The sequence below is a fragment of the Rathayibacter sp. AY1H3 genome (assembly GCF_002932015.1).
Genome location: NZ_PSUU01000023.1, coordinates 1 through 55,454 on the forward strand (window position 1 = coordinate 1; position 55,454 = coordinate 55,454).

The window sequence follows — 55,454 nt, forward strand, 5'->3', positions numbered from 1 at the left end:
CGCTGCACCAGTACTGCAGTTCCGCTCCGTCGCGGTAGAAGTAGTTGAGGCCAGTGAAGCCGTGCCCGCCTCCGAGGTCGTTGCGCAGAGCGTCCGCGTTCGCGTACTGGTACAGCGTTCGCAGCAGCCGGTTCCCACGCAGGTCGGAGACGTTGACGCTGACGAAGTGACCTTCCGGAGCCTCCCCGGAGTACTCGAGTTTCAGTTGCAGGTTGGGATAACTCAGCGAAGGGCCTTCGAGTAAGTACATGCCGTCGCACCGCTCGATCACGATCCGATCAGCGAAGGCGTCGTCGTTGCTGCCGGCGCGAGGACGGTAGTACGTGGAGCAGGTGATCGATGCGGGCAGGTCAAGCGTTGAGGCGGGACTGATGATGCCTGCCTGTCGATGGTGTCGAAACGGAGAGTCCACGACTGGAGCCTAAGCACCATCGGCAAGTTGAAGCATCCCGTATGCGGATGGGTGGCCGGTCACCCACTGAGCAGCCTGGTGGCTGTGGCGTGTTCGGCGCAGTACCGTCAGCGAATGTTCTTCCACTCGAGTAAGCGCGATTCGCCGCAGTTGCGTCCTGAGCTCGAGCGGTTTCGCGAGGCTGTCGCTGAGGCGTCATTCGAGGGTGAGCTAGCGGGCTACTTCTCGGTGCAGGTCGGTGCTCACCTCGCGGCCAGCGGCCCGTGGTGGAGGCGGGAGCTGAGTGATCCGCGATGGGGGATCGCGTGGACGTTTTTCTATGAGCCTGCTTTCGATGAATCCCATCCGCGCGTGGGCCCGCCGTACGAGGACGGTTTCGAGCTGGGTGATGAGTCGGTCTTCGATGAACTACTCGGAGGTTCGGTCGACGTCCGGGGTCGGGTGTACTCGCTGCGTTGGATCGACCGCGCGAGCGAGCCGGAGCTGTGGGCGGACAACTACGGGTACATGCCAGCGAAGCCCGGAGTTGGAATCCCTGTACGCGTGTCGAGAGTGCGTCGTCGAGACCGTTGAGCCGGATCTCTCGTCGGCAGGCGGCGTCCCTTATGGGGATGGTTGGCCGGGCGCCTAGACGTCTGCGGGCGGCGGTATCGTCCCGCGAAGCCTGTGGCGGTGAAGCTCGCACCGTCGATCATTACTCCGACGTTCGGGCCGGAGGACATCAGCGCGGGATGTTCCTACTGCGCTCGGAACTGGCGCTGGTCGCTGCAGTAGCAGTGATGGCCGCGAGCGGCTGTCCTGCGGAACGCTGCCGCCCGCGCCCGCGCGCGGCGCATCCCGCGCGCCGGGCTGGTGCGGGGAACGGCCCTCCCGCAGACGCCAACTTGCAGCTCGCTGCCACGAACACTGTCCCACTGATGATCTTCGAAGGGCATGCGTGTCCCGCTGCCAAGCCCGGGTGTCGGCAACACCCAGGGTTGTATTGCCGAGCTATGCGGAGTAGACCTAGACGTGCACGACGACCGCTCACAAGGGGTGAGCGCGGGGACTTGGATGAAGGTCGTAATAGTCATGCACACCTCACGAAATCGGTCCGCTGGCAAAATCGCCACGGTGTTCGTTGCGCTCGTCCTGGGTACGGTTGTCGCACCTGCCGCTCAGGCTGACGTACCAGGACTGAACACTCATTCCTGCGACGGACAGACATACGACCACTCGCTCGGCAGCTACAGCAACGACCAGGGGGACTTGCCGCTGCGTTGCGGAAATTCCCGGTTCGGACTGAATCACATCATCGCTCGCGGCCACTTTGACGCGGACACCAACTTCGATATTTAGCAGACACTCAGCTACGGCCTCTACGCACCCGGGAGCTCAGGCTCTAAGACGCTCTACGACGCGAACTGCACACCCGTCTACTTCGTTCTCTTCGGATATAACGCCTACAACGGCTCCGATCCCCTCGCTAACCCCATCGGCATCGTCAACGCCTACAAAATCGACAGCACCATAAACACCCGATCTACCACCAGCACCACCGCCGCACCCATCATCCAACCGCCCTACGGGACCGGATGCCCCGTCTACACCCCGATCGAGAACGATTGACCGACACCCGCGACCTCGCCGACGTCGTGGGGTGGATGCGCCGCCACTACTCCACCCCGTACGACGTCATCGCGGCTACCGCAACCCACAGCTCAAACGGATGGAGCGTTGACACAACCATTCGAGCTACACCCACCTCCACTGACGAGGTAGTGAATCTCGACCAGTGGGACCCTGCCGCAATCGATTCCCTGACCACCGGAGGCGACCTTGCAGTCGAAGCCTTCGCGCTAATCTTGCACGCCAACCTCATCGAATGGTGGGATACGGAACGACCGAAAACGTCGACGCGATACTGAACCACTAAACAATGTGACGAATCAAGCATAAGATCCGAGCAGACACCCCCTGCGAGGCGACGGACGGAAAGCAGCTGATTGCTCCGTTGAGCGGCTCTTCACCGGCACGCCGACAGCATCACGGGCCGCCGACCGACTCGACCCTTCCCTCGGCAGCTCCCAGAACCGCGCCACCCCGGGCACGCTGCTTCAACTTCGATCCCATCGCCAACACTCCGACTCACGGTGGTATTGCAACGACCGGCTGAACCCAAGTCCCCCTAACGGACACCTCCGGAGTAGATGAGGACAGCCGCTCCGGCGTCGAGGAGCCTCTCCGGCCCCTGTTCGATGCGCGAGGATTTGGACATGCGTACCGATAGGGAATCGCTCTCCGCGTCGAGCGGGAGCCTCGCGCCCGCAGCGCGAGGCTCCTCTGACCCGGCCCGGCTCGAACGGGCTGCCACCCTCACCGTGCTGCGGGCAGGACACCCCCTTACTGGATTAGGGGAGCCTTGGGCGGGCGCATTCGACGGTAGTGCGGCGTGAGCCTCGGAGGGCTAGTGCGTCGATGCGTCCGGCGTCCGATGAGGGGTCGTCATCCGGCCGCCCAGGATGGCCGCGCATGAGACCGGAATCTCGCGGCGCTGTTTGTCGCAATAGACCCGCCCGATGAGATGCCCGATGATGGGGCGTCAACTGACACACTGAGCGCACGGTCGCTCGTGGGATACGCCCGCGTCTCAACCGACAAGCAGGATGCGACCGCTTAGCGCGACGCGCTCCGGGCGGCCGGCGTCCCATCCGATCGGATCTACGTCGACTTGGGTCCAACCGGCCGGAACCGCGAGCGTCCCGCGCTACGAGAGGCGCTGGCTGCGTGCGACGCCGGATCGACTCTGCTCGTGACGAAGCTCGACCGGCTCGCGCGGTCCATCACAGACCCTCGCGACATCGTTGATGAGCTGACCCGCCGCGGGGTGAAGCTCAGCATCGGGGGATTGGTCCACGATCCGGAGGATCCGATCGGCCGGCTGCTGTTCAACGTGCTCGCGATGGTCGCGGAGTTCGAGGGGGATCTGATTCGTGCCCGCACTCGTGAGGGGATGAAGGTCGCGAAGGCCAAGGGGCGTCTGCCTGGCCGTCAGCCGAAGCTGTCGCCGAAGATCGAGGCGCATCTGGTCGCAGAGCATCGTGCCGGGAACTGCACTGTTGCCGAGTTCGCGGCGGAGTTCGAGGTCGCGCGGTCGACGGTCTATCGGGCGGTGCAGCGGGCTGATGCGCGCGCCGCTGGCGCTGTCGCCCTGGCGCCGCCGACGGAGGGCGCATGATGTCGGGGGCGGAGAGGGTACCTGCGCTGGTGCCGGAGAGGGTGGAAGTGCTGCCCGGGCGGTCTGCGCTTACACGTGTTCTCAGCACCGGGTGGGGAACTCTCGCCCAGGCGATCGCCTCTATCTGGCTCTTCGTCGGGTTCGCGGTCCTTCCTCCGGGATCGCGTCTGCCCCTTTTCGTGCCGCTGGTGCTGTTCTTCGCCGCTCTCGCTTGGTCAGTGATCTGTCTCGCGATCGGCACGTCCAGGGTCACCGGTGAGAAGGAAGCCGGTTACACGACCCTGGGGCTCGGGCGCATCACGGTTCCTGCGGTTGATGCGAGAACGGGCGTCGTCCTGCGGGCGGCAGGCGAGCCGCACTGCCGACTCGTCGGCCGGGTCCGGCACTCCGCCGCCGACGCGTCCGCCGGTCAGTCGAACCGCGCGCCCTCCGGCCGCGGCGGCAGCACGAACAGGATCAGCAGGAACACGTAGCCGGCGATCGGCACGAGGATCGCGAGGATCCAGAGCCCGCTGCGGTTCACGTCGTGCAGTCGTCGCCAGATCAGCGAGAGTGACGGGAGGAACGTCGCCAGGGCGATCGCGCTCGCGGCGAGCGACACCCAGAAGGTCTGGAATGGCGCGCCGCTCGGGTACGGCGTCAACGTGAAGTCGAGGCGCCACGGACCGCCGTCGGCCAGCTGCAGCAGCCCTGTGAGGACGCTGCCGAGGAGGATGATCCACCAGTACTCGGCCCGGCTCGCCCTCCCGCGGAAGCGGAGGTAGTTGCCGAAGAAGCGGCGGAGCGCCGCCATCGGCGGAGCCCCGTAGTAGGGGAGGGTCAGCGGCGGCTCGAGGGTGCTCGGGCTCATCGGGTTCCGTCTCTCATCCCTCGACCGTATCCCCTGCTCCCCGCGGCGCCGCGTCGGCCGTGCGGACGACATCCCGGTGTTCGCGCCGGAGGAACGCCGCTGCGTTCACGAGGCCGGAGGCCGCCGTGTTCACAACGGAGGAAGAACGTTCCAGCTCGACCGTGAACACGCGGATCAGCGCGCGCCGGAACGCGTTCTTCCTCCGTTGTGAACACGATCAGCGAGTAGGGACCGCCTCCGCCCGCACCGCCGCCGTCGCCCGGGCGTCGACGATCAGGCTGACGACGAGCCCCACCGCGACGATGACGATCGCGACCCACGGCAGCACGTCGAGCCCGCTCGCGTCGATCGCCAGTCCGCCGACGACCGCGCCGCCGCCGATGCCGATGTTGAAGGCCGTCGTCTGGAGCGCCGCGGCGAGGCTCCGCAGCTGGAAGGAGGAGGTGCGCAGCATCCGGGTCTGCAGCATCGCCGGAATGCCGCCGAACGCGATGTTCCAGATCACCGCGGCGACGACCACGGCCGTGGCGGCACCGGTGCCCGCGGCGACGGCCAGGCCCGCGAGCGCCAGCACGACCGCGATCGCGGCGACCACGAAGCCCGAGCGGGGGAACCGGTCGGTCGCGAAGCCGGCCAGGACGAGTCCGACCGCCCCTGCGCCGCCGAACGCGAAGAGCACGAGCGGCACCGTGTCGGGGGCGAAGGAGGCGTTCTCGAGCCAGGGCGTGATGTAGGTCGAGAGGGTGTTCTGGCCGATCAGCACCAGCAGGATGACGACGCAGACGCCGATGATGCGGGGGAGCGTCCGGTCCTTCCGCGCCGGCAGGCGGATCTCGCCGGTCCGCAGCGGGATGTGGTGGTCGACCGCGGGCAGGAACTTCACCACGATCAGCGCGAGCACGAGCACGACGCCGCCGAGGATCGCGAAGGTGGGCCGCCAGCCGAACGCGTGCCCGAGCGCCGTGCCCAGGGGGACGCCGAGGACGAAGGCCGCGGATCCGCCGCCCGCCGTGATCGCGGTCGCGCGGCCGAGCTGCTCCGGAGCGACGAGGTGCGCGGAGTAGGCGGCGACGATCGCCCAGAAGAGGCCGTGGGCGAGCCCGCCGAGGATGCGCGCGCCGATGAGCAGCCCGAAGGTGGGGGCGAGCGCGGCGAGGACGTTGGCGACCGCGATGGTGCACAGCGCCACGAGGAGGAGGCTCTTGCGCGAGAAGCGCTGGGTCACCAGGGTCAGCGGAGTCGTCGCGACGACGACGGTCGCGGCGAAGATCGTGACGAGCTGGCCGGTGAGCGAGATGCTCACCCCGAGGTCGCGCGACATGTCGGGGATGAGCCCGGTCGGGAGGAACTCGCTCGTCACGGAGACGAAGACGGCGCCGGCGAGCGTGAGCAGGCCGATCCAGGGGAAGGCGGGGGCTTTCGCGGTGTCCTGAGGGTTCACGGTGTCCTGAGGTCGGGGGCGGGCGGGAGGGGGACGACCATCAAGCCTCGCACGCCCGCGCGGCGTCGGCGCGTGGGGGAGCCCACTGTCGTCCGGTGTTCATCCGCGGAGGGGGGCACCGGCACGTCCGGGTCGCCGTGCCGGTCCTCCGAGCAGGCGCGGCGCCGGCTACCACAGCGCCGCCCGCCCGTGCACGGGGTGGCCCCGGAGGCGCGGCTCGCCTGGGATGGAGGGGAGCGGCCCGATCCGGGTGCCGCGGACGGAGGAGCCATGCCCGACCAGTACACGTTCACGAACCCCGCCACCCAGTACCCGGACGTGACTCCGCCGGTCCAGCAGCAGCCCGAGCCCGGGCTGCAGTCGCGGATGACCCCGGTGCCGGACCTCGGCGAGGAGAGCTACCGCGGCACCGGTCGGCTCGCGGGTCGCCGCGCGCTCATCACGGGAGCCGACTCCGGGATCGGCGCCGCCGTGGCCATCGCCTTCGCCCGCGAGGGGGCCGACGTCGCCCTCGCCTACCTCCCGAGCGAGGAGGAGGACGCGCAGCACGTGATCGGGCTGATCCGCGCGGAGGGGCGCACCGCCGTGCCGATCCCCGGCGATCTCACGAGTGCCGAGTACTGCACGCGGCTCGTGGCGGAGGCGGTCGAGGGCCTCGGCGGGCTCGACGCGGTGGTCAACGTGGCCGGGAAGCAGATCTGGAAGGAGGACCTGCTCGACATCACCGACGAGCAGTTCGAGGCGACCTTCGCGGTCAACGTCTTCGCTCCGTTCCGGATCATCCGCGCGGCCCTCCCGCACCTGCCCGCGGGCGCCACGATCATCAACACGGCGTCGGCGGAGGCGCACAAGCCCGCCCCCGACCGCCTCGACTACGCGATGACGAAGGGCGCGATCAACAACCTCTCGAAGGGCCTTGCGCAGCAGCTCGCCGCGAAGGGCATCCGCGTGAACGTCGTGGCGCCCGGCCCGACGTGGACCGCCCTGCAGGTGAGCGGCGGCGTCGACCCCGAGAGCCTGCCCGACTTCGGCTCGAGCGAGTCGCCGATGGGCCGTGCCGCGCAGCCCGCCGAGCAGGCCCCGGCCTACGTGTTCCTGGCGTCCGCCGAGTCGAGCTTCGTCGCCGGCGAGACCCTCAACGTGAACGGCGGCATGGTCTCGCCCTGACCCGCCGCGCCGCCGCCGCTCGCTGCTGGACCGCCGAGACGCCTTGGTCCTGCTCGAGACACGGGCTCGCGTCAACCCTCTCCCGAGCGGCGGGGGGCGCGAGGTGCCATGGAGGGACCACCACGAAGGAGCACCATGAGCACCACGACCGTCCTCCCCATCGAGACCTACTCCGACGAGCAGGGCTGGCACAACCGCATCGCCCACGCCCAGGTCCCGCTGAGCCACCACGAGTCGCGCCAGGAGGCGGAGGAGGTCGGCGAGGAGATCGAGAAGGTTGACCGGGCGGGGTCGGGGGCGCTACACGCGCGGGACGGGGCGTCTGCGGAGCGGGCGCCTGCGGGCCGGGCGCGTCCCCCGCCCGGTCAACCTTCTCGACCTCCCGGCCCCCTCCTCCCTAGCGTGGCCCGTCGTGCTCGCTCCCGAGCGCGCGACGAGAGGACGACATGGCCACCACGAGCGACGCCCCCGCGACCGGAGAGGCCGGCGGCACCTCCCTGCGCCGCCGCATCACCGGCCCGCTGCTCTACTTCTTCGTCCTCGGCGACGTCCTCGGCGCGGGCATCTACGCCCTCATGGGCACGCTCTCGGCGGAGGTCGGCGGTGCCGTCTGGATGCCCCTCCTGCTCGCGCTCGGCCTCGCGCTGCTGACCGCCGGCTCCTACGCCGAGCTGGTGACGAAGTACCCGAAGGCGGGAGGCGCGGCGGTGTTCGCGCAGCGGGCGTTCAAGCGCCCGATCGTCTCGTTCCTGGTCGGCTTCGCCATGCTCGCGGCCGGAGTGACCAGCGCGGCCGGCCTGTCGCTCGCGTTCGCCGGCGACTACCTCGGCACCTTCCTCGACGTGCCGACCGTGCCGACGGCCATCGTCTTCCTGATCCTCGTCGCGTGCCTCAATGCGCGGGGAGTCGCGGAGTCGCTGCTCAGCAACACGGTGATGACCGTGATCGAGGTCGGCGGCCTGCTGATCGTGATCGGATGCGTCGCGCTGCTGGTGGCGGGCGGAGGCGGCGACCTCGCCCGCACGGTCGAGCTCAGCTCCGAGCAGGCGCCGGCGCTGGCGGTGCTCGGCGCGGCGATCATCGCGTACTACTCCTTCGTCGGCTTCGAGACCTCGGCCAACATCGCCGAGGAGATCCGCGACCCCAGCCGCGTCTACCCGCGCGCGCTGTTCGGCTCGCTGCTGACGGCCGGCGCGGTGTACGTCCTGGTCGGCCTCGCGAGCTCGATCGCGCTGCCCGCCGACGAGCTGTCCGGATCCTCCGCCCCGCTGCTCGACGTCGTGACGGCGAGCGGAGCCGGGGTGCCGGCATGGCTGTTCAGCCTGATCGCGCTCGTCGCGGTCGCCAACGGAGCGCTGCTGACCATGATCATGGCGAGCCGCGTCACCTACGGCATGGCGAAGGACGGCCTCCTCCCGGACGTGCTCGGCCACGTGCTGCCGAAGCGCCGGACGCCGTGGGTGGCCATCGCGGTGACCACGCTGGCGGCGTGCCTCCTGACTCTGGTCGGCGATCTGGCGACCCTCGCCGAGACCGTGGTGCTGCTCCTCCTGCTGGTGTTCATCAGCACGAACGTCTCGGTGCTCGTGCTGCGGCGCGACAAGGTCGAGCACGACCACTTCCGCGTGTGGACGGCGATCCCCGTGCTCGGCGTCGCCTCGTGCGTGCTGCTCCTCAGCCAGCAGGACCCGATCGTCTGGCTCTACGCGGGGATCCTCCTCGTGGTCGGAGTCCTCGTGCACCTGGCGACCCGCCGCTCCTCCCGCCGCACCGCCTGATCCGGCGGGGGATGGGCCGGCTGCACCATCCGACCGTCCTCCCTCGGCCGAGCCCCGTTCGCCCCGCGACCGGTCAAGCCCCTGGGCGGACGGCCGTCCGAGGCGTGGGATGGAGGGAACGGAAGGAGCACGAATGACCGACACACCCTCCCGCGAGGAGATGCCGCTCCCCGACTGGAACGACATCCCGCTCGGCACGCTCGCGGAGCGCATCCGCCCGCTCGACGAGGCCGGCCTCGGCGCGCTGCTCGCCTACGAGGAGGCGCACGGGCACCGCCTGCCGGTGACGACGATCCTGCACTCGCGTCTCGAGCAGCTGCGCGGGGGAGCGGAGCCGGCAGGCAGCGTGCCGGAGTCGCTGCCCGAGGTGTCCCGCTCGTCGTCCGGATCGCCGGTCTCGCCGGCGACGTCCGGTCCGCCGATCAATCCGCCCTCGCACGGAGTGCCGACGAACCCGACTCAGCCGCGCTGACGGCGGCGGGCGGAGTCGCGGTCGCGGCGGCTCCGCCCCCGCCGCGCGCTGCCCAGGGCCTGCCCAGCGCGCACGGGCAGACTGTCCGGAGCCGATGACGGCGACCGGACGAGGGAGCAGTACCCGGAACGCGACAAGACTGACTCGTAGGAGTTGTCATGTCCTGGATCGTCCTCATCCTCTCCGGTGTCCTCGAGGCCGTGTGGGCCACCGCCCTCGGCAAGTCGGAGGGGTTCACCCGGCTCGGCCCGTCGGTCGTCTTCGGAGTCGGCGTCGTCGCGAGCATGGCCGGCCTCGCCTACGCGATGCGCGAGCTGCCCACCGGCACCGCGTACGCGGTCTGGGTCGGGATCGGCGCTTCGCTGACCGTGCTCTACGGCATGTTCTTCGGCGGCGAGGGCTTCTCGCTCGTGCGCACGCTGCTGGTCCTCGGGATCGTCGGCTGCGTCGTCGGCCTGAAGCTCGTGCACTGAACCGAGGCCCCGTCCTCTCCTCCGCGATAGGCCGCTCCCGTACGCGACACGCCGACGGAGGCGCGCCGGACTGGCATCTCGCCGAGGGTCCGAGGCCGGTGGTTGCAGGACGCCGCGCGTTCCACCTAGGCTCGGCGCATCAGGGGAGAACGATCGTTCTACGGTTCTCCCCGCCCCCCAAGGAGGACTCATGCCCACTCGTACCGCACGCACCGCCTGGAACGGCTCGCTCGAGACCGGCGAGGGCCAGGTCGAGCTCTCGAGCTCGAAGATCGGCACCTACGACGTCTCGTTCCCCAAGCGCGCCGCCGACGACGCCAACGGCTCGACCAGCCCCGAGGAGCTCCTCGCGGCCGCCCACTCCGCCTGCTACGCGATGCAGTTCTCGGCCGTCCTCGGCCAGGCCGGCGGCACCGTCGAGGCGCTCGACGTCCGCGCCGACGTCTCGCTCGGCCCGGACTCGGCCGGCGGATTCAAGCTCACCGGCATCAAGCTCGTCGTGAGCGGCGAGGTCTCCGGCATCGACGAGGCCGCCTTCCTCAAGGCCGCCGACGAGGCCAAGGAGACCTGCCCCGTCAGCAAGGCGCTCACCGGAGTAGACATCACGCTCGACGCCACCTTCGAGGGCTGAGCCCCTCCGCACGTCACGAGCACCCCGTCGCGCATCGCGGCGGGGTGCTCGTGCGTCCGGCGCGGCCGCGGAGCGGCCTATGGAGACCCCCGCCCCCACCGGCCACCCGGCGCCCCCTGTCGTCAGACCGCCGCCGGCGCGTAGCGGAAGCCGGCGCCGAGGTGCTCCTCCGGCAGCCGGTCGCCGCGGCCGTGCAGCTTCTGGCGGAGGCTGCCCTTGACGTACTCCTCCGGGTACGCGCCGCGGCGGCGCAGCTCCGGCACGATGAACTCCACCACGTCCTCGAAGGTGCCGGGCGTGATCGCGTAGGCGAGGTTGAACCCGTCCACGTCGGTCTCCTCGACCCACTCCTGGAGGTGGTCGGCGACCTCTGCGGGCGAGCCGACGACGAACGGGCCGAGCCCGCCGATCACGCTGAGCTTGGCGATGTCGCGGACCTTCCACTCCGAGCCGTCCTCGTTCGCCTCCTGGAAGTTGGCGACGGCCGACTGGATCGCGTTGCTCTTCACGTTGCCGATCGGCTCGTCGAGGTCGTACTGCGACAGGTCGATGCCCATCCAGCCCGACATGAAGACCAGCGCCCCCTCCTCGCTCCCGTAGGAGAGGTAGTCGCGGTGCTTCTCGTGCGCGGCCTCGCTGGTCTCGGCGGTGATGATCGTCAGCAGCGTGTAGATCTTCGCGGAGTAGCGGTCGCGGCCGGCCGCCTCGAGGGCGTCGCGGATGCGCGAGACGGTCGCCTTCAGGCCGGCCTTCGTCGAGGACGCGACGAAGATCGCCTCCGCGTTGCCCGCCGCGAAGCGGATGCCGCGCGGCGACGCTCCCGCCTGGTAGATGACGGGGGTCCGCTGCACCGACGGCTCCGAGAGGTGGATGCCGGGGACGGTGAAGTTCTTGCCGCGGTGCCCGATCTCGTGCACCTTCGCCGGGTCGGTGAACACGCCGGACTCGCGGTCGCGGACGACCGCGTCGTCCTCCCACGACCCCTCCCACAGCTTGTAGAGCACCTCGAGGTACTCGTCGGCGACGTCGTAGCGGTCGTCGTGCTCGAGCTGGTCCTCGTGGCCCATGTTGCGGGCGGCGCTGGGGAGGTAGCCGGTGACGACGTTCCAGCCCACGCGGCCCTTCGTCAGGTGGTCGAGCGTCGACATGCGCCGCGCGAACGGGTACGGGTGCTCATAGGCGGTGCCGGCGGTGATGCCGAAGCCGAGGTGCTCGGTCGCGGCGGCCATCGCCGAGACGAGGAGGATCGGGTCGTTGACGGGGACCTGCGCGCCGTGGCGGATCGCCGCCTCGTTCGAGCCGCCGTAGACGTCGTAGGTGCCGAGCACGTCGGCGATGAAGATGCCGTCGAACGTGCCGCGCTCGAGCAGCTTCGCCAGGTCGGTCCAGTACGAGAGGTCCTTGTAGCGCCAGGACTGGTCCTGGGGGTGGCGCCACATGCCCGAGGACTGATGGGCGACGCAGTTCATGTCGAAGGCGTTGAAGCGGATCTGGCGGGTCATGGAGTCGATAGTGCCCAGAAGAGCAGCGAACGGGTACCGAGCGCGACGCACGGCGTCACAAAGCGACGCCCGTCGAGGCGCCCGGCAGGTCTGGGTGGTCGGCGACGTCCTCGACGAGCTGGCCGACCTCGAGGACCGCATCGGCAGCGCGATGATCGAGAGTCGGATCGGGTGATGCGCCGGGGCGCACCGCCCCCGCCCACCGACCGGGCGGCTCCTCCTCCTACGCCAGCTCGCGCCCCAGGAAGCGCACGTGCTCGCCGATCTGGAACGCCTCGCCGCCCTCATGGCCGTTGAAGGGGTAGACCCGGATCTCGCGGGGTCCGGCATAGCGGTTGTAGGAGGCGTAGACGGTGGACGGCGGGCAGATGTCGTCGCGGAGCGCCACCGAGAACAGCGCGGGGGACTGCGCGTAGGGGGCGAAGGAGGTGCCGTCGAAGTACGAGAGGGTGTCGAACACGCGCGCCTCGGCGCCGCGGTGGGTGTGCAGGTACTGCACGATCTCGCCGTACGGCATCGTGTCGACCAGCCGGACGGCGTGCGGGATGTGGGAGAGGAACGGCACGTCGACGATCGCGGCGCGCGCCGACTCCGACTCGCCGAGCAGGCCCAGGATCCCGGTGACGGCGAGAGCGATCCCGCCTCCCTGGCTGCCGCCCGAGACGGCCACGCGGGAGGCGTCGACCGCGGGGTGCGCGCGCAGCACGTCGAGCGCGCGGACGGCGTCGGTGAAGACGCGGCGGTAGAAGTGCTCCGCGGGCGACTCGATGCCCTGCGTCATGAAGCCGGAGACGTGCGGCCCGCTGCCCACCGGGTCGGGCGTCGCTCCGGAGCGGTGCCCGGACCCCTGGCCGCGGGTGTCCATGACCAGGTGCGCGTAGCCGGCGGCCGACATCGCGGTCCACTCCGCGAGCTGCCCGCGGCCGCCTCCGTAGCCGATGAAGGTCACGAGCCCGGGGAGGGGGCCCTCGACGCCGCGGGGGAGGATCAGCCACGCGCGGATCGGGTGGCCGCCGAAGCCGGAGTAGGTGACGTCGAAGGTGTCGAGCAGTCCGAAGCCGGCGTCGACCCGCTCGAGGCGCGGCTCGGTCGCGACGGCCCTCGCCTCGGCGATCGTGTCGCGCCAGAACTCGGCGAACCCGGCGGGCTCGGCGATCTCGGGGGCGTACTGCTCGAGGAGGTCGAGCGGGAGGTCGTACTGCGGCATCACGGACTCCTTCTCGGGCAGCGGCGCCCGAGGATCGAGGCTACTGGAGGCACGGGCCCACCTGGGTGCGGCGTGGGAGAACGCCGCAGAGCGGAATGCCTGGGCATCCTCCGCGTTCTCCTCAGCATGACGACGTACGGAATCATCGGAGCAGGCAACATCGGCAGCCAGGTCGCACGGGCGGTCATCGCCCTCGGGGACGAGGTGGTCATCGCGAACTCGCGCGGCCCCGAGACCCTCGCCGACCTCATCGCGGAGCTCGGCCCGAAGGCCCGCGCCGCCACGGCACAGGAGGCGGCCGAGGCCGCCGAGATCGCCGTGGTGACGGTGCCGCTGAAGAACCTCGAGGAGGTGCCGGTCGCCCCGCTCGCCGGCAAGATCGTCCTCGACACGAACAACTACTACTTCGAGCGCGACGGCCGCATCGAGGCGCTCGACAAGGGCGAGACCACGACCAGCGAGATGCTCCAGCAGCACCTCCCGGAGTCGAAGGTCGTCAAGGCGTTCAACCACATCATGGCCGCCGACATCACCACCGACGGCACCCCGGCCGGCACGCCCGACCGCCGCGCTCTCGCGACGTCGAGCGACTACCCCGAGGCGATCCACTTCGTGACCGACCTCTACGACCGGATCGGCTTCGACACCGTCGCGATCACGCCGCTGAGCGAGTCGTGGCGCGTCGAGCGCGACCGACCCGCCTACGTGGTGCGGCAGAACCGCGAGGAGCTCGAGGCCAACCTCGCGAAGGCTCCCCGCACGGTCTGATCCAGCCTCTCGAAGGGGAGCGGTGCTGCGGCGCCGCTCCCCTTCTGCATGTCCGGACGGCGTCGGAGGCGCGCCCGGGACGGCTCCCTCGGCGCTCGCCGCCGCCGGGCCTGCGATAGTCGAGAGGACCAGCCACGCACCAGAGAGCCCCGATCGGGCTCCGAGAGGAGAGGCCTGCCATGCCCTCGACACCCCGTTCCGTCCCCTCCCGCTCCGGGCTCTCGCGCCGCAGCGTCGTGATCGGCGGTCTCGCGGTGCTCCCGCTGCTCAGCGCCTGCACGCCCGACTCCTCCGCTCCGGACGACGCTCAGCAGGAGGCGCCCCGCACCCGCACCGCGGCTCCGAGCGGGCCGGTGGCGCTCGCCCCGGACGCGCTCGCCGCGAGTGCGGCCCTCTTCGCCGCGGCTCCGCTGGTCGTCCTGGTCGAGGACGTCGCCGAGTCCCGCCTGCGCGCCGCCCAGGTGAGCATCGCCTGGGGCGTGCCGCTGCTGGTCGGCTCGGCGGGATCCGGAGCGACGGCCGCCCCGACCGCGGACGCCGCGGCCGCGGGATCCACGGCTTCCGACACGCCGTCCGATCCGGGGGGCCCGTCCGACTCCGCGCCCGGATCCGCCACCCCGTCCGCCGCTCCGTCCTCCGCCGCTCCGACCTCCGACGCCCTCGCCGCCGAGTTCGCCCGCCTCGGCGTGACCCGCGTGCTCGCGATCGGCGACGTCACCGCGCCCGAGGGCGTCGACGTCGTCGCCTCCGCCTCCGACGCGGCCGCCCTCAGCACCGCGTCCGGCGTGACCGTGACCGACCTGGCGCTCGCCGACCTCGCCGCCGCGGCGCCGTCCACCGCCTCCGACGCTCCCTTCGGCGCTCTCCCGGCCCGGGCCGACGCCCTGACCGGCCTGCACGCTCTCGCCCGCGCGCAGGACGCCGACGTCGCCGCACTGGCGACCGCCCGCGCGGCCGGCGTGCCCGTCACCGTGGTCGACGGCGACGACCTGCTCGCCTCGGGCGGAGCCGTGACCGCGATCGCCGAGGCCGACGCCTCCTGCACGCTGCTGCTCGGCCCCGTGCTCGCCGCCCAGCCCGAGCCCGAGTGGGCCGTGCGCGCGGCCGCGAGCGGCTGGCAGCTGCCGGGCGGCGGCCAGCGGATGTTCGGCGGGCACCTCTTCGTCGCGATCTACGGCACTCCGGGCGCTCCCGTCCTCGGCGTGCTGGGGGAGCAGGGCCTCGAGCCCACGATCGCGCGGGCGGAGGCGGTGGCCGAGCCGTACCGGGCGCTCACCGACAAGAAGGTCGTGCCGAGCCTCGAGATCATCACCACGGTCGCGGCGGGCGACCCCGGCAAGGACGGCGACTACTCCAACGAGCTCGACGCCGCCGACATCCGCCCCTACATCGACGCGGCGCAGGCGGCGGGGATGTACGTGGTGCTCGACCTGCAGTCGGGGCTGACCGACTTCCTCACCCAGGCGAAGCAGTACGCGGACCTCCTGTCGCTGCCCAACGTCGGCCTCGCGCTCGACCCGGAGTGGCGCCTGCTGCCCGGCCAGAAGCCGCTGCAGCAGATCGGGCGCGTCTCGGCCGCCGAGGTCGACAGCGTGTCGGAGTGGCTGGCCGACCTGGTGCAGAGCGAGGGGCTGCCGCCGAAGATGTTCGTGCTGCACCAGTTCCGGCTGTCGATGCTGCAGGACCGCGACAGCATCCGCCGCGACCGGCCCGAGCTGGAGTTCCTCATCCACGTCGACGGCCAGGGCTCGCAGCCCGACAAGCAGGCGACCTGGGACGCGCTGCACGAGGGCGCCCCCGAGGGCATCGGCTGGGGCTGGAAGAACTTCTACGACGAGGACGCGCCCATGCTCACCCCCGCCGAGACCATGGCCGAGGTCCGCCCCCTCCCCGACCTCGTCACCTACCAGTAGGCGGAGACCGAGGGCGGGCGTCAGCGGCGCAGGAGCTCGCCGGAGACGACGCCCGCCTCGACCTCCTCGAGGGCGCGGCCGCGGGTCTCGGGCACGCGCTTCCAGATGAAGACGAGCGCGAGCAGGCCGACGGCGCCGAACAGGAAGAACGTTCCGGTGATGCCGACGCCGGAGACGAGGGTGGGGAAGAACAGGCCGAGCACCGCGTTCGTGATCCAGTGGCAGAAGATCGCGATGCCGACGCCGACGCCGCGGATCCGCAGCGGGAAGATCTCGGACAGCATCACCCAGGTGACGATGTTGAGGAACGTCTGCATGCTCCCCACGAACGCGACGACCAGCACCAGGATCACGTACGGCCGCGCCGGGTTCCCCACGGGGAGCGCGACGGAGGCGATGCCGATCAGGAAGTGCATCGCGGTGGTCAGGGAGTAGCCGAGCAGGAGGGTCGTGCGGCGGTTCATCGTCTGCATGAGCCGCAGCCCGATCAGGCCGCCGATCACGGCGATCGCCCCGGGTGCGATGTTGGCGACGAGCGCGCCGTCGTGGTCGAAGCCCGCCTCCTTCAGCACCGACTGGCCGTAGTACATGATCGAGTTGATGCCGGTGAGCTGCTGGGCGACTCCGATCCCGATGCCGACCAGCAGGATGCGCACCGCCCAGCGCTCGCGCAGCGCCTGCAGCAGGGGGATCCTCGGGCCGTCCTTCGCGCCGATCGAGCGGGCGATGGTCTCCGCCTCCGCATGAGCCAGGTCGGGCGTCCGGATGGTCGTGAGCACGTCGAGCGCCTCGTCGCGGCGGCCGTGCGCGATCATCCAGCGCGGCGACTCCGGGACCCGGGTCATGCCGAGCAGGAGCGCGGCGGCGGGGAGCGCGGCGACGGCGAGCATGATCCGCCAGACGCCGGGCAGCTCGCCCCAGACGGTGCCGATGACGGCGTTGGCCACGAAGGCGGCGAGCTGGCCGATCACGATCATCAGCTCGTTGCGGCCGGCGAGCGAGCCGCGGATCTCGGAGGGGGAGATCTCGGAGAGGTAGATCGGCACGACCACCGAGGCGCCGCCGACGGCCAGTCCGAGGACCGCCCGCCCGAGGACCATCACGCCGAAGCCCGGCGCCACCACGCAGACCAGGGCGCCGACGAGGAAGAGCACGGCGAGCAGGCGGATCGTGGTCCGCCTCCCGAGGGCGTCGGCGAGGCGTCCGCCCGAGATCGCGCCGATCGCGGCGGCGAAGAGGAGCGAGCTGGTGACGACCCCCTCGGTCAGCGCGGTGAGGCCCAGCTCGGCCGACATCGGCTCGAGGGCGCCGTTGATGACGCCGGTGTCGTAGCCGAAGAGGAGGCCGCCGAGGGTCGCGATGAGCGCGATGAGGCCGAGACGCCGAGTCGGCGCCTCCAGGGAGGTGGTGGTCATCCGCTCACTCTGACGCATGGCCGCGCGGTGAGGGAACCCTGGACCGCCGAGGGAAGCCGGTGTAGCGGGTCCCCCCGACGGCCCGGCGTCCCTTCGGCGGCACGGAGGGGGAGGGAGCGAGCGGAGGGGGTGCTCAGGAGGAGACGCGCGCGCCCTCGCGCAGGCCCTCCTCCTTGGCCTGCTGCACCAGGGCGGCGATGCGGCGGCGCGAGCGCGAGCGCCCGGCGAGCAGCGCCGCGAGGATGAGGGCGACGCCGAGGACCACGAGCAGCTGCGGGACCGGCACGGCGGCGACCGTGATCGACTCCGTCACGGGAGCGGTGGCGACCGGCTCCTGATCGGCGGCGGCGACGGTCGGTGCGATGGTCAGGTCGGCGCCGACCCCGAAGAGGGGCCAGATGCCGTCGAGCTGCACCGAGACGCTGCGCCGGTCGCCGGGCAGCAGCTCCTGCTGGGGCGCGTCGGCCGCGACGACGGGGGCGGTGGCGCCCTGGGCGCTCGCCGTGCCGTCGAGCAGCAGGCGCACGTTGCCGGTGTTCACCACGTCGGCGACGAGCGAGAGGGAGCCGGGCTGGAACGGGTTCCAGGAGAGGCGGTAGTCGCTGGCCAGGTCCTCGACGGAGAAGGAGGGGGTCACCTCGCCGGTCACGCGGGTCATCACGCGGAAGCCGATGCGGCTCTCCACTCCGACGTTCGCACCTCCCGCCTCGGTGCCCTGCGAGAGCACGGAGGCGGCGATGCCGGCGGCGTGGTCGCCGGGGGTGGCGTTGTCGGGGACCGTCACGGTGAACGGCACCACGCCGCTGCTGCCCGGATCGACGGTCACGGTCTCGGGGGCGGAGATCCACAGCCCGGCCTCGACCGACTCCTGGTCCGAGTTGAGCATGTTGAAGCGGCCGGTGTCGGTGAAGTAGCCGTCGGCGCTGGTGATGCTGAAGGTCACGGGCTGGTCGCTGAGGTTCCGCACGACCGCCTCGTCCGAGGCGCTCGCGCCGGGGGCGAGCTCGAGCTCGACCCACGCGCGCTTGTCGGGGACGCCGTCGGTGGAGGGGCTGACCGCCCAGGTGATCGCTCCGTCGGCCGCGACGGCCGCCGGAGCGACCCCCACGCCGAGGAGGGCGACGATCAGCGCGAGCAGCGCGGGGAGGAGCGGGCGGCGGGGAGCGGCGGAGCGGCGCGGAGCAGTCATCAGAACCTCATGGTCGCACGGGGGAAGCACGACGCGGCCGGGCGGGCGGGCCCGGCCGCGTCGGCCGTGGTGGGATCGCGGCCGAGGGAGTGCGTCCCCCGGCCGCGACGGGTCACTCGAAGAGCGACAGGGTGATGGTGGACGAGTACGCGCCGGCGTCCACGTTCACGGGGGTGCGGAGGAAGAGGTCGGCGTCGGCGCTCCAGGAGCCCTCGGGGTTGACCTGCTGGGAGTTGCTGGCGACGATCGCGAGCAGCTCCTCGTTCTTCAGGCCCTGGCCGTTGGCGCCGCCGTCGATGGCGGTGTCGACGACCTGGCCCGCGGCGACCTCGCCGAGGTCGCCGCCGTCGACGAGAGCCGGGGCCCAGCCCAGGTTCTCGGCGCCGATGATGGAGCCGTCGGCCGAGGTGAAGGCGTCGGCGGTGCCGAGGACGTACCAGGCGGAGTCGGGGGAGACGTCCTCGGCGTCACGGGTGTCGGTGACCGTGACGGTCGGCAGGGTGCCGGTGAACTGGCGGCGGACGTTGTCCGAGCCGTCCTCGGCCAGGGTCGTCGAGTCGCCGGCGACGGTCATCGAGAGGGCGCCGGTCCCGGGGAGGTCGGCGATGTCGACGTTGACGTCGACGTCGTCGCTGCCGTAGTTGGTGTCGGCGGCGAACGCCGTTCCGGCGACTCCGAGCAGGAGGACGCCTCCGGCCAGTCCGGCGGCTCCGCGGATCAGAAGGGATCGGGTGTTCATGTCGGGTGTTCTCCGTTCTCCGGCCGGCGTCGTCGCCGGCTCGATCTCAATGGGTGTGGGTCGTGCCCGCGGGTCAGCTGCAGCTGGCCGCGGAGTAGGGGGCGGTCGCGGAGGCCGTGGCCGGCTTCCCGTTGACGAACGCGGTCGCCGTGGCGGTCGCGGATCCGTCGGTCACGCTCGTCGCCCGGGTGGTGAAGGCGGCCGAGACGGTGGCGCCGGGAGCGACGTCGGCGAAGCTCTTGGAGCCCCACGTCGTGCCGATCACGATCTTCGCGGCGAAGGCGTTCGGGTTCGTGGCGGTCGCGGTGACGACGATCTTCCCGGCGGCGCAGCGCGTCGTGGAGGTCGTGGTCACGGCGATCGCGGGTGCCGAGTCGGTCACGGGACCGACGGAGGCGGAGGCCGTCGCCGGCGTCCACTGCGGCTTCGCGGCGGTCACGGCCACCGAGATCGTCGCTCCGCGGTCGGCGGCGGTGAGCGTGTAGCTCGACGCCGTCGCCCCGCTGATCGCGGTCCCGCCGCGCTTCCACTGGAAGCCGGTCGCCGTCCACGGGGAGGAGGCGGAGGCGGTCAGCGTGCTGCCCACCGTCGCCTTCCCCGTGATCGAGGCTGCGAGCGGCGCGGTGTCGACGATCGTCTGCGCGGCGACGCTGGTGAGGGTCGGGACGACCTTCTGCATGAGCCCGGTCGTCTTGTCGAAGGTCACCCGGTCGATCGTCGTCTCGCGGTGCTGGCCGTCTCCGCCGGGGATGGCGAAGCGGTGGTAGGCGATGTACCAGTCGTCCGTGCCGGGCACGTTGACGATCGAGTTGTGGCCCGTGGCGAGGATGCCCTGCGAGGTGTCCTTCTCGAGGACCACGCCGCGGTAGGTCCACGGTCCGTCGACGCTCGTCGAGGTGGCGTAGCCGACCTTGTAGTTCTCCGAGCCGGTGTCGTCGATCGAGTAGGTGAGGTGGTACAGACCGTCGCGGTAGTTCAGGAACGCACCCTCGCGGAAGTCGGTCAGACCGCTGATCTTCTTGATCGTGCCGGTCTTGATCGAGAGCATGTCGTCGGACAGCTCCCCGTAGAGCGGGTCGCCGTTGCCCCAGAAGAGGTAGCTCTTGCCGGTCTTCGGGTCGGTGAACGCGGCGGGGTCGATCGCCTGGCCGGACCGCACGGACTCGCCGTTGGTGATCATCGCGGTCGGCTGCGCCGTGAACGGGCCCATCGGGCTGTCCGAGACGGCGACTCCGATCGTCTTGCGGTTCAGCGAGGAGTTCTCGCCGGAGAAGTAGAAGTAGTACTTCCCGTTCTTCTCGATGATCGTCGGCGCCCAGGCGTTGCCGGTCGCCCACGGCACGTTGCCGTTCGCGCCGTCGAGCGTCAGGAAGGGCTGCTCCGAGCGGGTCCAGTCGATGAGGTTCTTCGAGGACCAGGCGTAGAAGGTCTTGCCGCCCCAGCCGGCGAAGCCGTCCGAGGTCGCGTACAGGTAGTAGGTGTCGCCGAAGACCGCGATGTTCGGGTCGGCGTTCAGGCCTGCGAGGACCGGGGACTTCATGACGACGGCCTTCAGGGTCCAGGTGGTCGCGGTGCCGCCGGCGGCGGGCGTGAGCACGACCGTCTGCGGGGTGGAGAGGTCGCGGACGGTGCCGGAGGCGGGGCTCGCCGTGACGCCGGCCGCGGTGGAGAAGGTCGGGGTGAGCTTCGTCAGGTCGGTCCCCGGCTTCACCGGGAAGGTGACCGTCCTGCTCGCCGAGTCGACGATCGGGGCCGTCTTCAGGACGTCGCCGCTGAGCGACAGGTCGACCAGGGCCGACGTGTTGCCGGAGGCGGCGAGCACCTCGGAGGCGCTGAGGGCCCGGTTGTAGACCGAGAACTCGCGGATCTGGCCGCGGAAGCGGTTGTCGGCGTCGTAGTTCGAGCGCCCGATGTAGTTCGCCGAGGTGGAGCCGCCGCCGATGTCCTTCGGGTCGGTCGTGACGGTGCCGCTGGCGACCTTCACTCCGTCGAGGTAGATCGTGCCGGTGGTGCCGGAGAGCGTGTACGTCAGGTGCGCCCAGGTGCCGCGGGGGAGGGCCGAGCCGCCGGCGACGGTCTGCTCGGTGGTGTAGTTCCCGGTCGCGATGCTGGTGCGGTAGTTGTTGCCCGAGGTGAAGAGGTAGCCGTCGCCGGCGCCGTTCGTGGTGTTGCCCAGGCCGTAGAGGAAGTAGGCGCCGCCCTGCGCAGGGTCGATCCAGACGTCGGACTGGATGGTGAGGTCCGTCACTCCGGCGAGCAGGTCGTTCGGCAGCTTGACGTAGTCGTCGGTGCCGTCGAGCTGCAGGGCGCCGTCCTTCCAGGTGCCACCCGAGGGCAGCGTGCCGTTCTGGTTGTTGCCCGAGCTGTCGCGCACCGTGGTGCCCGAGCCGCCGTCGAAGGTGTAGCGGAGGATCTCGCCGGCCGCGTTGACCGGCTTCGCGGCGGGGCCGGTGCTGCTGGTGCCGTAGGCGGCCGTCAGGCGCGCCTCCTCAGCGCTCGAGAGGCGGAGCACCGAGCCGTGGCGGAAGGGCTTCGAGAACGAGTACGTGTTCGCGCCGGTGGTGCCGACAGGAAGCGCCGTGAACCGCATGTCCGCGAGGGTGTCGGTGACGTAGGCGGAGTAGCCGAACGAGTCGCCCATGACGACCCAGCGGCCGTCGGGCAGCTGGTAGACGGTGAGGCCCTCGAGGTGGTCGGAGAGGCCGCGGGACTTCTCCTCGCCGAAGCCGATCACGCGGGTCCAGGGGCCGGCGAGACTCGGGGCCTTGTCGACGACCGTGCGCCAGTCGGCGGTGGAGAAGCGGTAGTACGTGTCCCCCTCCTTCGCGATGGTCGTGTCGATGATGCTGCCGCGGCTCCCGCCGCCGGCGGCGGGGTTCTCGTCCAGCCAGACCTTCGGGGTGGAGAAGCCGACGAAGTCGCGCGTGGTCGAGACGTAGACGCGCTGGGCGGAGGCCCCGCCGGTCAGCGTCTTGTCGCGGGCGGCCCAGTAGACGTAGTACTGGCCGGTCGCGTCGTCCCAGATCGCCTCAGGAGCCCAGACGTTGCCCGCGTCGGGGAAGCCGGCGAAGACGATGCTCTGATCGCTCCAGTTCACGAGGTCCGTCGAGCGCCAGACGACGAGGTTCTTGCTCGCGTTGGTCTGGTCCCAGGTGCCGCCGGGAGCGGTGCCCTCGGCGTGCAGGTCGGTGCCGATGATCCAGTACTCGTCGCCGGTGGGGGAGCGCACGAGGTGCGGATCGCGGACGCCGAGGGTGCCGCCGAGGTTGGCGAGCACGGCCTTGTCGTTGTTGAGCTTCGACCAGTGCAGACCGTCGGTGCTGGAGCCGAAGTAGATCTTCTCGTAGTCGGTCGAGGCGAAGTGGGTCCAGAGGTAGCCCGCGTCGTACTCGGTGTCGAGGTCCGCGGGAGCCGCGGTCACCGTGACGGGCAGCTGCCGGGTCGCGGTCGTGCCGGCGATCGTCGCGGTGAGTGTGACGGGCGTGGCGGCGGACCGGCGCTTCACGACACCGGTCGTGCTGAGCACGGCCGTGTTCGAGGAGGACCAGGCGACGTCGTAGGAGCCGGCCTTCGCGGGCAGCGTCACGTTGCCGCGGACGTCGCCGGAGTTGACGATCGAGAGGGCGTCGAGCGCCTTCTGGGCGTCGGCGTTCACGTCCTTGGCGGGCACGGTGGCGGTGAAGGTGCGGGTGGCCGTGGCCGAGCCGCGGGTGGTCGTGGCGGTCAGCTCGACCGAGGCGACCCCGGTCGCGGGTGGCGTGACGACTCCGCTGGTCGAGACGACCGCGGAGTTGCTCGAGGCCCAGGCGATGGCGGAGCCGTTGGGGCCGGTCGTCGGGAGGGTGAGGTTCGCGGAGACCGAGGAGAGGCTCCCGAGGTCCAGGGCGGCGGAGTCGCGGGAGACGCGCGTGCTGTCCGGGGCCTGGAGGGTCGCGACGTCGGCCGCGCTGAGCGCCGTGCTGTAGACGCGGAAGTCGCGGACCGAGCCGGCGAGGGTCTTGTCCGCCGTGTAGACGGAGCGGCCGATCGCGTTCGCGGTGGTGGTGCCGTTGCCGATCGCGGCGGGAGTGATGGTCACTCCTGTCTGCTGCGCGACCTGGGTGCCGTCGAGGTAGAGGCGTGCGGTGTCGCTCGCGTCGTCGAGCGTGTAGGTGAGGGTCTTCCAGACGCTGCGCGCGAGGTTCGCGTTGGAGTTGACGGTCTGCTCGGTGGTCCAGTTGCCGGTGGCGATCGAGGCCTTGTAGCCGTTGCCCGTCGTGTAGAGGTAGCCGTTCCCGGCGCCGTTCGTCGTGTTGCCGAGGCCCCAGATGAAGTAGGGCGTGCCCTGGTTCGCGTTCACCAGGACCTCGGTGCTGACCGTGATCGAGTTCAGGCCCGCGAGCAGGTCGTCGGGCAGCTTGACGTAGTCGTCGGTCCCGTCGAGGGCGACGCCCGCGGCTCCGCGAGGAGCGGCTCCGTTGACGAGCGTGCCGGTGCGGCCCTTGCCCGAGCTGTCGGCGACGGTCGTGCCGCTCGTCTCGTCGAGCGCGTAGCGCAGGACGAGGCTGTCGGAGGGAGCTGCGCTCGCCGACTGGGCCGTCAGAAGGGGGACGGTGAGGGCCACGGCCGTCACGAGGACGAGTGGTCGCAGGAAAGGCTTCATCGCGCTTTGCTCCAGGGTCGGCACCATTGCTGAGGGGAGGGAGTGTGCCGGCTTCGTACGCGGCAATGTTCACGGTAACACTATGTTGACGACAACGTGAAGAGCCTAACCGGATCATTTCCCGACACTCCAGAGGAGAGGCGAACCGGTTCGACGAATCCCGAGTGCATCCTGGAGCGACGCGTACGCCGATGTCCGGTCGGATCAGCCGCGGTCGACGTCGCGCGAACGGCTCAGCGCGCGGTCCATCGCCCTCAGCGTCCGGAAGCCGGCCCGCTCGGCCACGGCCGCGCGAGCCGAGGGCGAGAGCGACGGGCTCGCGGCGAGCAGCGACGCGGCGAGGTGCACGCGCCGCTCGCGGAGGGTCGCGGCCACGGTCGTGCCCCGGCGGTGGAAGGCGCGGTCCAGCGTCGCCCGCGAGACGCGGAGCCGCATCGCGAGAACGCCGGCGGTGAAGTCCGCGTCACCCGCCTCCGCATCGATGACGGCGATCGCGCGGAGGAGGACGCCCTCGAGTCCGTCCTCCGGACGGGCGGGCGGCAGGCTCTGCTTGATCAGGGCCGACGCGGTCGCCTCGAGCGCCCGGCGCAGCTCGCTGAAGCCGGGATCGCCCGCCGCGAGGTCCGCGTTGAGGGTCGCGTTGACGAGGGAGACGAAGGCGCCGCTGTAGCTGTCGGCGGCGAGCAGGGTGCAGGACGGCCCGTCGGACTGTGCGCTCGTGAGGCCGAGCCTGCCCCAGGACGTCCTCAGCGCCAGCCAGGCGGAGTCCTCCTCCGCCCGGAACCGAGCGGAGTCGTCGCGTCGGAGGAGGGCGAGCCCGCCGGGCCGCAGACGAGCGGCCTCGAGAGGGCCGTCGACGACGATCTCGCCGGCGACCGGGACGATGAGGTCGACCTCGGCCCGGTCGGGGGCGGGGAGGGGCGGGTCGGTCCGGAGCGTGCCGGGTGTGTGCCAGAGGCGGCTCAGCCGGAAGCCGTCGACGGCGAGCACGTCCCCGGCGAGGTGCAGGGGCGGAGCTCCGTCGCTCGCCCAGCCGAGGCTCCTCAGCCACGCCTCCACGCGGGGACCGCTCAGCTGCAGCGTCTCGACGAGACCGCGCGGGGCGGCCGGCTGCTCGGAAGCGGTCACCGGGCTCCTTCGCAGCGGGGACGGGGTGCGCGGGCGGTGACCACGTTAGGCCGGGGGAGGGGCGCCGAGACGGGGTGGCGCGTTCCTCCTCGGACGAGGCGCCCGTCCTCGGCGGGAGGGCGGAGGCGGCCCTCCTCGCCCGCGGTCCGGCAGGACGCGGGCGGAGAGGGCCGCCGGGCGCGGATCAGCGGCAGTCGGTTCTCGCCTTGATCCAGTGGGGGTTCAGCGCGCCGTCTCCCTGGGCGGTGATCCCGGCCGCATCGGGGCCGGTGCTGGCACCGGAGCCGATCTTGGTCCACGTGTTCTGCGCCGTGCTGTAGTACCAGATGTCGCCGTTCGCCTTCACGGAGACGTTCCCATCCGCTCCCTGACCGTAGGTGCGGACGAACCCGGAGTTCTCCGGAACGGTCGCGAGCCGGGTGCCGTACTGCAGGACCCCGTCCTTGATCCAGTGGATCTCGAACGTCCCGCCCGGCCGCTGGGTCAGTCCGGCGGCGCTCGGCTCGGTGCTGGCTCCGGTGCCGACGAGGTCCCACACGTTGCCCTGCGGGGTGTACCGCCAGATGTCGCCGTTCGACTTCACGGCGATCGTGCCGCGGGTGCCGAGGCCGTAGACGCGGACGAATCCGGAGTTGGTCGGCACGGTGGCCGCTGCGGTGCCGTACTGCAGGACTCCGTTCTTGATCCAGTGGACGTTCAGGGTCCCGGCCGGGTTCGCGGAGATGCCGGCCGCGCTCGGCTCGGTGCTGGCGCCGGTGCCCAGAAGGGTCCACTCGTCGGTCTGGCGGTTGTACCGCCAGACGTCGCCGTTCGACTTGATGGAGACGTTCCCGTCCGCGCCCTGACCGTAGGTGCGGACGAATCCGGAGTTGCTCGGAACGGTCGCGAGCGCCTTGCCGTACTGGAGGACTCCGTCCTTGATCCAGTGCGCGTTGTAGGTTCCGTCCGGCTGCTGCGTGAGCCCGGATGTGCTGGGCTCCGTGGAGGCGCCCGTGCCGAGCTTCTGCCAGCCGTCCGACCGCCGGTACTGCCAGATGTCGCCGTTCGCCTTGACGGAGACGTTGCCGTTCACACCCTGCGAGGAGGTGTGGATGAATCCGGAGTTCTCGGGAACAGTGGCGAGGCCCGTGCTGTACTGCAGGTCGCCGGTCTGGCGGACCGGGAACGGGGCGTTCGTCTTCGCCGAGCCGCCGAAGGCGAGGGCCGAGCCGGTCGAGGGGCCCGCGATGACGCCGCCGACCGGGATGGTGGCGACTCCGTTCGCGTCGGTCACGAAGGTGTCGGTCCCGCTCCCTCCGAAGCGGAAGCCGGGCGGGGTGTTCACCCGCACGGGGACGTTCGCGACGTTGCCGCCGGTGAGGGTCAGCGTGATCGGCGCCGTGTTGGGCATGCACGCGATCATGGTCGGGATGGAGCTGAACACGAGGGTCTGCGTGGCAGAGGCGGCGGCGGCCGGGGTGGCCGTCGCTGCGGCGATCACGGGCAGGGACCAGGTGGCGCCGGCGACGACGGTGCGTCGCCTCAGCGGACCCTGCTCAGCGGGAGAGTTGTCGGAAGTCACAGTGAAGCTCCTCGGTCTGTCTTCTCGCCGGCGGCCTGCTCGGAGGACGGTCGTCGTCCGCTCGGGCGCTTCGGCGGGTACGACGGGCGCCGTACCGCTGGGGAGTCTTCCCGCGGGCGGGCGGTCGGCCCAAGCGCTCGGGGGCAGGTGAGGAGGAAGTGGCGCCGCCGTGAGGAGGGAGTGGTGGGCTCCGGCGCCGTCCCGAGTCGCGATCGCCCTCCTGACCCGGTGATCCCCTCGGTCGCACGCTGCCGCCGGGGCGCCGCCGGCGCGGTGAGCGGGAGCGTCGCCGTCCGCTGTGACCGGTCCTGTGACAAACGGAGCACGCGCGGGCTGCGAATCACTCCTGTGGTGAGGCGTCAGCGTGCCCGCGAGGAGGGGGCGCCCGATGAGGTCGAGATCGGCCGAGATGTACCGGCGGATGGCCGAGCACTGGAACGGCGTGGAGGCCCGTTCTGGACTGCGGGTCGAGGCGACGGGCTCGCTCGGCTTCGAGATCGCCAGACTGTGGATTCCCGGTGGCTGCGTTCTCGAGCAGAAGCCGCAGTCGCGCTGCCCGCCGGGCGCGCATCTGCTGCTGGTCGTCGAGGGCGGAGGACGCATCCGACAGGACGGACGGATGCTCGAGTGCGGCAGTGGTGATCTGGTGGTCATCGACGCGGAGCCGCGGACCGGGGCGCGCTTCCCCCGCTCGACCGTGATCTACGCCTGGGTGCTCGGCGAGCGGGGGCTGGAGCAGCGCTGGATCACGGAGCGCTTCGGCGAGGTCCTGCCCGTCGCCGGCTGCTTCCTGGCCCCGGCGCGGGCGCTGATGAACGGTCTCCTCGACGGCGACCCCGCTCTGGCGGAGCAGCCCGCCGTCGCCCGGGCGGGCGAGGCCTTCCTGAAGGAGCTGGTCGAGGGCTCCGCACCGCGCAGGCGTCCCCGCGCCGAGGACGTCTACGGGGAGGCCATGGCCCTGATCGAGGAGCGCCACCGCGATCCCGCCTTCACCGCCGCCCGGCTCGCCCGCGAGCTCCTGGTGTCGGAGCTGACGCTGGCTCGCGCGTTCTCCTTCCTCGGGCGGACGGCCGACGACGAGCTCGAGCGGCGCCGGGCGGGCACCCTCCTGCTCCTGATCGGCGGGCGGTCCCTGGCGACGGCCGACTTCGCGCGCTCGGCCGAGGAGGCGGGCTTCGCCTCCGAGGGGAGCGCTCGCCGCGCGCTGTGGCGGCTCTCCCAGCGCCGCTGACCGCGACGGTCCCCGTGGCCGTCCTCCCGGTCCGGCGACGGCGTGCGGCCGGATTCCGAGCGCGAGGCGCGGAGGCCTGGGAGATCCGTGCGAACGTCCGGCGGTGATCGACAGATGAGGGATTCTGTTCGTTCGACGCGGAGGAGGCGGGAGATGGGGGCCGCAGAGGAGCGGATGCAGGCGTTCGCTCGCGCAGGGGACGAGCGCGGGACGGGCGCTCCCGGTCTGCGGATGGACGCAGCGGACGGACCGGGACTCGCGCTGACGCGGGTGTGGGGGCCGAACGGGATCAGGGTCGCCCTCTCGCCGTCGGTCGACAGGGCGGACAGGCCGGTGGGCGTTCACATCTCCCTGATCGTCGAGGGCGGGGGCGAGGTCGTCCTCGACGAGGGCGTGCTCGAGGCGACGCCGAACAGCGTCCTGCTCCTCGACGCCAGGGTCCCGGTGCGCATCGACTACCGGCGGCCCACCCTCTCGTACACCTGGAGCTTCGACGCCGCCGTGCTCGAGCACCGGTGGGTCCGCGAGCGGATCAACGAGGTCGTGCCGGTGCGCGAGTCGGTCTGGACGCCTGCCCGTGCCCTCGCCAACAGTCTGATCGAGGGCGATCCGGCCGTGCTCGGGGCCGCCGGCGTGAGGCGGGCGAGCGAACTGCTGCTGGAGGGGATCGTCGAGCACAGCGCTCCGCGGGTCCGGACCCGGAGCGCCGACCAGGTCTACGCGGAGGCGATCCCGGTGATCGAGGCGCGCCACCGCGACCCGGCGTTCTCCGCCGCGGTGCTCGCCCGGGAGCTGCTCGTCTGCCCCCGCATGCTCGCGCAGGCTTTCGCGTTCCTCGGCCGCACGCCGGCGGAGGAGATCGAGACGCGCCGGGCGGGCACCCTCCGGCGCCGGATCGGCCTGCGGCGGCGGGGCCCTGCCGACTTCGCCCGCCTCGCCGAGGAATGCGGCTACGCCACCCGCGAGCAGGCCGCGCTGACGCTCAGCCGCTCCGCCTCCTGAGGCCGGCGGAGCGCCCCGGACACGACGGCGCCCCCTCGTCCGCGGAGGGACGAGGGGGCGCCGGGGGAGATCGGGCGGGAGCCCGGTCAGGTCTTGCTGCGGGCCATGACGGCGCGCTGGAGGAGGACGAAGACCAGGAGGATGCCTCCGGTGATGATCGTGGTCGCCTCCGGCGGGATGCCGCCGTCGCGGGTGATCAGGACGTTCATCAGTCCGAGCACCAGGGCGCCGACCACCGAGCCGAGCACGAACCCGACGCCGCCGGTGAGCAGCGTGCCGCCGATGACGGTCGCCGCGATGGCGTCGAGCTCCCAGCCGGTGCCGGTGATGTTCTGCGCGCTGCCGAGGCGGGCGGTGTAGACCACACCGGCGAGACCGGCGAGCGTGCCGCTGATGATGTAGATGAACAGCTTGGTCCGCACAACCGGGAGGCCCATCAGGGCCGCCGACTGCTCGGAGCCGCCCATCGCGTAGACCGTGCGGCCCAGGCGGGTGCGGTGCAGCACGAAGAACGCGCCGGCCACGACGAGGATCGCGATGATCACGCCGGGGCTGATGACGAAGTCGTTGACCTTCGGGCCGTCGATCAGCTTGATCGGCGTGGCCAGGCTCAGCACGGCCGAGTCCTCGGGGAGGCGCTCCGGGACGGTGCTCAGCATGGAGGCGAGACCGCGGGCCAGGAACATCATCGCGAGCGTCGCGATGAACGGCTGCACGTTGAAGTACTGGATCAGGACGCCGGAGATCACGCCGAACAGGGCGCCGATCACGACCATCAGGACCATCACGAGCCAGGGGTTCCAGCCGGCGTTGATCAGGAGCACGCCGCTCACGCTGCTGAACGCGATCACCGCGCCGACCGAGAGGTCGATGCCGCCGGTGAGGATCACGAAGGTGAGGCCCACGGCGAGGATGATCAGGTGCGCGTTGTTGACCAGCAGGTTCGAGATCGTGCTCGCCTGAAGGATCCGGCCGTAGGCGGCCTCGCCGTAGACGATCATCCCGAAGAAGATGATCAGCGCGGCCAGGGTGGGCAGCTTGTCCAGGTGCTGGCTCAGCCAGCCGCGCGCCCCGGAGGTGCGCTTGGTGCTCGCCGGAGGGGCGGAGCGGGTCATCACGGCACTCATGCGGGGATCGCCTCTTTCTGCGGGACGCTGCGGCGCGCCTCGCGACGGGACTTGAAGGCGGAGCGGACGCGCTCGGACTGCAGGAGGCAGAGCGCGACGATGACGATCGCCTTGAAGGCGGGCGTCGCGGAGGACGAGACTCCGAGGAACACGACGGTCTTGTCGAGGGTGGCGATCAGGATCGCGCCCACGGCGGCACCGGTGATGTTGAACTTGCCGCCGGCGAGCGAGGTGCCGCCGATGACGACCGCGAGGATCGCGTCGAGCTCGAGCTGGTAGCCGGTGCGCGAGACGTCGACCGTCATCACGCTCGCCGTGGCGAACACGCCCGCGACTCCGGCGAGGATGCCGCTGCCGATGTAGGCGGTCATCAGCAGGCCCCGGCGGTTGATGCCCGCGAGGCGGGCCGCCTTCGGGTCCATGCCGATGGCCTCGATCATCAGGCCGAGGGCGCTGCGGCGCACCAGGACTCCGACGACCACGACGATGGCGATGGCGAGGAGGAACACGACCGGGAGCCCGAAGACGTACCCGTTCGCGAGCCAGCGGAAGGGCTCGTTGGTGGCGGCGGTGTTCTGGCCGCCGGTGATGACCTTCGCCAGGCCGCGGCCCGCGAGCATCACGACCAGCGTGCTGATGAAGGGCTGGAGGCCCACCACCGAGACCAGGACGCCGTTCACGGCTCCGAGCACGGCGGCCACGAGGAGGGCGACCGCGAAGGCTCCCGCTGCCGCGCCGAGCGAGTCGGGCGCTCCCGCGGAGTTGAGGAACTCCATCGAGACGGCGCCGGCGACGACCATGATCGAGCCGACCGAGAGGTCGATGCCCCCGGTCGCGACGACCAGGCACATGCCGACGGCGATCATCAGGATCGGAGCGGCGGCGCGGGCGATGTCGATGACGTTGCCGACGAGGTAGCCGGTGGTGGGGCTGACCGAGACGGCCAGGTAGCCCGGGTCCTTGACGACGTTGACGAGGAGGAGCAGGGCGATCGCCACGACTCCCCAGAAGTACTGGCGGCGGATGATCCCGCCGAGGACGGATCCCCGGGCGGGTCGGGTGTCGCTGCTCATGATGCGGCCTCCTGCGTGGCGCTCTCGAGGACGACGACGTCCTCGTCGACGACTCCCTCTGCGGCGATGGTAGTGACGATCGACTCCGCAGTGACAGCGGGACCGTTGAGGATCTCCGCGATCACGCGGTGGTCCTTCAGGACGATGATGCGGTCGCTGAGGCGGACGACCTCGTCGAGCTCGGACGAGATGAAGACCACGGCGACGCCCTCGCCGGCGAGGGCGACGACCTTCTCCTGGATCTCGGCCTTCGCTCCGACGTCGATGCCGCGGGTCGGCTCGTCGAGGATGAGGATCTCGGGGGCGGTGGCGAGCCAGCGGCCGAGGAGGACCTTCTGCTGGTTGCCGCCGGAGAGCTTGCTGATCGGGCGGTCGGGGTCGGCCGGGCGCACGTTGAGCTCGACGAGGTACTTGCCGACGATCTCGTCCTTCTCCTTCTTGGAGAGGGGGCGGGCCCAGCCGCGCTTGGCCTGCACGCCGAGGATGAGGTTCTCGCGGACCGAGAGGTCGCGGATGATGCCCTCGTCGCGGCGGTTCTCGCTCGAGAACGCGATCTTGTGGGCGAGGCCGGCGGTCGGCGTCGGGACGTCGATCTTCTTGCCGTGCATCGTGATCTCGCCGGTGTCGGGCTTGTCGACGCCGTAGATCAGGCGCGCGAGCTCGGTGCGGCCGGAGCCGAGGAGCCCGGCGAAGCCGACGACCTCGCCGCGGTGCAGCGTCAGGTCGGTGCTCTCGATGGAGCCCTTCTTGCCGATGCCCTTCGCGGTGTAGAGCGGGGCGTCGCGGTAGAGGTGGTCCTGGCTCTCGCGCTCGGAGTCGAGGGAGCGCAGCGCCGCGATGTCCTTGCCGATCATCTTCGAGATCAGCGAGGTGCGGTCGAGCTCGTGGGTCAGGTACTCGCCGACGAAGGTGCCGTTGCGCAGCACCGTCAGGCGGTCGCTGATCGCGTAGACCTGGTCGAGGAAGTGCGAGACGAAGAGGATCGCGACGCCCTCCGCACGGAGGCGGCGGATGACCACGAAGAGGTTCTCGACCTCGTTCGCGTCCAGGCTCGAGGTCGGCTCGTCGAGGATGAGCACCTTGGAGTCGCTCACCGTCGAGCGGCTGATCGCGACCAGCTGCTGCATCGCGATCGAGAGCGAGGCGAGCGACTGGCGCGTGTTGAGGTGGCCGAGGCCGAGCTTCTCGAGCGCGACCTTCGCGGCCTGGTGCGTGGCCTTCCAGTTGATGCCGAAGGGTCCGCGGACCTCGTAGCCGAGCATCACGTTCTCTCCGATGGAGAGGTTCGTGACCAGGTTGACCTCCTGGTACACGGTGGAGATGCCCGCGGCCTGCGAGTCGGCGGTGCCGGTCAGGCGACGGGTCTCCCCGTCGATCACGATGTCTCCGCTGTCGATGCGGTAGACGCCGGTGAGGGCCTTGATGAGCGTGGACTTGCCGGCGCCGTTCTCACCCATGAGGGTGTGGACCTCGCCCGGGAACAGGCGGAAGTCGACGCCGTCGAGGGCTTTCACGCCGGGGAAGCTGATCGAGATGTTCTTCATCTCGACGATCGGAGGCGAACCTGTCATGTCGCGTCGTTCCGTTCTCGAGCGGGGCGCAGCCGAACAGGTGCGCCGAAGGGTCGGAGCGACCGGGGCCGGCGGAGAGCCGGCCCCGGTCGCTCCGGGGGAGTGGTGCCGCGTCGAGGACGACGCCGGGCGACCGGTGGTGCTGAGCGACTAGAACTTGCGGTCGGGCAGCGCGGTGGTGGCGGCCTCGGGCGAGTCGAAGGTCTCGCTCGGGACGACGATCGAGGACTCGACCGTCTCGCCGGCCAGGGTCTTCTCGACCGCGTCGAGGGCGGTCTCGCCGAACAGCGGGTTGTACTCGGCGACGAAGCTCAGCTCGCCGTCGGCCAGCGCCTGCAGGGCGTTCTTGGTGCCGTCGATCGTGGCGATCTTGACGTCGGTGCCGGGGGTGAGGCCGGCCTCCTGGACGGCCTGGACGGCGCCGAGGCCCATCTCGTCGTTCTGTGCGAAGACCAGCTGGACGTCGTTGTTGTTCGACTTCAGGACGGTCTCGAAGACGCTCTTGGCCTCTTCGGTGGACCAGTTCGCGGTCTGCGCGCCGATCTTGGTGAACTTCGAGTCGGCGCCGATGACCTCGTCCCAGCCCTCGTTGCGCTCGTTGACGACCGAGACGCCCGCGGGGCCCTCGAGCGTGAAGTACTTCGCGCCGCTCGGGAAGGTGGTCTTGGCCCAGTCGGCGACCGAGGTGCTGACCGCGATGTTGTCCGGCGCGATGCGGGTCACGTAGAGGTCGGTGTTGTCCGGCTCGATGCCGCGGTCGATCAGGATGACCGGGATCTCGGCCTCCTGGGCGCGCTCGAGCGAGTCCTCCCAGCCGGAGCCCTCCGTGGCGGAGAGCAGGATGATGTCGACGCCCTCGTCCACGAAGGAGGTGAAGGAGTCGATCTGCGACTTCTGGTCTCCGTTGGTGGCGGGTGCGTACTTCAGGTCGAAGCCGGCGTCCTTGGTGAACGTGTCCTCGATGTTGGTCTCGTTCGCCTGGCGCCACGCGCCCTCGGGGCCGACGGCCACGAAGCCGATGGTGGTGAGGTCACCGCTCGAGCCGGAGCCCGAATCGGTGCCGGAACCGCCCGAGCAGCCCGCGAGTCCGAACGCGAGTGCGCCGACTGCTGCGAAACCCAGGAACTGGCCGATACGCCTCGTCTTGGACATAGATCTCCTCCTTGAGATCGCGGGCACGAAGAGAGTGCCCGAGATGGTGGACCCCGAAGGGCCTCGAATGCGGGCCTAGCGGCCCGAGGTGCGGTGAGTGCAGGATGTGCAGTGGGCGCCGGCCGAAGCAGCGCCACGTCGAAATGTTACCGTGAACAATTCTTGTGACGCAACAGCACGGCGGTGCGCTTCGGTAACGATCCGGTCGCGGGGCCCGCAGGGCCCGATGGCAACCCTCTGCCCGGTGGTCGGGCCCGGGAGTAGCTTCCCTGGCCATGATGCTCCCTCGATCGCGCTCCGTCCCCGTGACGGCCGCGACGGCGGCCCTCGTGCTCGCGCTCTGCGGATGCTCCGCGGACGGCACGGCGGCCCGCCGCGCGGCCGACGCCTTCCTCTCCGCGCTCGCCGACGGCGACGGCCGCGCGGCGTGCGCGCTGCTCACCGATTCCGCCCGCGAGGCCGTGGAGGACCGGTAGGGCGACTGCCCCGGCGGCGTGCTGGAGCTCGGGATCGCGGAAGACGGAGCAGGGGACGCCGAGGTCTACGGCCGGGCGGCGATCGTGCGCTCCGGCGGCAGCGCGGTGTTCCTCACCCCGGGCGACGACGGCTGGCTGGTGCGCGCGGCGGGGTGCACGCCGGTGGCGGACGCGCCCTTCGACTGCGTCCTGGACGGGAGCTGACGTGCGCACCGCTTCCGCCCTGTACTACGCCGTGATCGTGCTCGGCCTGATCGGGTTCTTCGCCGTCGGGATCCTCGGGAGGTGAGCCGGATGCGCCGCTTCCTGCGCGAGAACGGACTCTCGCTGTTCTTCCTCGCGATCTTCCTGCTCGCTCTCCTCGGGCAGTCCTTCGCCGGGCTCGCCGCCTACAACGACACCCAGGTCGCGGAGGGGCTGCGGGAGGTCGGCTACTGGCGCTTCGTCACCTCCTCCGACTTCGCGATCGACGTCGCCGAGAACTGGCAGTCGGAGTACCTCCAGTTCTTCCTCTTACATCGGAGCGACCGTCTGGCTCGTGCAGCGCGGCTCGCCCGAGTCGAAGCGGGTGGGCGAGGAGGGGCTCGAGACCGACGAGCAGCAGAAGGCGGGCGCGTCCGCAGAGGACGACTCGCCGCCCTCGGCCTCCGCCGGCGGCGTGCGGCAGGCGCTGTTCTCGCACTCGCTGCTGCTGGTGATGGGGGTGGTGTTCCTGCTGTGCTGGGCGGCGCAGTCGGTGACGGGCGTCGTGGCCTACAACGAGGAGCAGCTGACGAGCCTGGAGGCGCCCGTCGACTGGCTCGGCTACGTCTCCTCCGCCGACTTCTGGAACCGGACGCTCCAGAACTGGCAGTCGGAGTTCCTCGCGGTGGGCAGCATGGCGGCGCTCGCCGTGTTCCTGCGCGAGCGCGGGTCGAGCGAGTCGAAGAAGGTGGGCGACCCGCACGGGCGGACGGGGATCTGAGCGGTCAGGGGGCGTCGGATCGGACGCGGATCTCGTCGCCCTCGAGGGCGAACCGCAGGGACGTGCCGATCGGGAACCGCTCGCGCAGGGCCTCCGGCGCCGCCGACGTCACGGTGAACTGCGCGACCGCGGGGAACGCTCCGGCCGTGCAGCCCTGGAAGAACAGGCCGTCCTGCGGCTCGGCGGTCCGCACGATGGAGAGGCACGAGCCGGCGCTCGAGGAGCGGCGCTGCCGGACGACGGTGAGCCCCGTGTCGGCGGGCAGGCTCTGCCGCACGACGGTGAGCCCGCCGAAGTCCTCGGTGGTGACCGATCCGTCGAACCCCAGTCCCTCCCAGCCGGGGAGGTCGGTGCCGTTCGACAGCGGCAGCACGGCGACCTCGCGGCCGGGCTGTCCGTCCCCGGCGGTGGCGAGGAGGGTGGCCCCCGCGGCGACGGCGGCCGTCGCGGCCAGCGCGGCGAGGAGGAGGAGGCCGCGCCGACGGGAGCGGCGGGGCGGGACGTGGCCGAAAGGGTCGGACTCCTCGTCGGCGGAGGCGTCCGCGGAAGGTGCCGCGTCCTCCGGCGCCGCGTCCCCGGAGACCGCGGGAACCACCGCGTCCGGCAGTGCGGTGCCGAGGGCGGGGCGGACGCGGGCCTCGAGCGCGGAGAGCCGGGCGAGCGCGCCAGGGTCCCGCTCGATGTCGGAGCCTCGGCCGTAGGCGCGCCGCTGCAGCTCCGCGAGCTCGTCCGGTCGCTGATCGTCCACCCCCGGATCCTCGCAGGCCCGGCGCCCGAGCGGGACCCGCCGGCGCGTCGAGGTCCTGGCGGTCGAGCAGCCCGGACGGCTCATCGAGACCCGGTGGACGGTGCGGCCGCTCGGCCGGCGGGGGAGGTCAGTCGTCGTCGTCGTCGAGGTCGTCGTCGCGGTCGGCGGCGATCATCTCGACGATCGTGTCGACGGTGAGCCAGGGGCCGTTGCTGACCTCGCCGATCTTCTCGCGGTCCTTGAAGACGACGATGCGGTCGCTGAGGCGCACCACCTCCTCCAGCTCGGACGAGATGTAGACGACGGTCACCCCCTCCTTCGCGAGCTGCGCGATGTGCGCCTGGATCTCGACCTTCGACGCCACGTCGATCCCGCGCGCCGGCTCGTCGAGCACGAGCAGCCGCGGACGGGTCGCGAGCCACCGCGCGAGGACCACCTTCTGCTGGTTGCCTCCGGAGAGGTACTTCACCGGGATGTCCGGGTCGGCCGGCGAGATGTTGAGCGCCTCGACGTAGGTGCGCACCAGGGTGTCGGTCTCGGCGGCCGAGAGCGGGTGCGCCCAGCCGCGCAGAGCCTGCAGGCCCAGCACGAGGTTCTCGCGGAGGGAGAGGTCGCCGATGATCCCGTCCTCGCGGCGGTTCTCGCTCGAGTGGGCGATGCGGTGGCGCAGGCCCGACACCGGGTCGGAGATGTGGGCGGGCTCGCCGTCGATCAGCACCTCGCCGGTGTCCGGCTTCTCGACTCCGCTCACGAGCGACGCCAGCTCGGTGCGCCCCGAGCCGCGCAGGCCCGCGAAGCCCACGATCTCGCCGCGGTGCAGCTCCAGATCGGTCGGGCCCACGGCGCCGCGGCGGCCGATCCCGTGCGCGCGGTAGATCGCCGGGCCGACCGGCTGGCGGCGGTGCTCGCGGCGGTCGGAGCCGATCTGCCGCAGCGCATCGATGTCCTTGCCGATCATCTTCGCGATCAGCTCGGCGCGGTCCATGGTGTGCGCCGGGTACTCGCCGACGGTGCCGCCGTCGCGGAGCACCGTCAGCCGGTCGCTGAGGGTGAGGACCTGCTCGAGGAAGTGCGAGACGAACAGGATCGCGACGCCCTGGTCGCGCAGCCTCCGCAGCACCGTGAAGAGGCGGGCCACGTCGCTGAGGTCGAGGCTGGAGGTGGGCTCGTCGAGCACGAGCACGCGCGGACGGTCGACCATCGCGCGGCTGATCGCGACAAGCTGGCGGATCGCCGGCGAGAGCGAGCGCAGCGGCAGGTGCGGGTCGAGGTCCTCCAGGCCCAGCTCGGCGAGCATCTCGGCCGCGCGGTGGTGGGTGCGCGACCAGGAGATGCCGAAGCGGCCGCGGACCTCGTGTCCGAGCATCACGTTCTCGCCGATGCTGAGGTTGTCGGTGAGGCGCTCGTCCTGGAACACGGCCGTGATGCCCGCTGCCTTCGCCTCCGCCGGGCCGCTGAAGCGCCGGGCGACGCCGTCGACGAGGATCTCGCCCGCGTCGGGCTGGTGGATGCCGGTGAGCGTCTTGATCAGCGTGGACTTGCCCGCGCCGTTCTCGCCCATCAGCCCGTGGATCTCGCCCGGCACCAGCCGCAGGTTCCCGTCCTTCAGAGCGGGTCCGGAGGCGAAGGAGACGCGGATGCCGGTCATCTCGACGACGGGTGCCGCGGAGCTCCGGGTCGTCCTCGATGAGATCGCCACGTGCCGTCCTCGGTTCGTGTGCGGCGCGCCGTCAGGGTCCGGCGTGCCAGGGGCTGCCGCCGATGATACGCGAGCGCATGCGGCGGGACGGGAACAGGAGGGTCACGATCGGGGAGCGGCCGTGGAGGAGCGGATCACCAGCTCCGTGGGGATCCGGGTGCGCTGCGGGATCTCCTGGCCGCGGATCCTCGCGTGGATCACCTCGGCGACCGTCGTCCCGAGCTTGTCGAAGTCCTGGCGGACCGTCGTCAGCGGCGGGAGGAAGTGGCGGGCGGTGGGCAGGTCGTCGAAGCCGACGATGCTCATGTCCTCGGGCACGCGGATCCCGCGCTCGACGAGGCCGTGGATCACTCCGAGCGCCATCTCGTCGTTCGCGACGACCATCGCGGTGAAGTCGGGCACCGACTGCAGGCTCGCGGCGAAGTCGTACCCGGAGTCCGGGGTCCAGTCGCCGATGACGATGGGGCGCTCGTGCATCCCCCACGACTTCGCGCGGCTGTGGAAGGCGCGCTCGCGGGCGCGCGCGTCGAGCCAGTCGAGGGGGCCGGAGAGGTGCAGCACGTCGCGGTGGCCGAGGTTGCCCAGGTGGTCGACGGCCTGGAACATGCCGGCCTGCTGGTCGACCGAGACGGTGAGGAAGCTCGGATCCTTGTCGCTCTTCACCACGAGCGTCGGCACGCCGATCTCGACGGTGCGGAGGGTCGCCACGGAGGAGGAGCGCGGCGCGATCACGCAGAGCGCGTCGATCCCGAGGCCCATCAGGTGGGCGATCGCGTCGGTGGGGGTCATCTCGAGGTCCGGCCGCAGCGCGACGGAGGTGATCGAGTACCCCTTCTCGCGGGCGGCGCGCTCGATCGCGCGGAGGGTGCTCGACGGCCCGTACTCGGCGCCGCTCTCGATCATCACGCCGATGCGGTCGGTGCGCTGCGTGACGAGGGAGCGGGCGGCGATGTTCGGCCGGTAGTTGAGCTCGTCGACCGCCTCGAGGACCTTCTGGCGGGTCGACTCCTTGATGTTGGGGTGCCCGCTGAGCACGCGCGACACGGTCATGTGCGAGACGCCCGCGACCGCCGCGACATGGCGGAGGTTCGGCCGATCGGCCATGAGAGGACCTCCTCCGCTCCCCGGGCGGGTGAGCCGCGCCACCCCGGCGCGGACGAGGCTCAGAGGGCTCGGCTGCCGGGGGTGGCACCAGCATAGTCAGGCGGGGCCGACCTCCCGGTGGGCGCCTCCTGAGCGGGCGGGCATCGTCCGTTCCGCTGCCGGATCCGCCGTGGCGCGGGGCGGGCGGGACCGTCCCGGTCGCGTCGCTCTCACTGCGGTCCTCGATGATCGAGGGGGCTCCGGGGCGTCGTGAGCCCTCGCCAGAACACGTCGTGCAGGGAATGCTCGGCGACGAGCTCCGGAAGGATCGGGGCCGCGTCCGCTCCTCGTAGGAGGATGTCGTCCAACGAAGCGATGACGTCCACGACCGAGCGCGGAGTGAACTGCCCGGCGAGACGTTTCGCCTTCGCGCGGACGTTGTTGGGCGTGGGGCCCGCATCGATCACGGAGTGGTTCCAGAGCCGGCTGTGGTGAGCGCACCGGTTGCGCAGGTAGACGAGTGCGCGGACCCGGTAGGCGAAACCGGCTCGGGCGACTCCCAGACCGGACGCGACGTCCCCCGCAAGCGATCCTCGTGCCCCTCGCTCGATGCATCTCGACAGAGTTCCGAAGGACCAGGCCTCGACGGCCGACCACACCGGTAGCTCGCCGAAGGCGGCCGCGCCCCTGCCGCCGGGGAGCTCCGTGAAGCGGAGGACATGCCGTTCCCTGCTGCGCTCGATGTCGCGGAGGCACGAATCGACTGTCGACTCCGCGTTCGGAGACTCGGAGTAGAAGCTCTTCTCGAGATAGCACTCGTACGGGCCGTGCTGACGAGCGATGACATGAGCCGTACGGCTGCGGAGAAGGATCTCGGCATGAGCCAGTCGAGCACGCAGGCTCTGCCGCAGCGCTTCATCTGCGTCGCAGACCGCTCGGACGTCCTCGAACGAGACTCCGTCCGCGAACGAGTCGTCCCCGTCGTGCGGAGCCCGCTGGAAGTAGCGGGCGTACCCGGAGAAGCGGCAGTAGTTCTGCGCGGCCAGGTAGCTCGTGCAGGCCTCCCCGTCGGCGATGCCGAGCCCGCGGTCACGGAGGAGCTGGACCTGCTGCTTCCACGACAGGCTCGGTTTCCGTGCCATCGCAGTACCTCGGTGCCGAAGAAAAAGGCCCCTCCCATGTGAGCATCGCGGAGAGGCTTGGGAGGGGGTCGATCGGATCGAATCTACCAGGCGTCCCTCAGCCGTGGTCCCTGCGGCGCCACTCGACCAGCCGGTGGCACGAGTGCTGATCGGACCATCGCCGCAGGACGGAGAGGGCCGACCGCCGCGGCGCCGAACGCTGCGGGTCTTCGAAGGCGCGGGGCGGGCGAGTACTCTCGGGAGCCTCATGGCACGCGACAACGAACCGACCGTCACCCTCACCGATCCGCTCGAGGAGCGCCTGCGCGCGCAGGTCGCCCGCGAGGGGGAGCGCAACGTCGCTCTGCGATCCGCGGCCCTGCTCACCGGCGGGTACGAGGGCGAGTCCTTCCTCCTCACCGTGGGCGGCGAGCACGCCGACGGGATCCTCAAGGGAGCGCCCTCCCTCTACTGGCCCGAGCTCTGGGGTGCCCGCGCGCTCCTCTACGTCTGGGACGACGACGCCGCCGACGCGGTGACCGCCGGACTCGCGAACCCCTCCTGGCGCGTCCGCGAGATGTGCGCCCGCGTCTGCGCCGAGCGCGTGCTGGGCGGGCAGAAGAAGCTGTCCCGCCTGACCACCGACGAGCACCCCCGGGTCCGCGCGGCAGGAGCGCGCGCTCTCGTGGCGGCCGCTCTGGCGGGGATCTCCTCCGGTCGCGACGCGAAGGGCGAGTTCGCGGCGAGCGTCGAGGCCGTCCTGACGGGCATGCTCCGCGACCCGGACCGCGACGTCCGCCGCGCCGCGCAGCAGTCGGCCGACGCGCTGCGGGACGCCCGCTCGGCCTGAGCGGACCGTCCGCCGGCGGTCGAGGCGTCGCGAAGGGCCGCCTCCCGGCTCCGATGACGACCGTTCGTGACGCCTCGGAGCCCCGGGGGCTCAGCCGACCAGGTGCGTCGCGCGCTCGAAGGCGCGCTTCAGCTCGTCGCGCTTGCGGGGCTGGCTCATCGCCCTCTGGCCGGGGCTCCACGAGTCGATGACCGTCGGGCCGTCGACCAGGTACGGCTCGATGTTCTTCTTCCAGCCGCTGGTCGGCGCGGTCCCGGCGTTGACGACGACCCGCAGGTCGGGGAGCAGCGGCAGGAGCCGGCGCAGCTCCATCGCGCCCTGCCGCACCTCGTCCGCGTCGGGGACGCCGTCGAGCTGCCACGGCACGATGTTCCAGACCAGGGTGCGGGCGTGCAGTCCGACCTCGTCGCGGAGGGTCCAGGTCGAGGCGGCGGTCGCGTCGTCGTTGTCGACCGAGACGAAGCCGGAGCCGTCGGGGCCGGTCGACATCGGTCCCGGGGCCTCCAGCACGATGAGCGCACGCGCCTCGACGCCGGCCTCGGCCGGGTCGAAGTCGGGCACCACGGCACCCGGATGCCTGCGCGTGCGCCGGGCGAGGAGCTCCTCGCGGAACGCCCGGAGGGGCTGCACCGAGGGCTCGTCCTCGAGCAGGGCCCGGCGCTCGTCGAGGGCGGAGCGGTCGCGGAAGCCGTACGGCTCGGTCAGGAACACCCTCCGAGGCTAGTCGCGATCGGCGCCGCCGCGGGAGGCGGGCCTGCGGGCGCCCTCCTGGGTGACCCCGGCAGGGCCTGGCTCGCGCCGCCCCCGGCTCCTACGGTCTGACTGCAGTCGAGAATCTGGACCGGAGGGGGTCACCGTGTCGGACGAGCCGTCAGTGAGCATCGGGGTTCCGTACGTCGAAGGGGGGTCGTCGCCGCAGGTGCTGGACGTGTACAGCAGGTCGGTGTCCCCGGCCGAGGACGCCGCTCGGCCGGCCGTCGTGCTGATCCACGGCGGCGGGTGGTTCAGGGGGGACAAGAGCAAGGAGCGGGCGCTCGCGACGATGCTGGTCGACGCCGGCTACCTCGTGTTCGCGGCGGACTACCGCGAGGCTCCGGACTCGGTCTTCCCGGCCAGCAGGGACGACGTGCTCGCCGCGGAGCGGTGGGCGGTCGCCTCCGAGTGGGCGTTCGACCGGAGCAGGCTGGCGTTCTTCGGCGGATCGGCGGGCGGGAACCTGGTCGTGGAGGCCGCGATCGCCACCGGCCGGCCCGCCGTCAGCTGGTCGGGGATGTTCGACCTCCTCGGCATCGTCGAGGCGACCGACGACCTCCCGGCCACGCCGACGACGCAGGACCTCGACGCCATGAAGAGCGCCGACATCAACCAGACCGGCCGGAACGACGCCTTCCTGCGCTGGACGATCCTCAACGAGGTCGGGGGCGACCGCGGGCTGCTCACCGCCGCCTCCACGACGCGCCACGCCTCCCCGGACGGCGGGCCGGTGTTCCTGGCCAACTCGCTCGGCGAGTTCGTCCCCGTGAGCGACGCGCAGGCCATGCAGGCGGCGCTCTCCGCGGTCGGAGTCGCCAGCACGCTGCAGCTGATCCCGGGCACCCGTCACGCCGAGGGCTACACGGAGGCGGCCATCGGCCCCTCGCTCGCCTTCCTCCGCGACGCCCTCCCGCCGGCCCGCGCATGACGACGACGGAGTTCGCCGGAGTCGGCAACGTCTTCTACTTCGTCGACGACCTCGACGCCGCTGTCGCCTGGTACTCGGCGCGGCTCGGGCGCGAGCCCGTCGTCCGCGGCGGGGCGCTCGTGGCCTACGACCTGGACGGCACCCGCCTGACGCTGCACGAGCGGGACGAGCTGAACCGGCCCGGACCCGACGGCACGAGCCCGTACTGGACGGTCCCCGACGTCGACGCCGTCGTCGCCGACTGGACGGCGAACGGCGCCGTCGCCCACCGCGGTCCGAAGACGGTGTTCACGGGGGAGCGGCTGTGCCAGCTGCTGGACCCGTTCGGCAACCTCTTCTCGGTGCGGCAGGCCGTGTCCCGTGACTGAGGACGTCGCTCCGGCTCCCGCCGCCCCGGCGCAGACGTCCGCGCCGGCGCAGCCGTCGGCCTGGGCGCCCATGGCGATCACCGCCTTCCGCGTGCTGTGGTTCGCCCAGCTGGGCAGCAACATCGGCACCTGGATGCAGACCGTCGGAGCCCAGTGGTACCTGGTCGAGGCGGCCGCGGGCGCGGCGGTCGTCGCGCTCGTGCAGACGGCGAGCCTGGCGCCCTCGATCCTCGTCGCCCTCCCCGCGGGCGTGCTGGCCGACTCGCTCGACCGGCGGCGGCTGCTCATCTGGGGGTCGTCGGCCAGCGCGCTGCTGGCGGCCGCTCTGACGGTCGTGGCGGCGGTCGGCGCGCTGACGCCGTGGACGATCCTGGCCTTCACCTTCCTCCTCGGCATCACCTCCACCCTGACCTCGCCCGCCTGGCAGGCGATCCAGCCGGAGCTCGTGCCCCGGAACCTGATCGCGGCGTCGTCGGCCCTCGGCGGGGTGACGGTGAACGGCGCCCGCGCGGTCGGCCCGGCCCTGGCGGGCGTCGTCCTCTCGGCGTTCGGCGCTCCGGTGGTCTTCGGCATCAACGCCCTGAGCTTCATCGGCGCGGTGCTCGCTCTGCTCTGGTGGAAGCGGCCGGCGCAGACCGGCCTCGACGACCGCGAGCAGTTCGGCGCCGCGCTGAAGGGAGGGATCCGGTACGTCGCCTCCGCGCACCTCGTCCGCCGGATCTTCCTCCGCTCCGCGCTCTTCGCCCTGCCGGCCAGTGCGCTCTGGGCGCTGCTGCCGCTCACCGCGAAGCGCCTCCAGCTCGACTCCAGCGGCTACGGCTTCCTTCTCGGGGCCCTCGGTGCCGGTGCCGTGCTCGGCGTCTTCGCCCTGCCGCTCGCCCGCCGGAAGCTCTCGGACGACGTCGTCATCGGGGCGAGCGCCGTGCTGTTCGCGGCGGGGACGCTCGCGGCGGCCTTCCTGCCCCTCGTCCCGGCGCTGCTGCTGCTGGTCCTCGCGGGGCTGGCCTGGATCGGCACCCTCACCGTGCTGAACGCGGCACTGCAGCTCACACTGCCGCAGTGGGTGCGGTCCCGCGGAGCCTCGATCTACATCCTGGTCTTCATGGGGACCATGGCGGTCGGCTCGATCGGCTGGGGCCTGGCCGCGCAGGTGCTCGGCACCGCGCCCGCGTACGCCGCGGCGGCCGCTCTGCTCCTCCTCGTGGCGGCCAGCGTGCGGGTGCTGCCCCTGCTGCCGGGGACGGGCACCGTCGACCGCAGCATCTCGATGTCGTGGCCCACGCCCACGCTGGTGTTCGAGCCGGAGCCGACGGACGGGCCGGTGATGGTGCAGATCTCGTGGACGGTCCGCCCCGACTCCCTCGCGGACTTCCGATCGGCCATGCGGCTGCTGGAGAGCTCCCGCCGCCGGACCGGCGCCTCGCGGTGGGCGCTCTACCGGAGCGGGGAGGAGGCCGACGTGCAGCTGGAGACATTCATGGTGCCCTCGTGGGGCGAGTTCCGGCGGCAGGAGACCCAGCGGCTGACCGGCCGCGACCGCGAGATCCGCGCGGCGGCGCTGACGCACGCCGACGGCGATCCCGTCGAGCGGCACTTCTTCCCGAGCGCGACGCCCTCCTCCTGAGAGAGGGAGCGGCGGCGAGCCGTCCCCGTGGTCGTCGAGACGCCGGCGTGCGAGCGGTGTCTCGGCGGATGTCTCGCCCCGCGTCCCGGGCGCGAGGGCGGAGGTACGCCGCGGTCAGCCGCCGACGGTGGAGCCGAAGCCGGACTTGCCGGAGGAGCCGAAGCCGCCGGAGAGGGTCGCCTTCGAGCCGACGGTCGAGCCGGCCGGCGCGCGCTGCACGACGTCGGGCTGGGTCGCTCCGCGGGCCGCGAAGCCGCCGGACGCGACGGGCGCCCAGCTGGTCGCCCGCGTCGAGTTCCAGCGCGAGGACGCGAAGATCAGCGGGCCGAGCCAGAAGCCGCCGGCGTAGTGCCCGCGGTACTCGTCGGTCGCCTCGCACAGCTGCTCGGGGTCGTCGCCGACCTCCTCGCCCTGCGCCTGGAGCTGGGCGATCTGCTCCCGCACGTCGGCGAGGCAGTCCTCGCGGCTCGCATAGACGGGGCGCTCGGCGTTCTCGGGGATGACGTAGTCCTGACCGTCGGCTCCCGTGGCGACGACGCCGTCGGTCGAGGGGCCGCCGTTCGCGAGGGCGACGGCGAGGCCGACCGCGCCGACCGCGACCGCGCCGCCGATGAGCAGGCCGCGGCGGTTCTTCGCGATGCCGCTGATGCCGACGCTCCGGGAGCGGTGGGGAGCGGTGCGGGTGGAGCCGTCGCCGCGGCCGGTGCCGCCGCTCGAGCCGCCGCCCGGCGTGCCGGAGCCCGCCCCGGGCTCGCGGCTGCCCCAGTCGTTCCCGGAGCTCGGCGTCCCCGAATCGCCGGGGGTGCGGTCGTCGTCCGTCATCGGGTCTCCTCGTCCTGCGGGCGGGCCGCGCGGGTGTCCTGCGGCCGGTCGTGCTCGGGGGCGCCGTACTCGGGCGCGGGGGTGCCGGGCGCGGGAGCGCCGTAGGCGGGGGCGGAGGCGTGCCCGGGGCGGGAGGCGGCCGACGCGGCGTCCGCGTCCGTCGCGGCCCCGTCGCTCCGTCCGCCCTCGATGTAGTGGGGGACGAACTCCGCCAGGTCGCCGGTGATCAGGCCGCTCGTCTCGCGCACGTCGATGCCGGCCGGGGTCTCGCCGACGATCCAGCTGCCGATGACGACGGTCTTCCCGTCGACCCGGGCCAGCTCGGCGCGCTCCTGGTGGATGAAGCCCTCGGCGCCGTAGCTCCCGCCGTTCTCGGCGACGGCCGAGCCGTCGGCGTCGAGGACCGTCACGTTCGCGCCCTCCCGGCCCAGGCGCGGCTTGCGCACCTGCGCGGTGCCGGGCAGCGGATGCACGGAGGCGGGCAGCAGGTTCGGGTGGCCGCGGAACATCTCCCACAGCACCACCAGCAGCTGCTTGTTGCTGAGCAGGAGCTTCCACGCCGGCTCGACCCAGCGGGTGCGCTCGCGCCGGTCGAGGAGCAGGCCGCCGAACTGCTCGCCGAGCATCCACTCCCACGGGTACAGCTTGAAGACGTGGCGGATCGGCTCGCCGTCGCCGTCGAGGAAGCCGGCGCCGTCGAGCTCGTAGCGGATGTCCTCGACGAAGATCAGCTTGGGGTCGAAGCCGGCCTGCGCCGCGGTCTCGGCCATGTAGGCGACGGTGTCGGCGTCCTCGACGATCAGCTCGCCGTCTCCGGAGTCGTGCAGCGACGCGAGGTGCAGCCGGGCGCCCTCGTCGAGGCTCCAGCGCTCGAGGCGGAGGTGGCGCCACTGCTCGACGAGCTGCTCGTGCAGGCTGTTGAACTGGTCGGCGTCGGGCCCCTTCGTCTCGACCAGCCACTGCCACTGGGCCGCGGCGGTCTCGACCAGCGAGGTCGGGGTGTCGGCGTTGAACTCGAGCAGCTTCACCGCGCCCGCGCCGTCGTAGGCGAGATCGAAGCGGCCGTAGACCGTGGGGTCGTCCTCGTCCCACGAGGTGCGCACCAGCTCGTGGAAGCGGGGCGGGATGCCGAACTCGGCGAAGCGGCCCTTCCGCACCACGAGCTCGCACGCCTCCATGCAGAGGTCGAAGAGCTCCGAGGTCGTGCGCTCGAGCAGGTCGATCTCGGCGGGCTCGAAGGAGTAGGCCGCGGACTCGTTCCAGTAGGGGCGGCCGCCCTCGGAGGGGAGGTCGTAGAAGCTGAAGCCGATCTCGTCGCAGCGGGCTCGCCAGTCCGGTCGCGGAGTGAGGGTGTGTCTGCGCATGATGTCCGGCAAGTGTAGGTCGGGCGTCCGCGTGAGGGCAGGGGGTGGCGCCGTCCTCCGCGCTAGCCTCGACGGGAGCGAAAGGCCGTGCCATGACCGCACCCCTCCCGCTCGCGGGCGTCCGCGTCCTCGAGCTCGGCAACTTCATCGCGGCGCCCACGGCTGGCAGGCTGCTCGCCGACTTCGGCGCCGAGGTGATCAAGGTGGAGCGGCCCGGCACGGGGGACGAGCTGCGCCGCTGGCGGCTGCACGAGGGGTCCGAGACCTCGCTCCTCTTCCACACGATCAACCGCAACAAGCGCTCGATCGCGCTCGACCTGCGCACGGACGAGGGGCGGGACGCCGTCCGCCGCCTGGTCGCCGAGTGCGACGTGGTGCTCGAGAACTTCCGGCCCGGCACGCTCGAGCGCTGGGGGATCGGGCCGGCCGTGCTCGACGAGGCCCGGCCCGGCATCGTGATCGGCCGCATCTCCGCGTTCGGGCAGACCGGCCCGCTGTCGGCCCGGCCCGGGTTCGCGGCGGTCGCGGAGGCGATGGGCGGGTTCCGCGAGCTGGTCGGCGACCCGGACCGGCCGCCCGTGCGCGTCGGCGTCTCGATCGGCGACTCGATCGCCGGGCTGTACGCGGGCTACGGAGTGATGATGGCGCTGTTCCAGCGCGAGACCCGCCGCTCCGCGGGGCTGGATCCGGCACCGCTGGCGGAGCGGGTCGTCGACGTGGCGCTGCACGAGGCGATGTTCTCGATGACGGAGTCGCTGATCCCCGACTTCCAGGCGCACGGCATCGTCCGGGAGCGCGTCGGCGGGCGGATGGAGGGCATCGCCCCGACCAACGCCTACACCTGCGCCGACGGGGCGAGCATCGTGATCGCGGGGAACGCGGACGCGATCTTCCAGCGGCTGATGGCGGTGATCGGCCGCGCCGACCTGGGCGGGGACCCGGCGCTCGCCTCGAACGAGCAGCGCTGGGCCCGGCGCGACGAGCTGGACGCGGCGATCGGCGCGTGGACGGCGGGCCGCACCGCCGCCGAGGCGCTCGCGGTCCTCGACGACGAGGGCGTCCCCTCCGGCCCGATCTACACGGCCGCCGACATCAGCGCGAGCGAGCAGTACGCGGCGCGCGACATGATCCAGGCCTTCGACGTCGAGGACGCCGGCCGCACTCTGCGCGGCGTGGGCTTCCCGGGGATCGTGCCGGTGCTCGGCGGCCGCTCCCTCCCCATCCGCTCGCTCGCGCCCGACCTGGGCCAGGACACCGAGGAGGTGCTGGGGATGCTCCGGCGCACCGGTCCCGCTGCTCCCTCCGCCGCCGCTGCCGAGGAGGCCGGCCGGTGACCGCGCTCGCCTCCGCGCGCCTGCGCGACGTCACCCTCCGCGACGGCCTGCAGCTCACCGGCAAGCTCCTGACGACCGAGCGCAAGGTCGACCTCGCGCGCACGCTGCTCGCCGCGGGAGTGCCCGAGCTCGAGATCGGCTCGCTCGCGCGCGGCGACCTCGTCCCTCCGATGGCCGACACCCTCGACGTGATCGCCGCGCTCACTCCCGAGGAGCTGGAGCGGTGCTGGGTGTGGGTCGCGACTCCGCGCCACGTCGAGCGTGCGGCCGCCGCGGGGGCGCGCCGCTTCCAGTACTGCTTCTCGGCGTCCGACTCGCACAACCTCGCCAACGTCGGCAGGCCGACCGAGGCGAGCATGGCCGCGATGCCGGAGGCGGTCGCGCTCGCCGAGAGCGTCGGCGGTCGGATCCAGCTGTGCATCGCCACCTCGTTCACCTGCCCGTTCGAGGGCCCGGTCGACCCGGAGCGCGTGCTCGCGATCGCGCGCGACACGCGAGCGGAGGGAGCGGCCGACGTGGTCGTCTGCGACACGCTCGGTCAGGCGCACGCCGGCCAGGTGGCGTCGCTCGTCTCACGCGTGGCCGCGGAGACCCCGCCCCGCGAGATCGTGTTCCACGGCCACGACACCTGGGGCTCGGGCGTCGCGAACGCGATCGCCGCCGTGCAGGCCGGGGCCGCGGTGGTCGACGGCGCGCTCGGCGGCCTCGGCGGCTGCCCCTCCGCACCGGGCGCCAGCGGCAACACGGCGACCGAGGACCTCCTGTTCGCCCTGCGCCCCGACTGGTTCACGCCCGGCGCGCTCGCGGTCCTCGTCGGCGAGTCGGAGGCGCTGCTCGCCGAGCTCGGCGAGCCCGGCCGCTCGAAGGCCGCGCAGGGCGCCCGCTCGAACGCCCCCGCCTTCCCCTGGGCGCTCTGAGCGGATCGTCCCCCGCTCGCCGGTCCGAGGCGTCGCGAACGGTCGCCTCCCGCCGCGGAGGACGACCGTTCGCGACGCCTCGACAGCGTCGTGCGGGTCAGCGCGCGAGCAGCGCGCCGAGGCGTGCGCGCTCGGCGCGGAGGACGTCGACCAGGAGGGAGCCCTCGGGCGCGGCGAGCCAGCGCTCCAGGGCGAGGTCGAAGAGGGCGGAGGCCGCGAGGGCGGCGAGGGCCGCGTCCTCCGGCGCGACTCCGGCGTCGACGAGGGCGGCGCGCATGCTCTCGGCGAGGGCGGCCGACTTCAGGAGCTCGCGCTCGCGCAGCTGCGACTCGGAGCGCACGACGGCACGGCGGGCGGCGATCGGAGCGCGCCAGGTCTGGAGGTCGCCCGAGGCGGCCGCCTCGAGGCCGTGCATCACGAGGTCCATCGGCGCGAGGCCGGCGGGGGCGCCGGCGAGCAGGCGGCCGACGATCTCGGGGAACTCGCGCTCGCGGAGGAAGAGGACGTCGCGCTTGTCGGCGAAGTGGCGGAAGAAGGTGCGGGTGGTGAGCCCGGCGCGCTCCGCGATCGCGGGGACGGTGGTGCCCGCGTAGCCGTGCTCGGCGAAGAGCTCCATCGCCGCCTGCTCGAGGCGGAGGGCGGCGTCGGGGGCCCAGCGTGACATCCGCCCAGGATAGCTGACGACACGACGTGTCATCGGGAGTAGTGTGACGACACGTCCTGCCATCACTTCCGACTGGAGCCGCCCGTGCCCGAGAACGCCGCCGCCCTGCTGACCGCCCCGCGGGCCGACCTCGTCGTCCGCCCCGCTCCGATGCCCGTCCCCGGTCCGGGGGAGGTCCTGCTGCGCAACCGCGCCCTGGCCGTGAATCCGGTCGACGAGATGAAGCAGTGGACGGGCGATCTGATGTTCCGGTGGGTGCCGTACCCGGCGGTGCTCGGGGAGGACGTGGCCGGAGTGGTCGAGGCGGTCGGCCCTGGAGTGACGCGCTTCGCCGTCGGCGACCGGGTCGTCGCGTACGCGGTCGGGATGGAGCGCGGGCGGCGGAACCGCGACGAGGGCGCCTTCCAGGAGTACACGGTCGTGCGCGAGGACCTGGCGGCGCCGATCCCCGACCGGCTGGGCTTCGAGGAGGCGGCGGTGCTGCCGCTCGCGGTCTCGACGGCGGCGACGGCGCTGTTCCAGCGGGACCACCTCGCCCTGCCGCACCCGAGCGTCCCGGTCCGGCCGACGGGCAGGACGGTCGTGGTCTGGGGCGGGACGACGAGCGTGGGGAGCAACGCGATCCAGCTCGCCGTCGCCTCCGGGCACCGCGTGGCGACGACCGCGTCGCCCCGCAACCACGATCGGATGCGCGAGCTGGGCGCCGAGATCGTGCTCGACTACCGCAGCCCCACCGTCGTCGCCGACCTGGTGGCGGCGCTCGCGGGCCACGAGGTCGCGGGGGTGCTCGCGATCGGGACGGGCTCCGGTGCCCCGTCGGTGGCGGTGGCCGCGGGCACCGGAGCGCGACGCGTCGCCCTGGCCAGCCCCTCCGTCTCGTTCGGCTCGCTCCCGCGCCGGCGCGGTGTCAGCGCCGCCTTCGTGCGGACGATGCTGCGCCTGGTCGGCGGCACCGCGGCGCTGCAGATCGCGGCCCGTCGCCGCGGCATCCGCGCCCGCTTCGTCTGGGGCGGCTCGCTGATGACGAACGAGGTGGGGCCGATGCTGTGGCGCGACCACCTGCCGGCGGCGCTCGCCGAGGGCCGTCACGTCTGCGCCCCGGCGCCCGAGGTGGTGGGTGAGGGGCTCGCCGCGCTGCAGCCCGCCCTCGACCGGCTGCACGAGGGTGTGTCGGCGGTGAAGCTGGTCGTCCGCCTCTGAGGGGCGGGTCGCCGCCGCCTGCCCCGCCGTGCCGCGGACCGGCCGCTCCGCCCGCAGCCGCTCCGCCCGAGCCGTGCCGCCGAGTGGCCGCAGCGCCGGAGCCTCGGTATCGTGGCGCGCTCCGACGCGACCCGAGGAGATCCCGTGATCCGCCGCACCGCCCCCGGAGCCGCCGCGCTCCTCCTGCTCGCCCTGACCGGCTGCTCCGCCGGGTCGTCGCCCGCGGCGTCCCCGTCCGCCACTCCGGAGCCCGTCGGCGGCCTCGGGGTCGCCGTCTCGGCGCTCTGCGAGCCCGGCTCCGATCCGCAGTGCGTCCCGGTCGGCGGGCAGGACGTCCTCGTCGATCCCGAGGACTTCACCCGCGCGGGCGTCGCCGCGGTCGAGGCCGATCCGAGCACGGGGGCCGTCGACGTCCGGTTCGACGAGGCGGGCGCCGCCCTCCTGCGCCGCGGCTCCCAGGCGGCCATCGACGAGGGGGCCGACGCCCGGCTCCTCCTCCGCGTGGGCGACCGGGTCGAGTCTGCGCTCTCCGTCATGCAGCCGATCGAGGGCGACACCGTGCAGATCGTTCCCGCGGAGGGCGACGCGCAGGGGCTGGTCGACCGGATCCTCGCCGGCTGACGCCCGCCTAGGATCGGCGCATGGCGAAGGGTTTCCGCACGGAGCGCGCGCAGGCGCTCCTCCTCGCGCAGCCCTGGGCGCTCTCGCTGGTGAGCGCCGTCTTCGTGGCGGGGATGCTCTGGCTGGCGGCGGACGCGGGCTGGGATCTCGGCGCGGTCGTCGGCGGCGGACGCCGGCACGCGCCGCTGTGGCTGGTGCTCCTGCTCGGCCTGCCGCTGTTCGGCGCCGGAGTGGTGCTCGGCGCGGTCCGGCAGGTGCGGCTCCTGCGGCGGCCGGCGGCGCCGCCCGTCCCGAGTCCGGAGGCGGAGCGGCTGCGGCGCGAGGGCCCGGGCTGGCTCAGCCGGCGCGAGGACGAGCGAGCGGCGCAGGGCGGGACCGGGAGCGCGCAGGGCGGCACCGGCGGCACACCGGACGTGATCGGCAGCGCTCCCGACGGCACGGACGACCCGCGCGACGAGGCCCGCTGACCGCGCCTCAGAGGTGCAGCATCCCCCAGTCGATGATCACGGCCAGCGCCGTGTAGGCCGCGGCCACTGCTCCGACCGCCTTGCCCGCGCGGTCGAGGTCGGCCTGCGGGTCCGGACCGGCGTCGGCGACGACCCGGAGCAGCGCTCCGACCAGCGCGATCAGCGTGATCGCCAGGATCCAGACCTTGAGCGACGCGTGCGGATCGACATGCGCGAGCGTCAGCGCGACGACCGGCACCGCCACCACGAGCACCGACGCCAGCACCAGGAGGCAGCCGCGCCGGGTGAGGCCGGTCGGCCCGAAGGAGCCGCCGCGCATCCAGGCGCGCACGCGCTGCCTCCGCGACGCGGGCGGACCGCCGGCAGAGTCCGCGTCGGTCGAGGGCCCCCAGTCCTGCGCGGTCGTCATCGCGCGGTGCCGGAGCGGTCGGGAGTCGGGCTGGGCCGCATCGGGTCCTCCAGGAGACGAGGGGGCACGTCGGACGGTGGTGCCGACCCCTCAGTCTCGGGAGCGCCTCCGGCAGCGGCAAGCGCCTCTTCCGGACATGTCCGGAAGAGGACGCTCAGGCGCGTCCCTGCAGGATCAGATTCCAGTACACCCACGGCAGGACGCGGCGGTCGGCGAGGTAGGTGAGGCGCCGCTCCTTCGCCAGGCCCGTCCAGAAGGGGACGGTCGGCTTCGGGCGGTAGCGGTCGTCGAACTCGGCGAACACCACGCTCGACCGCGAGACCACGAAGGGGCAGACGGAGTAGCCGTTGTAGACGCGGGGGAGCGGGCGGCCCTTCTGCGCGGCGACGAGGTTCTTCGCGAGCGTGGTGGTCTGCTGGCGCAGTGCTCCTCCGGACTTCGAGTTGACCGTGGCCGCCGCGTCGCCGAGCGCCCACACGTCGGGGAACCGCGGGTGCCGCAGGGTCAGCGGGTCGACCTCGACGAAGCCGCCCTCGTCGCCCTCGGCGGCCAGTCCGGTGCCGGCCAGCCAGTCGGGGGCCGACTGCGGGGGCACGGCGTGCAGCACGTCGTACGACAGCGTCTCGCGCGGGCCGTCGGTCGAGCGCCGCGCGCGGTCGGGGCCGGGGAGGGCGGTCGCGCGCTCGTCGACGGCGAGGACGACCCGCCGCTCGGCCGCGTCGACCTCGACCAGCTCGCGGCCGTAGCGGACCTCGATCCCGTACTCCGCCACCTTCCGCTCGAGCTCGGAGTCGATCAGCGGCATCCCGAACAGAGTGGGGGTCGGCACGACGAGCACGACGCGGATGCGGTCGAGGACGCCGGTCGCGCGCCAGTAGTCGCAGGCGAGGTACATCGGCTTCTGCGAGGCGCCGGAGCAGGTGCCGGGGCCGCCGGGCTGCGTGAAGACGACGGTGCCGGAGCGGACCTCGCGGAGCACCTGCGACGCCTTGCGGGCGTACTCGTACTCGTAGTTGGACACTCCGAACGGCGAGTCCATCGCCTCCTGGAGCCCGGGGACCGCGGCCCAGTCCTTCTGGATCCCGGGGCAGACGACGAGCTGCCCGTAGCCGACGGTGCGGCCGGAGAGGAGGGTGACCGTGTGCGCGACCGGGTCGATCGTCTCGACGCGGTCCTGGATCCAGACGGCCCCCTTCGGCGTCACCGAGCCCTGGGGCCGGGTCGCCGCGGAGGCGGGTGCGGTGCCGCCCGCGACGTGGGAGAGCATCGGCTGGTAGACGTGGGTCGACCGGGGCTCGATCACCGCGACGTCGTCCACTCCGGAGCGCCGCAGCCGTCCCGCGGTCGAGAGTCCGGCGTTGCCGCCGCCGATGATGAGGACGTCGTGGCGGGCCGCGCCGGGATCGGTCATGGCCTCACCCTAGGGGCGCGCCGGGGCGAGCGGACGGGCTTGCGCAGACCCGCGGAAGGGGGGTGCGCTCGGAGTGCCCCGGGACGGTGATCCCGCACGGCCGCCCGGCTCGCGTCAGGCCGCCTCGAGCGCCTCGATCGCGGTCCTCGCGGTCGCGCAGGGGTAGGAGTCGTACCCGTCGTGGGCGTCGAAGGCGCGGCACTCGGCGCAGCGGAGCCGCACTCCGGCGCCGCCCTCGAGAACGCGCTCGGGGCGGTGCCCGTGCAGGATGACGGCGAGGCTCGCGACGAGGGGGTCGCTGCTCACCAGCGCGCTCCGCAGCGCCTCCGACCGGCGGCGGAGGTAGTCGTCCGCCACGGCGTCGATCGACTGCTCGGGGAGGTCCGGCTCGGGCCAGGAGGCGGGCCGCTCGACGGGCAGGTCGAGCTCGTCGAAGCCCATCGACCAGTCCGGGAAGCGGCGCTGCTCGTGCACGCTGGTCCAGACGGTGACCACTCCCTCGTGCCGCGGGTCGGCGAGGATCCGCGCGTAGAGCGAGCGCACGTCAGACTCCTCGCCCTCGAGCAGCTGCATCACGCGGCGGCCGCGGAAGACGAGCATCCCCGAGACGCCGTGCTCGACGTTGTTGCGGCGGCTCGTCTCGAGCAGCCGGCGGATCTCCCCCGAGCCCAGGTCGCGGTCGAGGGTGCTGACGTAGACGACGGTGAAGACGAGGGAGTCGCGCCGCGGCGAGTGCTCGACGAGGTGGAGCGTCGCGGGGGAGTGGGCGCCGGTCTCGGGGTCCATCAGGGCCGCGACCTCCGGGAACTCGAGCCAGATCAGGTCCTCCGGAGCGCTCGGCTCCACGGCGGTGACCGCCGGGACCGCGTCCAGCCACTGCGTCCGCTGGCGGAGGTCGGCGGCGACCGCCTTCTCGTCGAGCCCGGGCAGGAGGCCTGCGGCGCCGGAGACGAAGAGGCTCGTCGCGGAGTTGAGCAGCAGCGTCACGACCGTCGCGTGGCCGTCGCCGCCGAGCACGGGGAGCTCGACACTGTCGGTGCGGCCGTGGGCGGCGAGCCCGGAGGCGTAGGAGACGAGTGCGTCGGCGACCGCGTCCCCCACCTGGAAGGTCGCGCCGGCGTACTGGATCTGCTTCACAGCCCTACGATGCGCCTGCGGCGGATCCACGGGTAGGGGTACCGGTGCCGGATGGAGCGTGCAGGGGTCGCGGCTGCTCCCGTCCGAGGAGCCCGGAGCGGCGGGACCGCGCCCAGTCGGCCGTCGAGCGGGCCGGCGTCCCCGTGATCCGCTCGACCTCGTCGGTGAGCACGTCGACGCCGTCCAGGCCGCGGCGGGCGACGACTCCGAACTGCCGGCGGAGCCCCTCCGCCTGCCACGCGGACATGCCGGCGAGGCGCAGGACACCGGCGAACACACGGCTGGGCAGGTGCAGGTAGCGGACGCGGCGGCCGAGCCCCGCGGTCAGCTCGCGGGCGGCACCGGGTCCGTCGAGCAGGGCCGGTCCGGTGAGGACGGGCTCGGCGCCGGTGTGCCCTCCCGCCTCGAGGACGTGCGCGGCGACCCGGGCGATGTCGGCGGTGTCGATCCACGGGATGACGCCGCGCCCCATCGTCTGCGGGAGCAGACCGCGCGAGATCGCGGGCGCCGAGGGCTCGAGGTTCGTCAGGAAGCCCGAGGCGTGGAGGATCGTCGCGGGCAGCCCGGAGGCGCGCACCCGCTCGTCGGTCCGCCAGATCGCGCGGCCCCAGGGGAGCGGCGAGTGCTCGGCCGCGTCGCCGCCGGAGAGCTGCACGAGCGCGCGGACGCCCGCCTCCTGGGCGGCGCGGACGGCGGTGGCGCCGTGCTCGGCCTGGCGCGGGGTGGCGGCGGTGACCAGGAAGAGCTGGTCGGCGCCCCGGAGAGCGGCGGTCAGCGCGGCCCCGTCGCCGAGGTCGGCGATCCGTGCGTCGAGGCCGCGGGCCGCGAGGGCC

Annotated in this window: 50 protein-coding genes, 2 pseudogenes and 1 riboswitch (1 of these 53 running past the window's edge); of the genes and pseudogenes, 25 read left to right on the forward strand and 27 right to left on the reverse strand. The window is 72.2% G+C overall.

Translation table 11 applies throughout. The features are described 5' to 3' along the window. On the reverse strand, positions 1 to 412 hold a 412-nt coding region (locus C5C33_RS10335), incomplete at its 3' end, for a hypothetical protein (RefSeq protein ID WP_146085775.1). A 114-nt stretch (positions 413 to 526) separates the two neighbouring features. Between C5C33_RS10335 and C5C33_RS10340 the strand changes: the two genes are divergently transcribed. Together C5C33_RS10340 and C5C33_RS10345 are read left to right on the forward strand one after the other, a co-directional pair. Beyond that, entirely contained in the window at positions 527 to 985 is a 459-nt protein-coding gene (locus C5C33_RS10340; protein ID WP_146076582.1) for a hypothetical protein, read from the forward strand. Positions 986 to 2,975: 1,990 nt separating this feature from the next. Beyond that, positions 2,976 to 3,629, forward strand: a pseudogene (locus C5C33_RS10345) (recombinase family protein). 409 nt (positions 3,630 to 4,038) lie between these two features. Here the strand turns inward: C5C33_RS10345 and C5C33_RS10355 are convergent. Next, entirely contained in the window at positions 4,039 to 4,479 is a 441-nt protein-coding gene (locus tag C5C33_RS10355; protein WP_181074926.1) for a DUF805 domain-containing protein, read from the reverse strand. Positions 4,480 to 4,696: 217 nt separating this feature from the next. Then, positions 4,697 to 5,920, reverse strand: a complete 1,224-nt coding sequence (locus C5C33_RS10360) for an MFS transporter (protein ID WP_104226411.1) — start codon at positions 5,918 to 5,920, stop codon at positions 4,697 to 4,699. Positions 5,921 to 6,190: 270 nt separating this feature from the next. Here C5C33_RS10360 and C5C33_RS10365 point away from each other — a divergent pair, with 270 nt between their 5' ends. From C5C33_RS10365 to C5C33_RS10385, 5 genes are all read left to right on the forward strand, one after another. Continuing rightward, positions 6,191 to 7,087, forward strand: a complete 897-nt coding sequence (locus C5C33_RS10365) for an SDR family oxidoreductase (RefSeq protein WP_104227027.1) — start codon at positions 6,191 to 6,193, stop codon at positions 7,085 to 7,087. Positions 7,088 to 7,533: 446 nt separating this feature from the next. Then, entirely contained in the window at positions 7,534 to 8,865 is a 1,332-nt protein-coding gene (locus C5C33_RS10370; RefSeq protein ID WP_104261063.1) for an APC family permease, read from the forward strand. Positions 8,866 to 8,998: 133 nt separating this feature from the next. After that, positions 8,999 to 9,337, forward strand: coding sequence for a hypothetical protein (locus C5C33_RS10375; protein ID WP_104261064.1), 339 nt, complete (start codon positions 8,999 to 9,001; stop codon positions 9,335 to 9,337). A gap of 85 nt (positions 9,338 to 9,422) precedes the next feature. Next, a riboswitch (guanidine-III (ykkC-III) riboswitch) is annotated at positions 9,423 to 9,486 on the forward strand. A 9-nt stretch (positions 9,487 to 9,495) separates the two neighbouring features. Further along, the gene (locus C5C33_RS10380) at positions 9,496 to 9,810 is read left to right on the forward strand and encodes a multidrug efflux SMR transporter (RefSeq protein WP_104222377.1); all 315 of its coding nucleotides are present in this window, start codon (positions 9,496 to 9,498) and stop codon (positions 9,808 to 9,810) included. A gap of 190 nt (positions 9,811 to 10,000) precedes the next feature. Beyond that, the gene (locus tag C5C33_RS10385; protein ID WP_104247811.1) at positions 10,001 to 10,441 is read left to right on the forward strand and encodes an OsmC family peroxiredoxin; all 441 of its coding nucleotides are present in this window, start codon (positions 10,001 to 10,003) and stop codon (positions 10,439 to 10,441) included. Between the two features lie 122 nt (positions 10,442 to 10,563). On the opposite strand, the gene C5C33_RS10390 is transcribed toward C5C33_RS10385, so the two are convergent. After that, positions 10,564 to 11,943 (reverse strand): LLM class flavin-dependent oxidoreductase, encoded by a 1,380-nt coding sequence (locus C5C33_RS10390; RefSeq protein WP_104261065.1) that lies wholly within the window; start codon positions 11,941 to 11,943, stop codon positions 10,564 to 10,566. Between the two features lie 10 nt (positions 11,944 to 11,953). Here C5C33_RS10390 and C5C33_RS18535 point away from each other — a divergent pair, with 10 nt between their 5' ends. Beyond that, entirely contained in the window at positions 11,954 to 12,118 is a 165-nt protein-coding gene (locus C5C33_RS18535; protein ID WP_181131493.1) for a hypothetical protein, read from the forward strand. 48 nt (positions 12,119 to 12,166) lie between these two features. On the opposite strand, the gene C5C33_RS10395 is transcribed toward C5C33_RS18535, so the two are convergent. Beyond that, a complete protein-coding gene (locus C5C33_RS10395) occupies positions 12,167 to 13,150 on the reverse strand; it encodes an acetylxylan esterase (protein WP_104222380.1) in 984 nt (327 codons plus the stop codon). Between the two features lie 126 nt (positions 13,151 to 13,276). Between C5C33_RS10395 and C5C33_RS10400 the strand changes: the two genes are divergently transcribed. Both C5C33_RS10400 and C5C33_RS10405 read left to right on the forward strand, forming a co-directional pair. Further along, a complete protein-coding gene (locus C5C33_RS10400; protein ID WP_104227021.1) occupies positions 13,277 to 13,918 on the forward strand; it encodes an NADPH-dependent F420 reductase in 642 nt (213 codons plus the stop codon). 179 nt (positions 13,919 to 14,097) lie between these two features. Then, entirely contained in the window at positions 14,098 to 15,831 is a 1,734-nt protein-coding gene (locus tag C5C33_RS10405; protein WP_104261066.1) for a hypothetical protein, read from the forward strand. Between the two features lie 20 nt (positions 15,832 to 15,851). On the opposite strand, the gene C5C33_RS10410 is transcribed toward C5C33_RS10405, so the two are convergent. The 6 genes from C5C33_RS10410 to C5C33_RS10435 all read right to left on the reverse strand — a co-directional run bounded on the left by C5C33_RS10410 (position 15,852) and on the right by C5C33_RS10435 (position 26,505). Then, the gene (locus C5C33_RS10410) at positions 15,852 to 17,246 is read right to left on the reverse strand and encodes a sugar porter family MFS transporter (protein WP_258069223.1); all 1,395 of its coding nucleotides are present in this window, start codon (positions 17,244 to 17,246) and stop codon (positions 15,852 to 15,854) included. A gap of 133 nt (positions 17,247 to 17,379) precedes the next feature. Then, complete coding sequence (locus C5C33_RS10415) at positions 17,380 to 18,435, reverse strand: WxL protein peptidoglycan domain-containing protein (protein WP_104261068.1); 1,056 nt, start codon at positions 18,433 to 18,435, stop codon at positions 17,380 to 17,382. A 112-nt stretch (positions 18,436 to 18,547) separates the two neighbouring features. Then, positions 18,548 to 19,174, reverse strand: coding sequence for a hypothetical protein (locus tag C5C33_RS10420; protein WP_104255591.1), 627 nt, complete (start codon positions 19,172 to 19,174; stop codon positions 18,548 to 18,550). 73 nt (positions 19,175 to 19,247) lie between these two features. Further along, on the reverse strand, positions 19,248 to 23,816 hold the full coding sequence (locus tag C5C33_RS10425; protein WP_181136233.1) for a family 43 glycosylhydrolase: 4,569 nt from the start codon (positions 23,814 to 23,816) through the stop codon (positions 19,248 to 19,250). Positions 23,817 to 24,020: 204 nt separating this feature from the next. Continuing rightward, the gene (locus C5C33_RS10430; protein ID WP_104222387.1) at positions 24,021 to 24,944 is read right to left on the reverse strand and encodes a helix-turn-helix domain-containing protein; all 924 of its coding nucleotides are present in this window, start codon (positions 24,942 to 24,944) and stop codon (positions 24,021 to 24,023) included. A 184-nt stretch (positions 24,945 to 25,128) separates the two neighbouring features. Next, on the reverse strand, positions 25,129 to 26,505 hold the full coding sequence (locus tag C5C33_RS10435; protein ID WP_104261070.1) for a hypothetical protein: 1,377 nt from the start codon (positions 26,503 to 26,505) through the stop codon (positions 25,129 to 25,131). Positions 26,506 to 26,893: 388 nt separating this feature from the next. Between C5C33_RS10435 and C5C33_RS10440 the strand changes: the two genes are divergently transcribed. Together C5C33_RS10440 and C5C33_RS10445 are read left to right on the forward strand one after the other, a co-directional pair. Continuing rightward, positions 26,894 to 27,736 (forward strand): hypothetical protein, encoded by an 843-nt coding sequence (locus C5C33_RS10440; RefSeq protein ID WP_146085776.1) that lies wholly within the window; start codon positions 26,894 to 26,896, stop codon positions 27,734 to 27,736. A 153-nt stretch (positions 27,737 to 27,889) separates the two neighbouring features. Then, entirely contained in the window at positions 27,890 to 28,738 is an 849-nt protein-coding gene (locus C5C33_RS10445; protein WP_104261072.1) for a hypothetical protein, read from the forward strand. A gap of 86 nt (positions 28,739 to 28,824) precedes the next feature. On the opposite strand, the gene C5C33_RS10450 is transcribed toward C5C33_RS10445, so the two are convergent. From C5C33_RS10450 to C5C33_RS10465, 4 genes are all read right to left on the reverse strand, one after another. Continuing rightward, positions 28,825 to 29,865, reverse strand: a complete 1,041-nt coding sequence (locus C5C33_RS10450) for a sugar ABC transporter permease (protein WP_104222391.1) — start codon at positions 29,863 to 29,865, stop codon at positions 28,825 to 28,827. Continuing rightward, positions 29,862 to 30,938 (reverse strand): ABC transporter permease, encoded by a 1,077-nt coding sequence (locus C5C33_RS10455; protein ID WP_104238658.1) that lies wholly within the window; start codon positions 30,936 to 30,938, stop codon positions 29,862 to 29,864. The genes C5C33_RS10450 and C5C33_RS10455 overlap by 4 nt, the downstream gene beginning before the upstream one ends. Then, on the reverse strand, positions 30,935 to 32,509 hold the full coding sequence (locus tag C5C33_RS10460; protein ID WP_104222393.1) for a sugar ABC transporter ATP-binding protein: 1,575 nt from the start codon (positions 32,507 to 32,509) through the stop codon (positions 30,935 to 30,937). The genes C5C33_RS10455 and C5C33_RS10460 overlap by 4 nt, the downstream gene beginning before the upstream one ends. Positions 32,510 to 32,659: 150 nt before the next feature. Next, positions 32,660 to 33,661 carry an ABC transporter substrate-binding protein gene (locus tag C5C33_RS10465; protein ID WP_104247802.1) on the reverse strand — a complete coding sequence of 334 codons (1,002 nt, stop codon included), beginning with the start codon at positions 33,659 to 33,661 and terminating at the stop codon, positions 32,660 to 32,662. A 275-nt stretch (positions 33,662 to 33,936) separates the two neighbouring features. Between C5C33_RS10465 and C5C33_RS10470 the strand changes: the two genes are divergently transcribed. The 4 genes and pseudogenes from C5C33_RS10470 to C5C33_RS19140 all read left to right on the forward strand — a co-directional run bounded on the left by C5C33_RS10470 (position 33,937) and on the right by C5C33_RS19140 (position 35,101). Beyond that, positions 33,937 to 34,137: a hypothetical protein gene (locus C5C33_RS10470; protein WP_104261073.1), complete on the forward strand. Its 201-nt coding sequence runs from the start codon at positions 33,937 to 33,939 to the stop codon at positions 34,135 to 34,137. Between the two features lie 18 nt (positions 34,138 to 34,155). Continuing rightward, positions 34,156 to 34,341 (forward strand): hypothetical protein, encoded by a 186-nt coding sequence (locus C5C33_RS10475; protein ID WP_104222396.1) that lies wholly within the window; start codon positions 34,156 to 34,158, stop codon positions 34,339 to 34,341. 90 nt (positions 34,342 to 34,431) lie between these two features. Beyond that, a pseudogene (locus tag C5C33_RS19135) lies at positions 34,432 to 34,587 on the forward strand (DUF6766 family protein); the annotation flags it as partial. Positions 34,588 to 34,675: 88 nt separating this feature from the next. Then, a complete protein-coding gene (locus C5C33_RS19140; RefSeq protein WP_308471175.1) occupies positions 34,676 to 35,101 on the forward strand; it encodes a DUF6766 family protein in 426 nt (141 codons plus the stop codon). A gap of 4 nt (positions 35,102 to 35,105) precedes the next feature. Here C5C33_RS19140 and C5C33_RS10485 read toward each other — a convergent pair whose 3' ends face one another. The 4 genes from C5C33_RS10485 to C5C33_RS10500 all read right to left on the reverse strand — a co-directional run bounded on the left by C5C33_RS10485 (position 35,106) and on the right by C5C33_RS10500 (position 39,773). Continuing rightward, complete coding sequence (locus C5C33_RS10485; protein WP_104247800.1) at positions 35,106 to 35,849, reverse strand: hypothetical protein; 744 nt, start codon at positions 35,847 to 35,849, stop codon at positions 35,106 to 35,108. Positions 35,850 to 35,976: 127 nt separating this feature from the next. After that, positions 35,977 to 37,497, reverse strand: a complete 1,521-nt coding sequence (locus C5C33_RS10490; RefSeq protein WP_104261089.1) for a sugar ABC transporter ATP-binding protein — start codon at positions 37,495 to 37,497, stop codon at positions 35,977 to 35,979. A gap of 153 nt (positions 37,498 to 37,650) precedes the next feature. Beyond that, positions 37,651 to 38,652 carry a LacI family DNA-binding transcriptional regulator gene (locus C5C33_RS10495; protein ID WP_104222399.1) on the reverse strand — a complete coding sequence of 334 codons (1,002 nt, stop codon included), beginning with the start codon at positions 38,650 to 38,652 and terminating at the stop codon, positions 37,651 to 37,653. Between the two features lie 209 nt (positions 38,653 to 38,861). Beyond that, on the reverse strand, positions 38,862 to 39,773 hold the full coding sequence (locus tag C5C33_RS10500; protein WP_104261074.1) for an Abi family protein: 912 nt from the start codon (positions 39,771 to 39,773) through the stop codon (positions 38,862 to 38,864). Between the two features lie 247 nt (positions 39,774 to 40,020). On the opposite strand from C5C33_RS10500, the gene C5C33_RS10505 reads away from it, so the two are divergent. Next, the gene (locus C5C33_RS10505; RefSeq protein ID WP_244230570.1) at positions 40,021 to 40,602 is read left to right on the forward strand and encodes a HEAT repeat domain-containing protein; all 582 of its coding nucleotides are present in this window, start codon (positions 40,021 to 40,023) and stop codon (positions 40,600 to 40,602) included. A 90-nt stretch (positions 40,603 to 40,692) separates the two neighbouring features. On the opposite strand, the gene C5C33_RS10510 is transcribed toward C5C33_RS10505, so the two are convergent. Then, complete coding sequence (locus C5C33_RS10510) at positions 40,693 to 41,313, reverse strand: hypothetical protein (RefSeq protein WP_104261075.1); 621 nt, start codon at positions 41,311 to 41,313, stop codon at positions 40,693 to 40,695. 163 nt (positions 41,314 to 41,476) lie between these two features. Here C5C33_RS10510 and C5C33_RS10515 point away from each other — a divergent pair, with 163 nt between their 5' ends. The 3 genes from C5C33_RS10515 to C5C33_RS10525 are packed head-to-tail and all read left to right on the forward strand — an operon-like array spanning position 41,477 to position 44,275. Beyond that, entirely contained in the window at positions 41,477 to 42,283 is an 807-nt protein-coding gene (locus C5C33_RS10515) for an alpha/beta hydrolase (protein ID WP_181134088.1), read from the forward strand. Next, positions 42,280 to 42,651, forward strand: a complete 372-nt coding sequence (locus C5C33_RS10520; RefSeq protein ID WP_104261076.1) for a VOC family protein — start codon at positions 42,280 to 42,282, stop codon at positions 42,649 to 42,651. Before C5C33_RS10515 ends, C5C33_RS10520 begins: the two co-directional genes overlap by 4 nt. Further along, a complete protein-coding gene (locus C5C33_RS10525; RefSeq protein ID WP_258069224.1) occupies positions 42,644 to 44,275 on the forward strand; it encodes an MFS transporter in 1,632 nt (543 codons plus the stop codon). Before C5C33_RS10520 ends, C5C33_RS10525 begins: the two co-directional genes overlap by 8 nt. A 114-nt stretch (positions 44,276 to 44,389) precedes the next feature. Here C5C33_RS10525 and C5C33_RS10530 read toward each other — a convergent pair whose 3' ends face one another. Further along, positions 44,390 to 45,097: a hypothetical protein gene (locus tag C5C33_RS10530; protein WP_104261077.1), complete on the reverse strand. Its 708-nt coding sequence runs from the start codon at positions 45,095 to 45,097 to the stop codon at positions 44,390 to 44,392. Further along, on the reverse strand, positions 45,094 to 46,461 hold the full coding sequence (locus C5C33_RS10535) for a glutathionylspermidine synthase family protein (RefSeq protein WP_104261078.1): 1,368 nt from the start codon (positions 46,459 to 46,461) through the stop codon (positions 45,094 to 45,096). The genes C5C33_RS10530 and C5C33_RS10535 overlap by 4 nt, the downstream gene beginning before the upstream one ends. A gap of 92 nt (positions 46,462 to 46,553) precedes the next feature. On the opposite strand from C5C33_RS10535, the gene C5C33_RS10540 reads away from it, so the two are divergent. Both C5C33_RS10540 and C5C33_RS10545 read left to right on the forward strand, forming a co-directional pair. Next, positions 46,554 to 47,795, forward strand: a complete 1,242-nt coding sequence (locus tag C5C33_RS10540; RefSeq protein WP_104261079.1) for a CaiB/BaiF CoA-transferase family protein — start codon at positions 46,554 to 46,556, stop codon at positions 47,793 to 47,795. Next, the gene (locus C5C33_RS10545) at positions 47,792 to 48,712 is read left to right on the forward strand and encodes a hydroxymethylglutaryl-CoA lyase (RefSeq protein ID WP_181136234.1); all 921 of its coding nucleotides are present in this window, start codon (positions 47,792 to 47,794) and stop codon (positions 48,710 to 48,712) included. The genes C5C33_RS10540 and C5C33_RS10545 overlap by 4 nt, the downstream gene beginning before the upstream one ends. Before the next feature lie 97 nt (positions 48,713 to 48,809). Here the strand turns inward: C5C33_RS10545 and C5C33_RS10550 are convergent, their stop codons facing one another. Next, positions 48,810 to 49,376 (reverse strand): TetR/AcrR family transcriptional regulator, encoded by a 567-nt coding sequence (locus C5C33_RS10550; RefSeq protein WP_181027219.1) that lies wholly within the window; start codon positions 49,374 to 49,376, stop codon positions 48,810 to 48,812. A gap of 84 nt (positions 49,377 to 49,460) precedes the next feature. On the opposite strand from C5C33_RS10550, the gene C5C33_RS10555 reads away from it, so the two are divergent. The 3 genes from C5C33_RS10555 (at position 49,461) to C5C33_RS10565 (ending at position 51,664) form a co-directional block, all read left to right on the forward strand. Then, entirely contained in the window at positions 49,461 to 50,576 is a 1,116-nt protein-coding gene (locus C5C33_RS10555; RefSeq protein ID WP_104261080.1) for a zinc-binding alcohol dehydrogenase family protein, read from the forward strand. Between the two features lie 144 nt (positions 50,577 to 50,720). Then, positions 50,721 to 51,197: a hypothetical protein gene (locus C5C33_RS10560; RefSeq protein WP_104261081.1), complete on the forward strand. Its 477-nt coding sequence runs from the start codon at positions 50,721 to 50,723 to the stop codon at positions 51,195 to 51,197. Between the two features lie 20 nt (positions 51,198 to 51,217). Next, positions 51,218 to 51,664 carry a hypothetical protein gene (locus C5C33_RS10565; protein WP_104255608.1) on the forward strand — a complete coding sequence of 149 codons (447 nt, stop codon included), beginning with the start codon at positions 51,218 to 51,220 and terminating at the stop codon, positions 51,662 to 51,664. 7 nt (positions 51,665 to 51,671) lie between these two features. Here the strand turns inward: C5C33_RS10565 and C5C33_RS10570 are convergent, their stop codons facing one another. From C5C33_RS10570 to C5C33_RS10585, 4 genes are all read right to left on the reverse strand, one after another. Further along, entirely contained in the window at positions 51,672 to 51,995 is a 324-nt protein-coding gene (locus C5C33_RS10570; RefSeq protein ID WP_104305349.1) for a hypothetical protein, read from the reverse strand. Positions 51,996 to 52,227: 232 nt separating this feature from the next. Next, positions 52,228 to 53,484 carry an NAD(P)/FAD-dependent oxidoreductase gene (locus C5C33_RS10575; RefSeq protein ID WP_104261082.1) on the reverse strand — a complete coding sequence of 419 codons (1,257 nt, stop codon included), beginning with the start codon at positions 53,482 to 53,484 and terminating at the stop codon, positions 52,228 to 52,230. 114 nt (positions 53,485 to 53,598) lie between these two features. Then, on the reverse strand, positions 53,599 to 54,621 hold the full coding sequence (locus C5C33_RS10580; protein ID WP_104261083.1) for a BLUF domain-containing protein: 1,023 nt from the start codon (positions 54,619 to 54,621) through the stop codon (positions 53,599 to 53,601). A gap of 4 nt (positions 54,622 to 54,625) precedes the next feature. After that, on the reverse strand, positions 54,626 to 55,454 hold the 3' portion of the coding sequence (locus tag C5C33_RS10585; RefSeq protein ID WP_104261084.1) for an NAD(P)H-binding protein. 119 nt of this gene lie beyond the right edge of the window; 829 of the gene's 948 nt are visible here — the last part of the coding sequence; its start codon lies off the right edge, out of view — the gene reads right to left on this strand; its stop codon occupies positions 54,626 to 54,628.

Excerpts from the sequence above, each read along its gene's own strand:
- C5C33_RS10400 (WP_104227021.1), top strand. The coding sequence starts at position 13,277 with ATGACGACGTACGGAATCATCGGAGCAGGCAACATCGGCAGCCAGGTC.
- C5C33_RS10390 (WP_104261065.1), bottom strand. The coding sequence starts at position 11,943 with ATGACCCGCCAGATCCGCTTCAACGCCTTCGACATGAACTGCGTCGCC.
- C5C33_RS10445 (WP_104261072.1), top strand. The coding sequence starts at position 27,890 with ATGGGGGCCGCAGAGGAGCGGATGCAGGCGTTCGCTCGCGCAGGGGAC.
- C5C33_RS10535 (WP_104261078.1), bottom strand. The coding sequence starts at position 46,461 with ATGCGCAGACACACCCTCACTCCGCGACCGGACTGGCGAGCCCGCTGC.
- C5C33_RS10470 (WP_104261073.1), top strand. The coding sequence starts at position 33,937 with ATGATGCTCCCTCGATCGCGCTCCGTCCCCGTGACGGCCGCGACGGCG.
- C5C33_RS10520 (WP_104261076.1), top strand. The coding sequence starts at position 42,280 with ATGACGACGACGGAGTTCGCCGGAGTCGGCAACGTCTTCTACTTCGTC.
- C5C33_RS10575 (WP_104261082.1), bottom strand. The coding sequence starts at position 53,484 with ATGACCGATCCCGGCGCGGCCCGCCACGACGTCCTCATCATCGGCGGC.
- C5C33_RS10500 (WP_104261074.1), bottom strand. The coding sequence starts at position 39,773 with ATGGCACGGAAACCGAGCCTGTCGTGGAAGCAGCAGGTCCAGCTCCTC.
- C5C33_RS10395 (WP_104222380.1), bottom strand. The coding sequence starts at position 13,150 with ATGCCGCAGTACGACCTCCCGCTCGACCTCCTCGAGCAGTACGCCCCC.
- C5C33_RS10420 (WP_104255591.1), bottom strand. The coding sequence starts at position 19,174 with ATGAACACCCGATCCCTTCTGATCCGCGGAGCCGCCGGACTGGCCGGA.
- C5C33_RS10465 (WP_104247802.1), bottom strand. The coding sequence starts at position 33,661 with ATGTCCAAGACGAGGCGTATCGGCCAGTTCCTGGGTTTCGCAGCAGTC.
- C5C33_RS10495 (WP_104222399.1), bottom strand. The coding sequence starts at position 38,652 with ATGGCCGATCGGCCGAACCTCCGCCATGTCGCGGCGGTCGCGGGCGTC.
- C5C33_RS10530 (WP_104261077.1), bottom strand. The coding sequence starts at position 45,097 with ATGACGGACGACGACCGCACCCCCGGCGATTCGGGGACGCCGAGCTCC.
- C5C33_RS10370 (WP_104261063.1), top strand. The coding sequence starts at position 7,534 with ATGGCCACCACGAGCGACGCCCCCGCGACCGGAGAGGCCGGCGGCACC.
- C5C33_RS10455 (WP_104238658.1), bottom strand. The coding sequence starts at position 30,938 with ATGAGCAGCGACACCCGACCCGCCCGGGGATCCGTCCTCGGCGGGATC.
- C5C33_RS10550 (WP_181027219.1), bottom strand. The coding sequence starts at position 49,376 with ATGTCACGCTGGGCCCCCGACGCCGCCCTCCGCCTCGAGCAGGCGGCG.
- C5C33_RS10415 (WP_104261068.1), bottom strand. The coding sequence starts at position 18,435 with ATGACTGCTCCGCGCCGCTCCGCCGCTCCCCGCCGCCCGCTCCTCCCC.
- C5C33_RS10410 (WP_258069223.1), bottom strand. The coding sequence starts at position 17,246 with ATGACCACCACCTCCCTGGAGGCGCCGACTCGGCGTCTCGGCCTCATC.
- C5C33_RS10440 (WP_146085776.1), top strand. The coding sequence starts at position 26,894 with ATGAGGTCGAGATCGGCCGAGATGTACCGGCGGATGGCCGAGCACTGG.
- C5C33_RS10385 (WP_104247811.1), top strand. The coding sequence starts at position 10,001 with ATGCCCACTCGTACCGCACGCACCGCCTGGAACGGCTCGCTCGAGACC.
- C5C33_RS10540 (WP_104261079.1), top strand. The coding sequence starts at position 46,554 with ATGACCGCACCCCTCCCGCTCGCGGGCGTCCGCGTCCTCGAGCTCGGC.
- C5C33_RS10365 (WP_104227027.1), top strand. The coding sequence starts at position 6,191 with ATGCCCGACCAGTACACGTTCACGAACCCCGCCACCCAGTACCCGGAC.
- C5C33_RS10405 (WP_104261066.1), top strand. The coding sequence starts at position 14,098 with ATGCCCTCGACACCCCGTTCCGTCCCCTCCCGCTCCGGGCTCTCGCGC.
- C5C33_RS10460 (WP_104222393.1), bottom strand. The coding sequence starts at position 32,509 with ATGACAGGTTCGCCTCCGATCGTCGAGATGAAGAACATCTCGATCAGC.
- C5C33_RS10355 (WP_181074926.1), bottom strand. The coding sequence starts at position 4,479 with ATGAGCCCGAGCACCCTCGAGCCGCCGCTGACCCTCCCCTACTACGGG.
- C5C33_RS10490 (WP_104261089.1), bottom strand. The coding sequence starts at position 37,497 with ATGACCGGCATCCGCGTCTCCTTCGCCTCCGGACCCGCTCTGAAGGAC.
- C5C33_RS10425 (WP_181136233.1), bottom strand. The coding sequence starts at position 23,816 with ATGAAGCCTTTCCTGCGACCACTCGTCCTCGTGACGGCCGTGGCCCTC.
- C5C33_RS10375 (WP_104261064.1), top strand. The coding sequence starts at position 8,999 with ATGACCGACACACCCTCCCGCGAGGAGATGCCGCTCCCCGACTGGAAC.
- C5C33_RS10505 (WP_244230570.1), top strand. The coding sequence starts at position 40,021 with ATGGCACGCGACAACGAACCGACCGTCACCCTCACCGATCCGCTCGAG.
- C5C33_RS10340 (WP_146076582.1), top strand. The coding sequence starts at position 527 with ATGTTCTTCCACTCGAGTAAGCGCGATTCGCCGCAGTTGCGTCCTGAG.
- C5C33_RS10380 (WP_104222377.1), top strand. The coding sequence starts at position 9,496 with ATGTCCTGGATCGTCCTCATCCTCTCCGGTGTCCTCGAGGCCGTGTGG.
- C5C33_RS10565 (WP_104255608.1), top strand. The coding sequence starts at position 51,218 with ATGGCGAAGGGTTTCCGCACGGAGCGCGCGCAGGCGCTCCTCCTCGCG.
- C5C33_RS10450 (WP_104222391.1), bottom strand. The coding sequence starts at position 29,865 with ATGAGTGCCGTGATGACCCGCTCCGCCCCTCCGGCGAGCACCAAGCGC.